The following is a 43,475-nucleotide window of genomic DNA, read 5'->3' as shown; positions in this document are numbered from 1 at the left end:
GTGGCTGATCATCCTCTCAGACCAGCTAGGGATCGTCGCCTAGGTGAGCCTTTACCTCACCTACTAGCTAATCCCACCTGGGCTTATCCATCAGCGCAAGGCCCGAAGGTCCCCTGCTTTCCCCCGTAGGGCGTATGCGGTATTAGCAGTCGTTTCCAACTGTTATCCCCCACAAATGGGCAAATTCCCAGGCATTACTCACCCGTCCGCCGCTCGTCATCTTCAAAAGCAAGCTTTTGAAATGTTACCGCTCGACTTGCATGTGTTAGGCCTGCCGCCAGCGTTCAATCTGAGCCATGATCAAACTCTTCAATTAAAGTTTTGGTTGAACCCGAAGGTTCTGCTCAATGAATTCTGTTCGTATAAACACTCTTCATCGAGTTAAATCGTTTTGTCGATTTCTCAATGCCTGTGAGTGTCCACACAGATTGCTTGATAGATTGTTAAAGAGCAGGACCGCGATGATTCTCATCGGGTCAGGGCTGCGTATTCTACACATCCCTTTTTCAGCGTCAAGCCCTTTTTTATCTGGTTTCGAGCGAGTGATGTTTTTAACTTCACCCCCTTGAAACTAAGGCTTGTTACCGCGTTACCGACTTTGAATTTGAACAGATATTTGTTCTCGTTCGCCGTGTCAGTGGGTGCGCATTATAGGGAGCCAAAACTTTTGCGCAAGGGCTTTTTTCAGTATTTTGCGATCTTTTTTGAGGCCATAGGGTTAGTCACACGTTAAGCACTTTTTACCCCCAGAGTTATCCACATTTGTGAGTTTGTGGAGCAAAAAACGCGTTTTAAAAGCAACAAAAAAGGCAATCCGGAGATTGCCTTTAATGACTTACAATGTGTTAGCTCAGTTTGCCATGACACTGTTTGTATTTTTTACCTGAGCCGCAAGGACAAGGATCGTTGCGTCCAACTTTCTCACCATCACGCACAACTGGAGTATGTGCAGCGACTTCAGCATCATGTTCGGCTTCATTCAAAGCTTCAGACGTGGCGTGCTGATATTGATGTTGGATCCGCGCTTCTTCTTCACGGCGACGGGCTTCCATTTCATCTACATCTGATTGTGCCTGTACCTGAACCTTGGACAGAATACTGATCACATCATGCTTGAGTGACTCCAGCATTTGCTGGAACAGCTCAAAGGACTCACGCTTATATTCCTGTTTGGGGTTCTTCTGAGCATAACCTCGCAGGTGGATCCCCTGACGCAGGTGGTCCATGGCAGCCAGGTGCTCTTTCCACAAACCATCCAGGGTCTGCAGCATCACGGCCTTTTCGAACTGGCGCAGCACCTCAGGTCCTACCATCTGCTCTTTGGCCTCATAGGCCTTGAGCCAGGATTCGATGATCCGCTCACGCAGGGTCTCTTCGTGCAGGTCTTCTTCTTTATCCAGCCACTCCTGCAGCGGCAAGTCCAGTACAAATTCCTGCTTGAGTCGCTGCTCGAGGCCGGGAACGTCCCAGAGCTCTTCAACTGACTGTGGTGGAATGTATTGATCGATAACGCCTGTGATCACGTCTTCCTGAATAGTCTTGATGGTATCTTCAATGCTTTCGGCATCCATCAGTTCGTTACGCTGAGCGTAAACCACCTGACGCTGGTCGTTGGCGACATCATCAAATTCCAGCAACTGCTTACGAATATCGAAGTTACGGGCTTCCACTTTGCGCTGGGCATTCTCAATCGCACGAGATACCCAAGGATGTTCGATGGCTTCGCCTTCTTCCATGCCCAACTTCTTCATCATGTTGGCAACGCGATCTGAGGCGAAGATCCGCATCAGGCTGTCTTCCATCGACAGATAGAAACGTGACGAACCCGCATCGCCCTGACGGCCGGAACGACCACGTAGCTGGTTGTCGATACGACGGGACTCGTGACGTTCTGTGCCCAGAATGTGCAAACCACCGGCAGCAACCACGGCATCGTGACGCTCTTGCCAGTCAACACGGATCTTGGCGATCTGCTCCTCGGTTGGGTTTTCCAGTTCCTCAACTTCCGCTTTCCAGCTGCCACCCAAGACGATATCGGTACCACGACCGGCCATGTTGGTGGCTACGGTTACCGCTCCACTACGTCCGGCCTGAGCAACAATTTCAGCTTCTTTTTCGTGGAATTTGGCATTCAGTACCTTGTGAGGGATCTTTTCCCGGTCCAACAGGTTGGACAACAGTTCAGACTGTTCGATGGAAACTGTACCGACCAATACCGGCTGACCACGTTCACGGCACCCTTTGATGTCCTGGATAATGGCGGCGTACTTTTCTTTGGCAGTGAGGTACACCAAGTCAGCCATATCGTTACGGATCATCGGCCGGTTGGTGGGGATTACTACGGTATCCAAACCATAGATATGCTGGAATTCGAAGGCTTCGGTATCGGCAGTACCTGTCATACCGGCCAGTTTTTCATACTGACGGAAGTAATTTTGGAAGGTGATAGAAGCCAGGGTCTGGTTTTCATTCTGGATCTTCACGCCTTCTTTGGCTTCCACCGCCTGATGCAAACCTTCAGACCAACGGCGCCCCTGCATGGTACGGCCAGTGTGCTCATCGACGATGATCACTTCGCCGTCCTGCACAACGTAGTCAACATCACGTTCAAACAGGGTGTGAGCGCGCAGTGCAGCGTTAACATGGTGCAACAGTGAGATATTAGCGGCCGAGTAAAGCGAATCCCCTTCGGCCAGCAGTCCGGCCTGGATCAACAGGAATTCAATTTTTTCCTGGCCACGTTCAGTCATGTGAACTTGCTTGGCCTTTTCATCAACACTGAAGTCACCCTCACCGACATAGTCGTCCGAGTCTTCTTTATCCTGGCGGATCAGATTAGGGATCAGTGTGTTGACTTTGATGTAGAGCTCAGAGCTGTCTTCCGCGGCGCCGGAGATGATCAGCGGTGTACGGGCTTCATCAATAAGGATGGAGTCGACTTCGTCTATCAGAGCATAATGCAATGGACGCTGTACCCGCTCCTGTGGTGAAAACGCCATGTTGTCGCGCAGATAGTCGAAACCAAATTCGTTGTTGGTACCGTAAGTGATATCTGAGTTATAGGCAGCTTTCTTTTCTAGCTGACCAAGACCGGCGACGTTAACCCCAACCGTCATTCCAAGGAATTCAAACAGTGGGCGGTTAGTGTCGGCGTCACGGCGAGCCAGATAGTCGTTCACTGTAATAACGTGAACGCCCTTACCGGTCAGTGCATTGAGATAAGCCGGCAGCGTGGCGGTCAGAGTCTTACCTTCACCGGTGCGCATCTCGGCAATGCGGTTGCTGTCCAGCACCATACCACCTATCAACTGCACGTCGAAGTGGCGCATCTCAAACACCCGCTTGGAAGCCTCACGCACAGTGGCAAAGGCTTCGGCCATGATGTCGTCAAGGGTTTCCCCTTTTTCGAGTCGGTCACGGAACTCCTGGGTTTTGGCCTTGAGCTGCTCATCGCTGAGCTGCTCATATTCACCTTCGAGCGCGTTGATCTTGTTGACTATCTTGCCCAGGGCTTTAAGGGTGCGGTCGTTACGACTACCAAATACTTTTGTCAGTAATTTACCTAACATCTGAATCACTTATTCTGTTGTAGGCCAAGCCTCTTGCGAGTCTGGCGGCCAGTTCCAATTAACCTGCTTTGCGGTAGACGTACTTCTTGGGATCTATCTGCTGTCCACCCCGCAACACTTCGTAATGCACATGAGGTCCTGTCGAACGCCCAGTGCTTCCCATGGTGGCAATTTTCTCGCCCTTGGCGACCACATCACCTACAGTTACTGACAAAGCTTTATTATGGCCATAGCGGGTGCGCAATCCGTTACCGTGATCTATCTCCACCAACTCACCATAGCCAAACATATTCCCGGCCCATGTCACTACACCACCACCGGTGGCGATTACATCGGCTCCTTCTGTACCCGCAAAGTCTATGCCTTTATGCACAGTTCTGCGGCCATTGAAAGGATCATTACGTAAACCGTAGGGCGAAGATAACCAACCTTTATTGATTGGCCGCCCTGATATATAACGCTCTTCATCTATATGGAGATTGGAAGCCACTGTTTCAAGCAGTGACAACTGAGCATTATTGCTATCAATTCCTGATGCCAGCCGATCCATATCAGAGATCAGCTGCTCCAGCTCTATGCTGGTACCCAGCTCGCTCAAACCACCCAGACCTACCTCGGCGCCAAAATCGAACTGTTCTTCAAGTTGGTAATTCTGGGCAAGAGTTTGCCCGAGAGCCTCAAGCCGGGTCAGTTTGGCCTGCATCCTGGCGACATGCGCCACCAGAGTTGCCAACTGAGTCTCAGTTGCTTGCTTGAGTTCTTTGACTTGTTTCTGTTGCTGCTCACGAGCCTGACGCTCGTTGTCGACGTTAGCCTGTTGCGACTCAAATCGCTCGGCGTTGTAATGATAGAGCCCAGTGCCCGCAGCGAGGAGCAAAATAGGCAACAGCAACCAGCGTTTGCCCGGTTGCCAGCGCGTCACGCCATTCCGACCTTGAATAAAAACTGTTACACTCATAGCCTAATTCAGCCATCTTATTATCGTAATGAAGAAGCTCCCTCAGCACCTCAGCCAATTACTGCATCAGTCGGGACGTTTGCCCGATCTGGCCGAGAAAGCGGAGCTTTTGTTGTATCTGAACCAGCATGTCAAACAACTGCTGTCAGGCCCTGTCAGCGAACAGCTGAAAGTTGCCAATCTGCGCCAAAGTGTGTTGGTTATTGAAACCCCTTCCGCCGCTTGGGCCGCCAGGATTAACTTTCAAAAAACCAAACTTCTTGCCCAACTTCAGGCAGAAACGCTCCCAATGCTTACCGCTATTGAGGTTAAAGTCAACCCGGCGCTGGCAACATCGGGGGCAAAACCCCAAGTGGTTCACAGACAGCTGAGTGAAACTGCAGCTTCACATATTAATGCACTGGCCGAACACACCGAGGGCGAGCTGGGCCAGAAACTAAAACGGCTGGCTGCATTAGCCAGCCGTAAAAGGCAGTCCTAGTTTTACGATTAAGCCATCACGACATTGGATGGCATCATAAAGCTGACAGGCACATCCGCTTCTTTTTCGAAGCTGACCAACTCCCAGGCATCCTGCTGGGCAAGCAATGCCCGCACCAGCTGGTTGTTCAGGGCATGCCCCGTCTTGTAGGCACAGAATTCTCCGACTATGGCGTGACCCGCCACATACAGGTCACCAAACGCATCCAGAATCTTGTGCTTAACAAATTCATCCTCATAACGCAGGCCATCGGGGTTGAGGACACGATATTCATCAAGCACAACCGCGTTTTCCATACTGCCGCCCAATGCCAGGTTGTTGGCACGCAGATACTCGATATCACGCATAAAACCAAAGGTTCTGGCACGACTGATATCTTTCACAAAGGCAGAAGAGGAAAAATCCATCACCATATGCTGTTGACTACGGGCGATTTCAGGGTGATTGAAATCGATGGCAAAATCGACTCTGAAACCTTTGAAAGGTCGCAGTTCAGCCCACTTATCACCGTCTTCAACACGCACTGTGCGCTTGATTTTCAGATATTTCTTGGCCGCTGACTGATCTTTAATCCCCGCGCTTTGCAGCAGGAATACAAAAGGGCTGGCACTGCCATCCATGATAGGGATCTCGGGAGCATCCACTTCAATAACGGCATTGTCGATTCCCAAACCAGCGAGTGCAGCAAACAGATGCTCAATCGTTGAGATGCGAACACCTTCATCATTGACCAGAGCCGTACACATAGTCGTTTCACGCACCTGCTCTGCCTTAGCAGCAATCTCCACTGCCGGCTGCATATCGGTGCGCACGAGTACGATCCCTGTATTGACTGGTGCGGGCTTGATAGTCAAAGTCACCTTATTGCCGGAGTGCAAACCGACACCGGTGGTCTTTACCATTTTTTCAACAGTTCTTTGAAAAATCATTTAGTTACCCGTATTCATCTCAACAAAAAGCCCTGCCTTTGACGATAAAATCGACACTCGTCAGGCGCGGCTGGTCGGATATCCTAGCATAAATTGGTAATTTCACAAAAATTTACCTGCCTTTGCTTAACAGAAACAAAGGAGATCACCCAATTTACACCAGCGATAACCGCCAGTATCAGTCGGCTTGCTTACGCAAAAACGCCGGAATATCCAAATAATCAAGCTCGTTTTTGTGCGGGTTGGGCGCAGGCTGTGACGCAGGAACTGCATTGCTCTTGTGAGATACAGGCGCAACGGCTTCTTCCTGAGGCACGTAAGCTTCGACCTTAGGCTCTGGCACAGGTTCCTGACGTGGAGCAGGTTTGGATACCAACTGAATGTCAGGTTTTCTTTCCGAACCTATGCCGGTAGCAACTACAGTGACTCGCAGCTCATCGCTCATTTCCGGATCGATAACAGCACCAACTACCACTGTCGCGTTGTCAGAAGCGTAAGCCTTGACGTGGTTACCCACAGTCTCGAACTCTTCGATGCTCATATCCATGCCGGCAGTGATGTTGACCAGTACGCCGCGGGCGCCTGCCAAGTCGATATCTTCCAGCAGCGGACTGGCTACGGCCGCTTCGGCAGCTTCTTCGGCGCGGTCTTCACCACGAGCCACCCCTGTGCCCATCATGGCGTTACCCATTTCGGACATAACAGTTTTCACGTCGGCGAAGTCGACGTTAATCAGACCGGGACGGGTGATCAGCTCAGCGATACCCTGCACCGCGCCCAAGAGTACGTTGTTGGCGGCAGCGAAGGCATCCAGCAGTGATGTACCACGGCCCAATACCTTGAGCAGCTTCTCGTTGGGGATAGTGATCAGCGAGTCAACATGTTTGGCCAGCTCTCCAATACCCTGATCGGCATAGGCCATACGCTTCTTGCCTTCGAATGGGAAAGGCTTTGTGACCACGGCCACTGTCAATATCCCTTCCTCGCGGGCAATCTGCGCCACCACAGGAGCAGCACCTGTCCCCGTACCACCGCCCATGCCGGCAGCGATGAAGATCATATCCGAGCCCTTGATGGCCTCACGGATATTTTCACGATCTTCTTCGGCAGCAGCGCGACCGACTTCCGGGTTGGCACCGGCGCCCAGGCCCTTGGTGACATCACGTCCCAGTTGAATTGTGGTGCCCGCGGCAGACTTACGCAGTGCCTGGGCATCTGTATTGGTGGCAACAAACTCAACACCTTCGATGTTGTGTTTCACCATATGTTCGACGGCATTACCACCGCCACCACCGACGCCGATGACCTTTATCACCGCCTCGTCAGAATGAGTATCCATGATCTCAAACATGGTTGAATTCTCCGTATTACCTGCGTTTACGTAAGTTAAAACTCACCTTTAAACCAGCTCTGAACCCGATTCCAGAGACTGGTCACCCCTTGACGCTCGGGTCGTTCAAACTGACGTTCGATAACCCTGCGCGCGCCGTAATGTAACAGCCCAACACCTGTGGAGTAGATGGGCTGATCCACATATTCATACAAACCTTTCACCGGCAGCGGTGATGCCACCCTGACCGGCATGCCGAACGTGGCTTCGGCAACATCCACTGCCCCTTCGATAGAGGCGGTGCCCCCGGTCAACACTATGCCGGCGGCAATTTGATCTTCCAGGCCACTGTCCTTGAGCTCTTTGAATACCAACTCGAACAGTTCCTGATATCTGGGTTCAACCACTTCGGCCAGAGTATGACGCGACATGGTTCTTGATGGCCGACCACCTACGGACGGCACCTCTATGCTGTCTTCACGGCTCACCATGGAGCTGCGGGCACTGGCATGCTGCACTTTAATCTGCTCGGCATGCGACAGCGGCGTGCGGAAAATTTTGGCGATATCACTGGTTACCTGGTTGCCGGCCACCGGCACCACGGCGCAGTGACGCAGAGCGCCATTGGTATACACAGCGATATCTGTGGTGCCACCACCGACATCCACCAGACAGACACCCAGATCTTTTTCATCATTGGTCAGCACCGCATCGGCCGAAGCGATACCGGAAAACACCAGGTCGTCCACCTTGAGGCCACAGCGCTCAACACTCTTGGTGATATTCTTGGCCATATCATTGGCGCAGGTGACTATATGCACCTTGGCTTCCATCCGCATGCCGGACATGCCAATAGGGCTGCGGATCCCTTCCTGAACATCTATGGCATATTCCTGCGGCAGTACGTGCAAAATGCGGCGCTCGGTGGGGATCTTCACCGAACGGGCCGTGTGAATAACGTTGTCCACGTCTTCCTGGGTCACCTCTTCATCATTGATGGAGACCATGCCGTTTTCGTTTTGACAATCGATATGCTTGCCGGAAATGCTCAAATACACCGAAGACACCTGACAGTCTGCCATCAGCTCGGCCTGATCCAAGGCCCGCTGCACACTGCGCACGATAGAATCGAGGTCGTTGACCCCGCCTTTATCCATGCCGCGTGATGGATGATTACCCAGACCGACGACACTGATTTCGCCATCGGGCAAGACTTCACCTATGATCACAGCGACCTTGGATGTCCCTATGTCCAATCCGACGATCAGATTTCTATCTTGGTTCTTGGTCATTAATTAACGGCTCTCTTCTTGTGCGTCTTCCCAGCCTACTGCCAGACCCGTGTCATAGCGTAGATCCACTCTGGCGACACTCTTTTCCTGTTTAACCAACTCGGGATACACGTTGATAAAACGCTGTATCCGCGCCATCTTGTCCTCTCGTCCCAACTCCAGCATGATGCCGTTGCCCAAAGTCGCCTCCCAGGCATGTCTCGGACTGAGACTCAATCTATCCAGCTTGAAGCTGTTTATCCGCAGCAGTTCATCCATCTGCCGAAAGGAGATCAATACCTCCTTCGCCATAGGTTCAGGTCCCGCCAACCAAGGCAGATTTTCCAGCCCGGGTTGCGGTGGCGCCAGGAACACCTCGCCGTGTTCATTGAGCCATTCATCCTGATTCCAGTGCGCCACGGCGACCTGCTCCTGCAGATAAACCTTCAGCTTGGCTGGCCATTCGCGCCGAACCGAGGCCCTGTATACCCAAGGCAGGGCCTCCAGCGCCTGCTGCACCTCGGCCACATCAGCGCTGAAAAAGCTACGCTGCATCAAGTCCTGCAAGGCGCCACGGATTTCCGCATCCGTGGTGTACTGGCGCTCGCCTTTTATCGCCACTGCCTCAATGGGCAAAGCCTCGGCATCATTCAGCACCAGTCCCAGTTTCCAAGCCGCCATGCCGAATGCCGCCAGTACCAACAGCAGAAAGCCAATCCCGCTGCATAGATACCAATTGACTCCGGCTAGCCTTGCCCGGCCATTGTGCAACCTGTCCTTCAGCGCCATGGTCCTGCCCGTTAGCTTGGCGGAAAACCGGCCATTATATAGGGCTGGTTTTCTTGGTCAAAAGATACTGTTTTCAAGCCATTAAGCGGCGAAAATCTATTCAGCAATCGTATCTTTCTTATCATCACTAAACCCCAGTTTGCTGCTCGCCAGTTGGCGCGCCAGGGCGCCTATATTGCCGGCGCCTTGGGTCATCAGCAGATCGCCGTCCTTGAGCACATCCGGCAGTATCTCCTGCAACTGCTCCGGCGTAGCGACATAGATAGGGTCGACCTGACCACGCAATCTGATGCTGCGGCACAACGCGCGGCTGTCTGCTCCCGCGATAGGTGCTTCACCGGCGGGATAGACCTCCAGCAGCAATAGACCATCGACCTGAGACAATACTTCGACAAAGTCCTCGTACAGATCCCGGGTGCGGCTATATCTGTGTGGCTGATAAGCCATCACCAGGCGCTTATTAGGCCAACCGGCACGAGCCGCCTTGATAGTGGCTGCGACTTCGCTGGGATGATGGCCGTAATCATCAACCAGCATCACCTCGCCCTTGGGAGTATCGAAGGACCCCAGGTGCTGGAAGCGGCGGCCAATTCCCTGGAACTCCGCCAGCGCCTGCACTATGGCGGCATCATCTATATCATCTTCACTGGCCACGGCAATCGCCGCCAAGGCGTTCAGCACATTGTGCCGTCCCGGCAGATTCAGCAGCAGCTCCAAGTCGTCACGCCCCTTGCGACGCACGGTGAAACGGCATTGATGCCCTTCCTGGCTAAAGTTGAGTGCCTGCACATCGGCCTCATCACTGAAGCCATAGGTCACCATGTGGCGACCAATACGCGGCATGATCTCTTTCACCACAGGATCATCGATACAAAGCACGGCCACACCGTAGAACGGCAGGTTATGCAGGAAGTCCACAAAGGTGGTTTTCAACTTCTCAAAATCGCCGCCATAAGTATCCATATGGTCGGCTTCAATATTGGTTACCACACTCACCATGGGCTGCAGATGCAGGAAGCTGGCATCACTCTCATCGGCCTCGGCGATAAGGTAACGGCTGTGCCCCAAGCGAGCATTGGTGCCGGCACTATTGAGCAGGCCGCCTATTACAAAGGTCGGATCCCGCTCGGCCTGACCATAAACACTGGCGATAAGGCTGGTTGTAGTGGTTTTGCCATGGGTGCCGGCAATCGCCACCCCATGACGGTAACGCATCAACTCGGCCAACATCTCGGCACGGCGCACTATCGGAGTGCGGCTGGCTCTGGCGGCCGCGACTTCCGGGTTATCCGCTTTAATCGCGGTGGAAACCACCACCACATCAACGTTCACCACGGCATCAGCACTGTGGCCGATAATGATGCGAGCACCCAGAGCCGCCAAACGTTCAGTCACGGCATTTTCGGCAATATCCGAACCACTGACCTGATAACCTTCGTTGACCAGAACCTCGGCAATGCCCCCCATGCCGGCACCACCTATGCCAACAAAGTGAATACGACGCACCCGGCGCATTTCCGGGATCATGGCGCGAAGCTGGGCGTATTTCTCTGCTCTGTTATTCATCTATTTCCTTTCTCTGCCAGTTCGATACAGACTTGGGCGACTTTATCGGTCGCATCCAGCACGGCGGCCGCTCTGGCTCTTTGCCCCATCAGGGCCAATTCATTTCTATCACTGCCAAGCAGGGCCAGCTTATTCGCCAGCCTGGGCACATCGACAATCGGCTGCGGCAACAGGAAGGCCGCGCCCGCATCCACCAACACCTGGGCGTTGCGAGTCTGGTGATCATCCACCGCATGGGGATAAGGCACCAACAGGCTGGGTAGGCCAACGGCCGCCAGCTCGGAAACGGTTAGGGCTCCGGCGCGGCAGATGACCACGTCGGCCCAGCGATAGGCGGCTTCCATATCATCGATAAACTCAGCGACTTTGACTCTGCCGTCCTGTCCCAACTGCTGATATTCGGCTTCCACCAGCACCTGATTGCCCTTGCCCACCTGATGCCAAACCGTCACCGACTGTGACTTGCTGACCTCGGCAACCACGGCCGGCATAAGGTCGTTGAATACCTTGGCCCCCAGGCTGCCACCGACGACCAGAATTTTCAGCGCATCCTGATGCTGGGCTCTGGGCTGCCCACCAAGAGTGATAAGCTCCTGGCGAATAGGGTTGCCCACCACTTCGGCCTTACCCGGCTCGAAGGTATTGGCAAAGGCGCACAGCACCTTGGTGGCGATACGGGAAAGCAGCTTATTGGTCATCCCCGGAATGGCATTTTGCTCATGCAACACCAACGGAATACCACTGAGCTTGGCGGCAACGCCGCCCGGACCGCTGGCAAAGCCACCCATGCCCAACACCACATCCGGCCGAAATTCGCGGATGACCCTGCGCGCCTGAATAATCGAGCGCAGTACCTTGAAAGGCGCTGCCAGCTTGCGCACTATGCCGTTGCCGCGCACGCCCTTGATGTCAATAAAATCTATGTCAAAGCCGTGTTGAGGCACCAAGCGCGCCTCCATCCGGTCTGCCGTGCCCAGCCAACGCACCTGCCAGCCCTGCTGTGCCAGGCGTCGGGCCACTGCCAACGCCGGGAAAACGTGACCGCCGGTACCACCGGCCATCACCAAAATACGTTTGTTATTCACATTATTACCTTTCATGACTTCAGCCTCCCTTGTACCGCCTGGATCAGGCTGAGACGCCGCTCATGATCTATCCGGATCAGCATCATGACAGCAGCCGTCATCACCCAGAGGCTACTGCCGCCATAGCTGATAAAGGGCAGTGTCAGCCCTTTGGTCGGCAAAATGCCGATACTGGCGCCCACGTTCACCACAGTCTGGAAACAGATCCAGATCCCTATGGCGTAGGCCAGATAACCTTCAAATGCCCGGTCCATGGCCAGACATTGACTGCCGAGACGAATTGCCCGCAGCGCCACAAACAGCAGTACCGCCAGCACAGCGATAATGCCGATAAATCCAAGCTCTTCCCCTATAACGGCAAAGATAAAGTCAGTGTGCGCCTCCGGCAGGTATTCCAGTTTCTGGATACTGTTGCCAAGCCCCTGACCAAACCAGTCACCACGGCCATAGGCCATCAGCGACTGAGTCAACTGGTAACCACTGCCGAACGGATCCTGCCAGGGGTCGAGGAAGGAGGTTACCCGCCGCATCCGGTAGGGCTCCAGCAACACCAAAGCCACAAAGGCCATGACCCCGGTCAGGATCAGCGCAAAGAAGTCCAGCAAACGGGCGCCGGCCAAAAACAGCAGTCCCACAGTACCGACAAATAGCACCACCACGGTTCCCAGATCCGGTTGCATCAGGATCAAGAAGGCATAGACGGCAAAAACCGCAATCGGTTTGTAAAAGCCCTTGGCGTTTTCACGCACTTCCTGATGCCGCCGAACCAGATAACCGGCCATGTAGACCGCAAAAGCAAACTTGGCTATCTCTGCTACCTGAATTCTCACCGGCCCCAGAGACAGCCAGCGGGTCGCCCCGTTTACCGTGGTGCCCACTGCCAGCACAGCCACCAACATGACTCCAACCAGCAACAGCATCAGCGGACTCAGTTGCTGCCAGCGCTGCATCTCTACCTGCAACACCACTGCGGCTATCACCACGCAACCCACCAGATAAAACAGATGACGGGTCACAAAGTGAAACGGATTACCTGTCAGGCTCTGGGCTTCCGGCATAGAAGCCGACATCACCATCACAAAGCCAAAGGCGATCAACGACAAAACGGCAAGCAGCAAACGCCGGTCATACAGTTGCATGCCCTGCGATTGCTTCTCACCGAACCAGTCGGGCCAGCGCCACTTTAGGCTGGTCCCGAACAGGCTGAGTTGTCGTTCATCACTGCTCATCCAGCGCCTCCACCAGTTGGCGGAAATCATCGCCTCTGGCCATAAAGTTGCTGTACATATCCAGGCTGGCACAGGCCGGTGACAACAAGACTATGTCTCCGGAACTCGCCAGCTCGGCGGCTTTGCTCACGGCTTCTGCCATGGAGCCAACCTTGATGGCGCCCTCTTTCAATGCCGCAATCTTGCCACCGTCTCGCCCCAGGGTAATAAGGTGAGTCACAGAGCCGAGCGCATTGGCAAGCGGCCGGAAATCGGCTCCTTTACCATCACCACCGGCAATCAGGATCACATCACCGAGGTAGTCGCTGAGCCCTTCGAGCGCAGCCACGGTAGCGCCCACATTGGTGGCCTTGGAATCGTTGATCCAGGTGGCGCCATTCTTGACCGCCACCAGTTCACATCTGTGCGGCAAGCCTTTGTACTCGCGGGCCACTCTGGCCATGGCTTCCTTATCCACACCGGCCGCATCGGCCAACGCCATGGCGGCCAGCAGGTTGGCGTGGTTATGGCTGCCGAGCAGCGCCACATCCATCAGATTCATGATTTCACTGCTGCCGTGGAAAATCTTGCCGTCGGTGATCCCCCACTCATCCCCTTCGGGGTTACCCAGACCAAAGCTGTTGTTGTTCATGGGTGACATGGGCTGCGTTTGCGGATCATCCCGGTTGAAAATCGCCAGTCGGCTCAGTTCATAGAGCCGCAGTTTGGCCTGACGATAGGCTTCCAGGTCGCTGTATCTGTCCATGTGGTCTTCAGAAATGTTCAGGCAAGTTGCCGCCAAACATTTAAGACTATGAGTGGTTTCCAACTGGAAACTGGATAGCTCCAGCACATAGTGGCTGACGTTTTCGCCCAAAAGCTCCAACGCCGGTACCCCTATGTTGCCGCCGATGGCGGCTTGCTTGCCACCGGCTTTGAGCATTTCACCGACCAGAGTCGTCACAGTCGACTTGCCATTGGAGCCGGTAATCGCCAGCACACATGGGCCCTTGTCGGCGATGGCGCGGGCAAACAGTTCCACATCGCCGATCACTTCTATGCCCATATCCAACGCTGCCCTTACTTCGGGGGTATCCATGGGGATCCCTGGACTGATGATGATCTGCTCGGCCTGCACCAGACCACGGCAATCGAAACCACCGAAGCAAAACTCCAGATCCGGAAACTCATTTTTCAGCGCCTCAGCACCGGGTGGATTGCGGCGGCTGTCCATCACCATAGGGGCATGCCCCTGAGCCACCAGATAGCGCACCACAGACAAGCCTGTGGCCCCCAATCCCAACACTATGTGCGAACAGCGACTCATCATGACTGTTTACCTCAACTTCAGGGTGGCCAATCCCAGCAGAACCAGGAACAAAGAGATAATCCAGAAACGCACTATCACTCTGGGCTCGGGCCAACCTTTCAATTCATAGTGGTGGTGTATGGGTGCCATACGGAAAATCCGTTGGCCACGCAGCTTATAGGATCCAACCTGAAGGATGACTGACACAGTCTCCATTACGAATACACCGCCCATGATCACCAGCAAGATTTCCTGGCGTACCAGCACTGCCATGGTGCCGAGCGCCGCGCCCAGTGACAACGAGCCCACGTCGCCCATAAACACTTGTGCCGGATAGGTGTTGAACCAAAGGAAACCAAGACCGGCACCGACTATCGCGGTGCAGACAATCACCAGTTCACCGGCGCCAGGCAGATGCGGAATATGCAGATAGCCGGCAAATTGCGCATGGCCGGAGAGGTAAGCAATAAGCGCGAACGCCGCCGCAACCATAACGGTCGGCATAATCGCCAAGCCATCGAGGCCGTCGGTCAGGTTAACCGCATTGCTCGAACCCACTATGGTGAAATAGACCAGTACCACAAAAAATAGCCCCAGCTGCGGCATCACATCCTTGAAGAAAGGCACCACCAATTGGGTTTCACCCGGCAGAGATGCAGTAGCGTAGAGATAAAAGGCCACAGCAATCGCTGCAAGCGACTGTAAAATGTACTTCCAACGGGCTACCAGGCCCTTGGGATCCTTGCGCACCACCTTGCGGTAATCATCGAGGAAGCCGATGAGGCCAAAGCTGCCCAGAACGAATAACATCACCCAGACATAACGGTTACCGAGATCGCCCCACAGCAGGACACTGATAAAGATCCCCGCCAGCACCAGCAATCCACCCATTGTTGGGGTGCCACGCTTACTGAAATGTGACTCAGGGCCGTCATTACGCACTACCTGGCCTATCTGCAAAAGCTGCAAACGTTCAATCAACTTGGGCCCCCACCAGAGCGCGAAGCTGAGGGCGGTTAACAACCCCAGAATGGCTCTGAAGGTCAAATAGGAAAACACGTTAAACCCGGTATAAAACTGGGTTAGATACTCCGCCAGATACACCAGCATCTACACTAACTCCCCACGCCCGAAGGCTGATTTAAGGGCCTCGACCACACGCTCCATACGCATGCTGCGTGAACCCTTGACCAATACAGTGACACTCCCTGACAACTGATTGATATATTTGATTAAACTTTCCACCAAACGCCCTTGGGTATCCAGATGTTCCGTACCAAACCCCTGGCTGGTGTTCTGGGTTAATTGACCGCAGCAAAACAGGGCATCTATCCCGGCCTCCCGGGCATACTCACCCAGCTCGCGATGCAAAAGGGGGGCATTGTCGCCTAATTCCCCCAAATCGCCCAGTACCAGAATGCGATTTCCGTGAATTTCGTGAAGCCAGTTGATCGCAGCCTTGACCGAGGCCGGATTGGCGTTATAGCTATCGTCGATCAGCTGCACCCGCCCAAGCTCAGTGGGCAGCATGCGTCCCTTGACCGGCTGCATCTGTTGCAAGCCAGAGATAATGCTTGCCATATCCAGGCCCAGCGCCAGGCAAACCGAAGTTGCCGCCAGAGCATTGGCCACCTGATGTCGGCCGGCCAACGGCAGCGCCAGCAGATACTCCTGTTGCTGCCAGCAAAGAGTGCAGCGATAACGCCCCGAGGCATCGGCCTGTAAATCTTTGGCTGTCAACTCGGCTGCTGCGTCAATGCCATAGCTTAACTGACGGTAGCCTAACGCAGCCTGACGCATTACCTCGGCGTATCTGTCATTGGCATTGATAATGGCGCAGCCGTCCGGGGCCAAGTGATTGAAAATCTCGGATTTGGCCGCCGCCACACCGGCCTCTGAGCCAAACCCTTCGAGGTGGGCGCTGGCAACATTGTTCACCAGGGCAACATCCGGGCGCACTATGGCCGAGGTGTAATCAATTTCACCCTTGTGGTTGGCACCAAGCTCAAATACCGCGTATTCGTGTTCAGGCTCCAGTCGCAAGGCTGTCAGCGGCACGCCTATGTCGTTGTTGAAGTTACCGGCGGTGTAGAGCACCTTGGCATGTTGCGACAATATGGTCGCCAACATCTCCTTGACGCTGGTCTTGCCGTTGGAGCCGGTCAAGGCAACACACTTGGGTGATACCAGGCTGCGTACTATGGCCGCCAGTTGCCCCAGAGCCTGGTGAGGATCGGCCACCAGCAGCTGCGGCACATCGAGTGCCAACTCGCGGCTGACCAGGAGCGCTGCGGCGCCATTTTTGACCGCCGTTGGCGCAAACTCATGGGCGTCGAAGCGCTCGCCCTTGAGGGCGATAAACAAACCTTTGGTGCCTATATCGCGGCTATCTGTGCTGACACTCTCAATCAACTGCTCTGCGGCAGTCGCTGGAATCAACTTGGCATTTAGCGCCGTGGCTATCTGTTGCAGAGTTAAAGGGATCATGCCTTGCCTCCGCTAAGTTCCAGCGCCAAGGCCCGCTCATCGTAGTGATGACGGCTTCCTGCAACTTCCTGATAGGTTTCATGCCCCTTACCAGCCAATAAAATCACATCTCCCGCCTCGGCCTGGGCGCAAACCTGTTTAATGGCTGTCACCCTATCGACACAGGAGAATGCCGCCTCGGGGCGAGTCAGCCCGGCCATGACTTCATCAATGATGGTTTGCGGCTCTTCGCTGCGAGTATTGTCACTGGTTACCATCAAGCGGTCGGCAAAAGCCTCGGCAGCACGGGCCATCAGCGGCCGCTTGCCCTTGTCACGATCGCCGCCGCAGCCAAAGACACACCAGAGGCGGTTGTCGGTATGCAGCCGCAGCGCCTTGAGCGCCTGCTCCAGCGCATCCGGGGTGTGGGCATAATCCACCACCAGCGAAAAACCTTTATTCGACGGGAAACACTCCATCCGTCCGGGCACGGGCTTAAGGGCCGGTGACAACGTCAGCAGCTTTTGCAGCGGATAACCCATGGCATAGAGCGCCGTCAACGCCGCCAACAGATTGGAGAGATTGAATTCGCCCAGCAGCGGGGTCTCCAGCACACCTTTACCTTCCGGCCAGTGGATCTCGGCGCGCCCCCCCTTGGCGTGATATTGAGGATTGACAGCAACAACTGCCGCTCTGGGATCTTGTTTAATGCTATAGCCGAGCAACTTGGCCTTGGGCAGTTCCTCGAACCAGGCCTGCCCTGTGGCGTCATCCAGGTTAATCACCGCGTGTTTGAGACAGGCAAACCGCATCAGCCTCAATTTGGCGGCGGCATAAGCCTCCATGGTCAGGTGGTAATCCAGATGATCCCGGCTCAGGTTGGTAAACACCGCCACTTCAAAGGGCGCGGCTTCTACCCGCCCCTGCACCAAACCGTGGCTGGACACTTCCATGGCGCAGACGCTGACATCCATCTGCTCAAAAGCCTTGAGCTGGGCCATCACGGCCAAGGCATCACTGGTAGTATTGGTCGCTTCCTGGAGCTCCCCCAGCAAACCGTTCCCCAAAGTGCCCATAACACCGGCCTTTTCGCCGAGCAAAGACACCCACTGGGCGATAAGCTGGCTGACGGAAGTCTTGCCATTGGTGCCGGTAATCCCCACCAGGCGAGGCTTGACCGCGTGAATGCCATAGAACTGGGCCGCCAGCGCCGATAGCTGCCGACTCAGTTGAAAAAAGTAGATGGTTAAGCCTTGCTCCCGCTCCACCTTGCCGTGGGCATCCGGATCGTCCGTATGCAGCAAGGCAGCCGCGGCTCCCCTGTTGAAGGCGGCGGCAACATACTCCCGACCATCGGCCTGATGTCCGGGAACGGCCACGAAAAGGCCACCTTCAACCACTTTCCGGCTGTCGAGACAGGGCTCGGCCACCGCCTCCGCGCCGGAATAATGAAACCAGGGAGCCAGCAGATCCCGCAATAACATCATTCTGCTCTCCTAGGTACCTGAGCCAATTGCACGCGAGTATCATCACTCACAGGCTCCACATTCAACATCTGCAACGCGCCGGACATCACCTTGCCAAACACAGGTGCCGCCACCACGCCGCCGTAATATCTGTCCCCTTTGGGCTCGTTGATCACCACGACCATGGCGAGCCTGGGGTTATTGGCCGGCGCGACACCGGCAAACAGGGCAACATAATCATCGCCATAGCCACCGGCTATCGCCTTACGACTGGTGCCCGACTTACCGGCAACCGGATAGCCTTCAATGTGCGCCCGAGTACCTGTGCCGCCCTTCTCGGTCACGCCCACCAGCATGTTGATCACATCGCGGGCCACGTCCGGGGCTATTACCCGGGCGCCTTCCGGCGGTTGCTTCAGTTTAAGAATCGATACCGGGTAAAGCATGCCGCCGCTGCCCAGAGTGGCGTACATACGCGCCAATTGCAGCGGGGTAGCGGTCAGGCCATAGCCGAAGGACAGAGTCGCCCGTTCAAAGTCGGACCATCTGTGTCTGTCCTGCACCAAACCGGCACTCTCGCCGGTCAGGTTGATCCCTGAATAGTTGCCGAGCCCCATGGACTGATAGGTGCCCAGAAGCTGCTGCACCGGCATTTCCAGTGCCAACTTACTGATCCCCACGTTACTGGACTTGATCAAAATCTTCGCCAGCGACATATCGCCATAGTTGCGGGCATCCCGCACCTGTCGACCACCTATACGCATCCAACCGGGTGATGTCGGGATCAGCTCATCGCTCTTGACGATTCCGGCTTCCAGCGCAGCCACCACCACAAAGGGTTTCACTGTCGAACCCGGCTCGAAGGTGTCTGTCAGGGCGCGATTACGCATCCTGTGGCTCTGCAGGTTTTCCCGCGAGTTGGGGTTATAGGAGGGGGTGTTGACCATCGCCAGCACTTCACCCGTGTGCACATCCAGCACCACCACAGAACCGGATGTTGCCTGGTTCATTTCGGTGGCACGCTTGAGTTCACGGTAAGCCAACTGTTGAATACGCTGATCTATGCTGAGCACCAGATCATTGGGGCTCTCGCCCTCCTGGATGATATCCAGCCGCTCAACCACCCGGCCGTCACGGGACTTGCGCACCTTCTGTTTGGAGGGAGTGCCGGTCAGCCAGCTATTGTAAGTGTTTTCAATGCCTTCGATGCCGACATCATCGATATTGGTGATCCCGACCAACTGAGCGCTGATCTCACCGGCCGGATAGTAACGGCGTGATTCAGACTTGAGGTAGATGCCGGGTAGCTTCAGTTGTTCAATATAGTGCGCTACCGCCGGGGTAACCTGGCGCTTGAGGTAGGTAAAGCGTTTCTTGGGGTTGGACTGCACCCTTGCCAGCAACTCATCCAGCGGCTCGTGCAATACATCGGCCAGCGCCCGCCAACGGCGCATATCATTGAAGCCATCCTTGTCGTGAACCACCTTGGGGTCGGCGTAGACGGCACGCACAGGCACGCTGACGGCCAGCATCTCGCCGTTGCGGTCCGTGATAAGCCCCCTTTGCACCTCGTTGGAGGTAGTGCGCAGAGTGCGCATATCACTCTCATGACGCAGTTTTTCCGGTTCTATCACCTGGATGTAGGCGGCACGTCCAACAAGCGAGACAAACAACAGGCAAACAAAAGCCACCACCACTTGCAGTCGCCAGTGGATCAGTTGGGGCTTTTGAATCCTTTTAGCCTGTTTTCTCATGGGAGTCTCACTACCACCTCTTCATTGGGTAAGGGCCTTATCATGTCCAATTCCTTGGTTGCAATCCGGGTTATCCGGCTGTGCTCTGCCTGCGACTGTTCTTCCAGCAACAGGTTGCGCCACTCAATGTCCAGGCGATCCCTTTCCTGTAACAGCTTGTCCAACTCACTGGTTTGGGTACGGCTGATGTGGCTGGTATATACCACGGCAACCGCATTACCCAGTACCAGCATGCCCAGCAAGAGGATCCATTTGTGCTGCCAAAGATCCTGCAGCACTATGCGCGCCAGATTGAGTTGCGACTTACTCACCGTCAACCTCAGTAAGGCAAACGCTCGGCAATTCTGAGTACAGAACTGCGGGCCCGGGCATTAACGGCAATCTCTTCATCCGACGGTTTCATCGCCTTGCCTATGGGCAACAGCTGCCGCGAGCGGTTGAGCTCGGCCTCGGTCACCGGCAAGCCGTAGGGCACTTCCTCGCCTTTGCTGTGACGGCGGATAAAACGCTTCACCATGCGATCTTCCAGGGAGTGGAAGCTGATGATCGACAGCCGCCCCTTGGGCGCCAGTACTTGCAGTGCCCCTTCCAGCGCTTGATCTATCTGATCCAGCTCGCTGTTGATATAGATGCGAATCGCCTGAAACACTCGAGTTGCCGGATGCTTGTTGCGCTCTTTATGTTTGGTGATCCTTTCGATCAATCCGGCCAAATCTTTGGTGCGCAAAAACGGCTTCTCATCACGGTCGGCGGCGATACAACGGGCGATATGACGGGCATTTTTCTCTTCACCATAGGTCTTGAACACCCAGGCCATATCTTCGACCTCGGCCCTGGCGAGCCATTGAGCCGCCGTTTCACCCTGACTGTTATCCATTCGCATATCCAGTGGGCCATCACGCAGAAAACTAAAGCCTCGCTCGGCATCGTCCAGTTGCGGTGATGACACACCGAGATCCAGTAAGACACCGTCTATCTTGCCCACCAGCCCAAGTTGCTCAACATAGTCGGCCAACTGGCCAAAACCGCCATGGACTATGGTGAAACGCGGATCATCGGCAAACTGTTTGGCAGCTTCAATGGCCGCCGGGTCTCTATCGATGGCAATCAACCGCCCCTGTTCACCCAGGCGGGAAAGGATCTGACGTGAGTGTCCGCCTCGACCGAAAGTGCCGTCGATATAGATGCCATCTGGGCGGATATTGAGCCCGTCTACCGTTTCTTGAAGCAGGACAGACAGGTGGGCAAAGTTTTGGCTCATCACTCTCTTCTTTAATCTGGTCTCACTCATCAGAGTGAGAAATCTGCCAGCCGCTCACTGGCGGTCAATCCCTGGCTCTTAATCATCTCCAGGCTGTCGGCCAGCTGCTGCTGCCAGACCTGCTCATCCCAGAGTTCGAATTTGTTCAACTGCCCGACCAACATGGTCTTCTTTTCCAAAGAGGCGTATTGCCTGAGCGGCGGAGTCAGCAAAACCCGGCCGTTGGCATCCAATTCACATTCCTGGGCATAGCCCAACATCAGGCGCTTCATCGCCCGCTCCTGTGGTTGAAAATCAGACAGACCGAGCAGCTTGTCGGCGACTTTGTTCCATTCGTTTATCGGATAGATCAACAGGCAGGGAGATTGGATATCCACAGTGATTACCAGCTTGCCTTGATGATCGGCATGCAGAGGCTCGCGGTATCGCGTTGGCATAGCGATCCGCCCCTTGGCATCCAGATTCAAAGCACTTGCGCCGGAAAACACTTGGTTTCATCCTTGCTCAGTTAATAGATCCACAAATATCCACAAATTCCCACAGATGCTAAGTTTAGGGATAGTCAACAAGGATTGTCAAGCAATGCAAACTCGAATAAAGCCAGTCACCAAGCGGGTTAGCAGCGTGTCACAACATTTTTTGAACAGCCGAATTCCAAGTGGCAAAAAGTGGTGCTATCGCCCCTGGCAGTGGAAAATTTCAACACTGACAGGGGAGATTTTCACAGTGAAAAGAAACGATTGTGGAGAAGTTTCCCGGATCCTGGCATTCAGGAGTGCGATCCAGTGCAAACGTCTGTGGCGGCAAAACTCGGCCAGGATAAACCACTATGCCAAGCTTACAGCTGTATCTGAGGGTTAAATGTTAAATCATGGTTAACTAAAATTTCTTGCCCATATCAGAGCGACAGGCTTTTCCTACATAGTGTTCAGAGCCTGAGTCAAAGATTTCAGCGCTGTTTTGATACAGCCGGAACCCCAAAGGATAAATTCAGTCTAATTTTTAGGCTAAACAGGCCGATAAAGGATACAGAATAGGCTAACAGTTAAAGCATCTAACCGGCGCAAAAGCCGCCGGCACGGGGAACTCTAATGGGATTGGACAGCATTTACGCCATGTTGGCGCGCCCGGTCAAGGCGGTATTTCAGCCCAAACGCGAAGTGGAGCAGGTCAAGACCAGCTCCGCCATAGCGCCCGACAGCCACGAAGCCCCGCAATCGCAACTGCCTCCCGAAATAGACAAGCGTGAAAAAGTCGCTGATCGCCGCAAAGAGCAGAAAAGCTTTGCCCGCGAGCGGCGTAAACATAACCGCCGCCAGGAAGATGAAGAAAGGGATGAGTCCAGGGCGCAGGAAGAAGGCAAGGGTCAGATCATAGATATCGATGTCTGACCCTGCCGGTGAATGTCATTGAGTTAAGGCGTCACAGCTGCGTCGCCACCCGCTGACGTATCTCGGCCAGATTGGTTTCGCTAAGCAGTTTGCCATCCTCATAAACGGTTTGCAGCAGCCCCTGGGCTTCTTCAGTCACCGAAACATCGTCTCTCAGCACCAGCTCCCCGTCTTGCATAACCACTTGCAGTAGCCCCTTGGCGGAACGCTTTTGGCTATCTGTCTTGGGTGCCTTGAAAATCGCCAGCGGCTTGCCGTCTTTTATCACGTGGGTCGCCTTGACTGCCGAGCCATGGGTATCTCGGGTGATATATTGATAGCTGTATGAGCCAATCCCCAGCACGACTTTGGAAGCAAAACCTTTATCCATCAAACGCTGCAGTATTTGTCGTTGGCGCTCGAGCGTGATGGCATCACCATAAATGGCACCCACATGGTTATCCAATAACTTGTAACCCTTGTCGGTCAAGGTGCCACCAAAAATGTCCCACAGGCACTCGATAAGCCCCTTCACCTCGCAGGCCATCAGGGTTTGGCGCTGCAGACCGATAAACTCACCATGCCAACTTATCGCCTCATAACCGTTATCGGCCGCCTTTTGCAAGGCTTCATCCAGGCCACATTCGCGGATAAGTGATTCAGGTGCCAGCTTATAACCGCTGAGAATGGTCACAGGATCGCCGGAGTCGGGACGGATCACCAGGGTGCCGTCACGCTCAAGGATCTCCTGCTTGAGTTCAGGTAAGTATTGCGTCACCAGAGTCCAGAAATCCCAGGTATCGGACACCACACTGAGGATCCCCTTGGGAGACTGGGTCTGCATCAGATAACGGAAGAAGGCGACCTCCCCTTCGAGGATCCAGGAACAGGTCACCGAGTGCTCGGTGGCATCCACTGAAGCGCCGACCAACTCCTTATCGACATCGGCACCATAGTACTTCTCGGCAAACAGCACTGCCGGAATGGTGTCGGTTCCAACAAAGCCGCTGGCCAAATGGCCAAAACCACTCATGGCAGCGGCCTGCTTACCGAACATGCCGCGAAAACTGAAGTCATGCCCCTGAAACGCTACCATCTCGGCGGGCAGGCCTGTCTTATCGGCGAACTCTTTAAAGGTGCGCAGGTAAGCTACGGCCGTGGTGGCACTGGTTTGTATCGGCCAGTTTTCACAACTGAGCACGGTTTCTATCATGTTGGTCAACCAGGGGAAATCCGGATGGGTGTTGACTATGGTCAACGGCGGCACCAGATAAGGCACCAGAGTACCCTCTTCCAGCGCCTTGATCCTCAGCGGTAAATACCCAAGGTCGTGGAGTTTTTCCAGGTAAGAGACATCGACACTGTACCCCAGCATGGCACTGAGTATGCGCTTATGGGCGGCCACGGCCTGCGCCTTGGGCTGACTAAAGAAGCTGTCCCACTCCTCCATCAAATAGCTCTTGATAAAATACTGCAGTCCAATAAAGGCGACTTTGTCATTGTCCATTATGTTGGCATTGCGACCGCTGCGGGAAGTGAAGTTGGCATACACCTCGGTCACCTGAGGATGATAGGCGCGACCATGAAACTCTTTGTAGACATCCTTCTGCATTGAGGGGGCGATGATACTCATAATAAACTCCTTTTATTCAAACAGTTTCAAGGTGTGCAGCTCGACAATTTGCGACTCAAACGGATGCAATGGGCGCAGCGAATCTGTGGTAAACACGGCATCAATCAAACCTTCCAGCGGTTCGATTCCGCGGGAAAACAGGCCATGGGTCACATAGAGTCCCACTCGGGCGGCGCCTTTTTGTTTCAAAAGCCGCGCCAGCTCGATAAAGGTTCTGCCACCGTCACAAATATCATCCAGGATCAGCAGACTGCGGCCAGCGACATCGGCGTCCAACTCGGATGCCAATATGGCGCCCGTCGCCGGATCCCGGCGTTTACTGGCCTGAAACACTTCGGCCTCAATCCCGGCGGCACTCAGCGCATCGGCAACCTTGGCTATCTTGTGGCTGGCGCCCTTGTCCGGCGCAAGCAGTGCCGCCTGGTGGGTTTGCAGCCACTGCTTCAGCTGCGCAAACTGACAAACCAGCTGCGCCTGATGTACCTGCTCGGCCTCCAGCAGTTGCTCACTGACCACCGAGTGCAGATCCCAGCAGCGGATCTGGCTGAAGCCGGCATTTCGCAGCAACCCCGCCATCACGGCGGCGGAAAAGGCCTCACCGGCGACGCAAACCCTGTCTTGGCGGGCATAGGGGAAATAGGGAAGTTGCAGTGAAACCTGAATGCCGGGGGCGGCGCGGTCCAAAGCATCTTTGATCAGCAGCAGCTGCATGATGGCATCACTGCTCTGCAACCTGGCGTAGATAATCGCGCTCTGTACCTGTTGTCCATCAAAACCCGCCAGACGCACATGCTGCTCACCACCGGCAAACTGCCATTGCTCAACAGTCAAAGCCTGTCGGGTTGCATCTTTGTTTACTAGCTCAATACTGATATCCATATCGCTCACCATTAAGTGTCTTAGTGACACTTAATCTAAAGCAACGAGCTGGAGTGGTCAAGCTTATTTTGAGTCAAAAGGACACTTATCTAAAAAGAAGATTTAAAACAATGAATAAGATAGTCGTAAACCAAAGAAGCTCTAATGGAGTTTCAAGCTTCCAGGTTGCGTACAAAGCGATAATCGGCAGCTTCAGGCAATACCCGGTAGAGCTGGGGTGGGCGACCGACTTCGACCCGGCCCTCTCCACAGGGGGCGAGCACGCCGGCCTGCTCGATTCGCCGCCGGAAAGATTTCTTCTGCAGTGGCTTACCCAGAATGGCTTCATGCACTCGCTGCAACTCGGCCAGGGTAAACAATTCCGGCAGGGCAAAAGCCGCCACCAGGCTGTATAGCGCCTTTTGGCGTAAGCGCTCCTGTGCCAAGGCTATGATATCGGCGTGATCAAAGGCCAAGTGTTCGGGCAGCGACTGCAAGCTGAACCAGCGGCTCTCTTCAGACCCTTCCATGACGGGCTCAAGATGAGGCATCAGCGCATAATAGCTGATGGTGACCGACCAGCCTCTGGGATCCCGGCGGCCATTACCTATACTCTGTAACTGCTCCAGGTAGGGTGGCACTATGCCGGTCTTTTGCTTAAGTTTGCGCTTGGCCGAAGCATCGATATCCTCATCCTGCTGCAGATCGATAAAGCCTCCCGGCAATGCCCACATCCCTTTGCAGGGAAACCCGGAACGCTTGACCAAGAGCACACACAATTCCCCTTCTCGCACACAGAGCAGCACGCTGTCGACACTGGTCAACGGCAGCGGATAATCATGGATATTGTATTGCGCCAGATATTCGGCTTCGGTCGTCACTGTCATGGCGGGCTCACTTTGGTGTCTTTGGGGCACTATTTTGAGTCACTATTCAATGGGAGACAATAACAGCCGACAAGAAACCACCCGGCACATCACAGTTCGTCGGTTTCATGCCAGTGGCGACAACGGTCCACTGCCTTCTGCCAACCGCGGTAATAAAGCTCCCGCCGTCCTTCATCCATGGCCGGCTCGAAGCAACGTTCAACATCGCTCCGGTGAGAAAGATCTTCCACCGAGTCCCAGAAACCACAGGCAAGACCGGCCAAAAATGCCGCTCCCATGGCGGTAGTTTCGGTCAAGGCAGGCCGCAGTACCTGAGTATCTGTGATATCGGCCTGGAACTGCATCAGGAAGTCATTACTCACGGCGCCGCCATCCACCCTCAGCTGCTTGAGTGCAACCGCGCTGTCTTTACTCATGGCATCCAGCAGATCCCGGCTCTGATAGGCGATGGATTCCAGCGCCGCACGTATGATGTGGTTGCGGTTTACGCCGCGGGTCAATCCTTGCAAAGAGCCGCGGGCGTTGGCATCCCAATAAGGGGCTCCTAGCCCGACAAATGCCGGCACCAGATAAACCCCATTGGTATCTTCTACCTTGGAGGCAAAGTACTCTGTGTCCTGGGCATCACGAATAAGCCCCAATTCGTCCCTCAGCCACTGTATGGTCGCGCCGCCCATAAATACCGAGCCTTCCAGCGCGTATTGCACCTCGCCCTTGGGGCCTACAGCCACGGTTGTCAGCAACCCATGCTCTGAGCGCACCGCCTTGTCACCAGTGTTCATCAGCAAAAAGCAGCCTGTGCCATAGGTATTCTTGGCCATGCCGGGTTCAACGCACAGCTGGCCGAACAGCGCCGCCTGCTGATCCCCGGCCATGCCGGCGATGAGAATTTCACTGCCCTCACCGGCAATCCGGGTTGTGCCATAGACAGCCATCGACGGCTTGACCTCGGGCAACAACGAAGCTGGGATGTCCAGCGCCTGTAACAGGGTCTGATCCCAGCATTGTTTGTGGATGTTGTAGAGCATGGTGCGCGACGCATTGGTGGGGTCGGTCACATGCACCTTGCCCTCGGTCAGCTTCCATACCAGCCAGCTGTCGATAGTACCAAAGAGCAACTCGCCTCTTTCGGCCCGCTCGCGGGCACCCTCGACATTATCCAGCAGCCACTTAATCTTGGTGGCTGAAAAATAGGGATCCAGTAACAAACCTGTATTGTCGCGGACATAGTCCTCCAGCCCCTCGGCCTTGAGCTGCTCACAGATCTCCTTGCTGCGCCGGCACTGCCAAACAATGGCATTGGCAACTGGCTTACCTGTGAGCTTATCCCAGATGACAGTGGTTTCCCGCTGATTGGTAATGCCGATGGCCGCTACTTCGTCACTGTGGATCCCGGCGCGGGCGATGACCTCTATCAGTGTCGAACTCTGGGATGCCCAGATTTCCATGGGATCATGCTCGACCCAGCCGGGTTGCGGGTAGTGCTGACTGAACTCTCGCTGGGAGACGGCCACGATATTGGCCTGTTGATCGAAAATAATCGCCCGTGAGCTGGTAGTGCCCTGATCCAGGGCAATAATATATTTCTTTTGCACGTGAAAGCTTTCTTGGGTTGGCTGAATTAATTTTGCTGCCAAGGCTGATCGCCTCGGGGTAAGCCGATTTCCGCTTCGGGAATATCACACTCCTGCGCCGGGTAATACCAGACGGCGGCAATCTTATCGCCCCTCAAGGTATAAACGCCCATATTACATTGGCTATTTTGCTCGCCATCCTGCTGCCAGCTGACCTTTTCCAGGGTGCTGACATAGTTACCCGAGCTCAGCGAGCCAAGAATACTGGCCTTGGCCCCTGGCAAAGTTTGAAAATAGTCGGTCATAGCCGCACCCAATTCCGAATGCCCGGAAGCCTGCAGATCGACCTTGGCGATGCTGACATTAAACCAAGTCACGTCTTCCGTGGTTTGCGCCAACATCAGCTCAATCTTTTGCTCATTGAAACCTTGAATAAACATACTGACAGGATCTGACTCGGCCAAACTCGGCATTGAAATCAGAGAGATAGCACTGGCAAACAGGAATGGATATTTCATGGGCTTATTATTTTTTGTTGGCAATAGCATGAATATAAGCCCTGAGCTCGGCCACGCCAAGTATAAAACAGCCCTGAGCTCGCTCCCACCAGCGATTAAACAGCCTTGAGTGCAGCCGCGCCAAGTTTAACACCGCCTTGAGCCAGACTAGGCCTGATATGAAAAAGCCCCGCTTGGCGGGGCTCTTGTCTCATTCCTTGGCCGGAATGGTATTACATCTTGTAGGTCACTTGCAGACCCGCCAACCAGACGTGGCCGCTGGCATCGCCCTGGAAGGCAACCTGAGCCAGGCCCATCAGATCCTGAGTCTCGTTGATAGGGGCGTCACCGTGGGCACGGATATAGGTCAGACCCAGATCCACTGTCAGGTTCTTGCTGGGTGCATAACCGGCACCAACACTGAACCAGAGACGGTCGGTATCTGGAATAGTGATAGTACGGTATTCATCGTCAACCGCTGTCTTATCCAAGGCCACACCGGCACGCAACAACCACTCGTTGTTCAGCTGGTAGCTGGTACCCAGAGCAAAGCGCCAGTTGTCTTTGAAGTTTTCTTCCTTCACCAGATCGGATTCCAGGCCGCCGATAGGCTTCTGCTCACCAGGGAAATAAGCCACCAGCTTGTTGAACACACTCCAGTCCGTCCAGTTGATGCTGGCGTGCATCGCCCAGTTCTCAGTCAACTGATGGTAAGAAGCCAGCTCGGCAAATGCCGGCAGCTCCAATGGCAGGTAGCCTTCAACCTCGGCTGTACCGCCGGTATAAAGGGCGCCACGGGCTTGGCCGTCCAGATCCAGCTCAACCCGGCTGTGATAGGCGATACCCAGGCGGTGATTAGCATTGATCTGCCAGCTGGCACCTAGCTGCCAACCATAACCAAAGTCATCACCTTCCAGATGCTTGAGCTCGGTGCCGGCGGCAGGCAGACGAGAAGTCACCTCTGCCGGCAAGCCAGGGATAGCACGAACACCTTCTATCCAGCCAGGAACCGAAGCACCGATCTCACCGTCACCATACACACCGCGCAGACCGGCACCCACAGTGAAGTGCTCATCAATGCGGTAAGCAATATTGGTGTTCAGCTCTACAGTAGTCACCGCTGTCTTGTTACCAAAAATGGAGGCGGCATGGGCGGCCGGCAGTTCGGTAGACAAACCATAGTTGGAGTTCAGTGCCAAACCCCAGGTCCAGCTGTCGTTGAGCTGGTTGGAGTAATAGAAGTTAGGCACTAAAGCGTTGTCAGCCACATCCAATGCATCGGCATTCATGGTCATGGCCTGAGGCAATAAAGGCGACGCCAACGAAACCTGACCCAAGGCGTCAACTTCCGGCATCACATAGATAGCACCGGCAGAGATCTGCCGACCTTCAAGATAGCTGAGCATGGCAGGGTTACGCCCCTGAGCCGCAGGGTTATCGGCCATGGCCGCTTCACCGGCGAAGGCACGTCCAAGTCCGGTCGCTGAAGATTCTGCCAGTTGGAAACCAGCTGCTTGAACCTGAGTCGTTGCTCCCACAAAGCTGGCCGCAATGGCGACAGCAATAAGTTGTTTCTTCATTGTTATTCTCTGTCTGTTTATTTAGCAATTTCTGAATAGAGTAATAACTCCATTTTGTTGCGGCGCAGTTTACTGACACAGAATATCTTTGCAAGCAGCAAGCAAAAAACAGGATAAACAACCACAAAAATCGAGAAATAAAGACAAAAAAGTGACACAAGTCACTCTATAGGTGCTTAAAACAGAGAGGGAACGGCATTAATGTTTGCTGAAAAGTATTGAAATCCAAAAGAAAACAAAACTATCAATTTGAAAAATAACTATAAATTATCAACTAACCATAAAAACACTTGTTCACTTAATTTAAGCCAGACAAACAGCATAAATCACTAAGCATTCAAAGTTGCAGTCTACTTCCCTATGAACAAAACCTATAACCAAATGTTTTTAAAACATAAATTATAGGTAATTACAGTCAACATGCTTGTTTGGAACACAAGAGAGCAGACCTGTTACCAAGCCACTGGTCTGCTCTTGTACATATGTACGCTGAAATAACAGGCAGGATTAAGCACGCCAGCCCGGCAGCCCGGCTTCATAATCGGCGATGGCCTGCTCATGGGACAGAGTCAGGCCGATGGCATCCAATCCATTGAGCAGCTTATGACGGGCAGATTCAGCCTGTTGAAATGCAAAGTGTTTCCCGGAGGGTGAAACAACCTGGCACTGCTGCAGGTCGACTTTGATTTCACTGCCTTCGGTCGCCGTTACCTCCTCAAACAACTGCTGCACCTCAGCGGCCTCAAGGATCACCGGCAATAACCCATTATTGATGGCGTTGCCGTAAAAGATATCGGCAAAGCTGGGCGCAATAATCACCCGCAAACCATAATCGGCCAGGGCCCAAGGCGCGTGTTCACGGCTGGAGCCACAACCAAAGTTTTCCCGCGCCAGTAAAATAGAGGCTCCCTGATATCTGGGCTGGTTCATCACAAAGGCAGGATCCGGCTGCTCACCGGCATCATCCAGATAACGCCAGTCGTGAAAGAGATGGACACCGAAGCCATCCTTGGTGACCTTGGATAGAAACTGTTTGGGGATGATCTGATCCGTATCCACATTGGCGCTATCCAATGGCACCGCAATTCCCTGATGAATAGTAAAAGCCTGCATTTTATTTCTCCTGGCCAGAGTGGCGGATATCGACAAAGTGACCGGCAATGGCGGCAGCGGCTGCCATGGCAGGACTCACCAGATGGGTACGACTGCCGCGCCCCTGCCGCCCCTCAAAGTTGCGGTTACTGGTTGAGGCGCAGCGATCGCCGCTTTCCAGGCGATCATCATTCATCGCCAGGCACATGGAGCAGCCCGGCAAGCGCCATTCAAACCCGGCCTCGACAAACAGTTTATCCAAGCCTTCGGCTTCGGCCTGAGCCTTTACTTGTCCCGAGCCCGGCACCACTATGGCGGTCACGCCGTCAGCCACCCGCCGACCGCGGATCTGCGCCGCGGCGCTGCGCAGATCTTCGATACGTGAATTGGTGCATGAACCGATAAAGACCTTGTTGATGGCCACATCCGTCATCAGGGTACCCGGCGTCAAACCTATGTAATTCAGCGCCTTTTCCATACTGCCGCGCACTGTGGCATCAGCCTCCTCGGCGGGGTTGGGCACAGGTTTATCTATGGCCACCACCTGGCCAGGATTAGTGCCCCAGGTCAGTTGCGGCGCGATTTCACTGCCTTCCAACTCCACATAGGCATCGAAGATGGCATCTTCATCGGACTTGAGCGTCTTCCAGGCTGCCAGGGCGGCATCCCAATCGGCGCCCTTGGGCGCAAACTGACGTCCTTCAAGATAGGCGAACGTGGTCTCATCCGGCGCGACCATGCCGGCCTTGGCCCCCATCTCAATCGCCATGTTGCACAGCGTCATGCGCCCTTCCATCGACAGGGCGCGAATCGCGTCACCGCAAAACTCCACCACATAGCCGGTGCCGCCATCCATGCCTATCTTGCCGATAATCGCCAGTACCACATCCTTGGCGGTAATGCCCTCACCCAGTTGCCCCTTGACCTCGACTCTCATGGTCTTGGCCTTGAGCTGCCGCAGCGTTTGGGTGGCCAGCACATGCTCCACCTCCGAGGTGCCGATACCGAAGGCCAGCGCGCCAAAGGCGCCGTGGGTAGCGGTATGGGAATCGCCACAGACAATAACCGTACCCGGCAGGGTAATGCCCAGCTCAGGCCCCATCACATGCACTATGCCCTGATTGGGGTGGTGAATGTCATACAAACGCACACCGAATTCGCGACAGTTCTGTGCCAGGGTTTCAACTTGAGTGCGCGCCATGGGGCTCAAGGCGTCCAGACTGGCGCTCTTGGTCGAGGTGTTGTGATCCATGGTGGCAAAGGTCTTATCCGGTGCCCGAAGTGTGCGCCCGGCCATCTTCAGGCCACTGAAGGCCTGGGGTGAGGTCACCTCGTGCACCAGATGACGGTCGACGTAAATAATCGGTGCTTCCCCCGCCGGCGTCGCCACCAGGTGGGCATCCCACACCTTTTCATACAATGTCTTGCCCATTACACCCCCTCCCGAATCGCATTGGCGATATAGTCGCCCATCTCTGCCGTGGTCTTGGCATTATCCCGCTGCTCCGGCGCCAACAACTCACAGGTAAAGAAGCCATCTGCCAGCGCCTTGCCTACGGCGCGCTCTATCGCTGCCGCCGCCTCTTCCTGCTGCAAGCTGTGGCGCAACATCAAGGCCGCCGACAAGATCTGCGCTACCGGGTTGGCAATCCCCATGCCGGCAATATCCGGGGCACTGCCACCGGCCGGTTCATAGAGACCAAAACCACTGCTGTTGATGGAAGCCGATGACAACAGCCCCATGGAGCCGGTCAACATGGCGATTTCATCGGAAAGTATGTCGCCGAACAGGTTGGAGCACAGCATCACATCAAAATCCCAGGGGCGACGCAGCAGTTGCATGGTGGCATTGTCAATATAGATGTGTTCCAGTTCCACATCCGGATACTCGCTCGCGACCTGCTCGACCACTTCACGCCAAAGTACCGAGCAGGCCAGCACGTTGGCCTTGTCGACCGAAGTCACCTTGCCGCGGCGGCCGCGGGCGGCCTCGAAGGCGATATGGGCGATACGGCGGATTTCGGCGCGGCTGTATCTCATTGTGTCAAACGCCTCTTCGCTCTCGCCCTCCCCCTGACGCCCCTTGGGTTTGCCAAAGTAGATACCGCCTGTCAGTTCACGCACGCACAGCACATCAAACCCTTTGGCCGAGATATCGGCGCGCAGCGGCGACAGATGTTCCAGCCCCTGATGTAACTTGGCCGGTCTGAGGTTACTGAATAAGCCGAAATGGCCCCGCAGCGGCAACAGCGCGCCGCGCTCGGGCTGTTCATTGGGAGGCAGTTTTTCCCATTTGGGGCCGCCTACCGAGCCGAACAGAATTGCATCCGCCGCTTCACAGCCGGCCAGGGTCGATGCCGGCAACGGGCAGCCATGGTTATCTATCGCTATGCCGCCGACATCATATTCGGCGTACTCCATTGCCAGACCAAAGCGTTGCTCTACCGCCGTCAGCACCTTACGGGCCTGGGCCATGACTTCCGGGCCTATGCCGTCGCCGGCCAATATCGCTATCTGATAACTCATACGCCACCCAACTCCTTTCTCTGTTGTATTTTCTGTTTATGATCCGCCACCTGGTCGGCGCGCTGAATAAGGTTCATCACATGCACCAGGGCCGCTGCCGAAGCCTCGACCACATCGGTAGCCAAGCCGACACCGTGGAAATTGCGCCCCTGGTACTGAGCCGTGATATCCACCTGCCCCAGCGCATTCTGGCCTTCGCCTTTGGCGCTCAACTTATAGCTGCAGATATCCACGCTCTGGCCGCTGGCACGGGCTATCGCCTTATAGGCAGCATCCACAGGGCCATTGCCGGTAGCGGCTTCGGTCACTACCTCACCGGCGGCTTCAATACGTACAGTGGCGGTGGCCATACCCTCGGTAGAGTCGGATTGCACCACCAGCTGCTGCAACTGGAAGTGGTCGTCGGCCGCCGCCCGGCCCTCCATATACACCAAGGCTTCCAGGTCATAGTCGAACACCTGACCCTTCTTGTCGGCCAGTTTCAGGAAGGCGTCGTACAGTTGATCCAATGAATAATCCTGCTCTGAATAACCCATCTGCTCCATTCGATGCTTGATCACATGGCGGCCGGAGCGTGAGGTCATATTCAGGTGATTGCGATTCAGGCCTATGCTCTCAGGTGTCATGATTTCATAGGTGTTTTGCGCCTTTAACATGCCGTCTTGATGGATACCGGATGAATGGGTAAAGGCATTGGCGCCCACTATCGCCTTGTTGGCCTGGATCGGCATATTGCATAGCTGGCTCACCATGGAGGAGGTGCGGTGAATTTCCTGAGCCTTGATGCCAGTCTCCAGCCCCAGGATGTCTTTGCGGGTCGCCAGGATCATGGCAATCTCTTCCAGTGAGCAGTTCCCGGCTCTTTCACCTATGCCGTTGATTGTACACTCAATCTGCCGGGCCCCCTGTTGCACCGCCATGATGGAGTTGGCGACCGACAACCCCAAATCGTCATGGCAGTGCACAGAGATCACCGCCTGATCGATATTGGGCACCCGGTTGAACAGAGTTTGAATAATGCCGCCGAACTCGCTGGGAATGGTATAGCCCACTGTGTCCGGAATATTGATGGTGCGGGCACCGGCTTCGATGGCCGCCTCAACCATGCGACACAGATTATCTATCGGAGTCCGGCCGGCGTCTTCGCAGGAAAACTCCACATCATCGGTAAAGCGCCTGGCATACTTCACCGCCCCTACCGCCATCTCCAGCACCTGGTCGAAGGAGCGTTTCAGTTTGCTCTGCACATGGATATTTGAAGTTGAGATAAAGGTATGAATGCGGAACTGATCCGCGACCGACAAGGCCTGGGCCGCAGCGTCGATATCTTTCTCCAGTGCCCGCGACAGGGCGCAGACCCGACTGTTTTTGATGGTACGTGCTATGGTCTGTACCGACTCAAAGTCGCCGGGAGAGGAAACCGGGAACCCCACCTCCATGATGTCGACCCCCAGGCGCTCGAGAGCCATGGCTATCTGCAGTTTTTCTTTCACTGTCAGGCTGGCAGCCAGCGCCTGCTCGCCGTCCCGTAAGGTGGTATCGAAAATAAACACTCTGTCAGACATCTGGATTCTCCATTCAGGGGTTTCGATTGATTTTTCCCGTGCCAGAAACAAAAAACCCCGCGGTTTCTGGCGCGGGGTTTTGAGTTCTGGCTTGCTAATCGACGTGCAAGTCTAGCTCCTCCGCGCAGGGACTGCGAGAGTAAGGAGGAGGAGAGACAGTTGCATTTGTGGGTTCATTTAGCCGTTCTATACCAGATAAAAATTCGTTAAAAGTGGGTTTATATTCTTCCCACCGGGTTCAAGAAGTTCAATAATTAACTGCCTCCTTGCTCGCTGTCAAGCCTATATTTCTCAGCATCAGTTGAAAATTTCGGCTTAAAGTGCTGATTTGCACCATTCAAGCCTTGGTGATCTAAAGCTAAATAGATGAATAAAATCTTGCCGATAGCATCATTTTTTGTGCCAAAAATGATAAAAAATAGTTATTATCTCAACACGGTTTCGCTCGGAAAAACTCACCTTCACTCAGCGGAGAAAAAATGGATTTTCGCCTCTTGGCACTGAGCTTGCTCCTGTGGTCATTTTCTTGTGTGCTTTGGGCCGCGGAGCGGTTGGACACACTGGCCAACACCCTCTATCAATATCCTACGCTGGCGCTGACCCAAATCAACGAGCTTGAGCGTCAGGCCTCAGAGTTGAGCCAGGCTCAAGTGCTGAGATTACAGTTATTTAAATGTGAAGCACTACTGCAATTAGGAGACAACGGCGCCGCCATCAATCTGGCCGAACTGGGAGAAGCCAGAGCCAAGCAGCTAAGGCTGGAACAGGCAGACAGTTATTTTCAAATTTGCCGCGCCGATGCCTATGCCAATTTCGACGATCTGAAACAATCACTGCTGTTACTCGACGGCGCCATTGAGCAGGCCAAACGCCACAACCAACCCCAGGCTCTGGTCAACGCCCTGAGACTCAAGGGCCAGCTGGAAAACGACCTTGGCAACTATGGCACCGCCATCGAAGATCTGCGTCTGGCGCTGGACATCTACCCGGATATCAGCAGTCAAAATCCGTCCTGGCTATGGCCACCTCTGGCCTATGTTTACGGCGACATGGCCAGCCTGATGTATTCCACCGGCGACCTGCGCCAAGCGGCCTACTATCTCAAGTTGGCACTGGACACAGATGAAGCCAAAGGCAAGGTTCGCCATGTGCTGTTATTGATGGCCGCCAGAGTCGCGCTGGCGCAGGAGGATATGGCCCAAGCCGACAGCCTGCTGAAACAGTCCAAAATACTGCTGCCTGAGATAGGCTCACCGCTGGAGCTTGCCAACAGTTACAGCCAAATAGCCGTGATAGAACTCGCCAGGGGCAGAACCGAGATTGCCGACGAGTTAGTGGGTATTGCCCTGCAGACCTATGAAAAACAAGGCAAAGTAAACAACTATATGCGTGCTACCCGGCTATTGGCCAGGGTACGTCTCGCCCAGCGCAACGACGATGAAGGCATAAGGCTGTTGATGCAGGCGGCGCAACAGGCCGAGCAGCTGCAACTGGCCGATGAAGTGGCCTATACCCAACAGCTTATCAGTGACTATTACGCCGAAAGAGCAGAGTTCAAACCGGCATACGAGGCGATGAAACTGGCGGCCCAGGCCGCAGCCGAGGCCCAAAAGCAGCTCAACAATACCCGCTTTATGCAATACAAGGCCAGGCTCAGCCAGCAGGAGCAGTTGCAGGTAGAAACCCAGCAGAACATTCGTCTTGCCAGTGCCGATCAGCGCTCCAAACTGAGCCAGGCCTACGGCACCATCTCTGTGCTGGCACTCGCCATCATAGGTGCGCTGATCTGGTTGGTCAGTCGCCGTAACCGCTGGCAACAACCGAGTACCGAGGCACTGGAAAAACTGCCTGCGGCCCAGCAGCTGGATGCCATGCTCAGCAGCGCCAAGAAGGGCAACTACCCCTTGAGCCTGTTGTTGCTGAGTACCAGCCATATACGTCAGGTGGATCTTTCCGCCCTGCAGCGGGCGCTGGAACAGAAACTCAGAGAGCAAGATAGACTGCTGCGCTACAGTATGGATGAGATGGTGGTCCTACTGCCCTACACCTCGGTCCAGGGCGCCTTGCAGGTCAGCGAGCAACTCAAGCCGATAGTGCAGAGCTGGCAAGTGGCTCATGCCGTGCGCATTGGAGTGGCCTCGCTGCAACAGCCCGATACCCTGGATAGCCTGGTGAAGCGTGCCGGCGTCAACCAACTCAGTCAGCAGAAAGCCGCCGAGCAACATCAGTCACCGGCGAGATAAGCCTCTATTTCGTCGAGGAACTGATCGCCAAAGCGGGCCAACTTGCGCTCACCAACACCATTGACCGCCAACATCTCACCCTGGCTGGTAGGCAAAATCGCCGCCATTTCCGCCAGGGTTGCATCGTTGAATACCAGATAGGGCGGTACGTCCTGCTCTTCGGCTATGCTGCGCCTTAACTGCTTGAGGCGGGCAAACAGCTTGCGATCGTAGTTGAGTGGCGCCTTGCTGCTGACGTTGCGCCTGCGGGTAACATGCAAGTCAATTCTGGGTTCGGCCAACATCAGTGCAACTTCGCCCCTGAGCACAGGCCTGGCGGCCGGATTCAGGCGAATACTCGATCCACGGGTAATATCCTGGCTCGCCAGTCCCAAATGGATAAGCTGTCTGGTCACACTGAGCCAGTGTTCATGGCTCTTGTCTTTGCCGACACCCCAGGTGGATAACTTGTCGTGCCCCCGGTCGACCACGGTGGCCGATTTGGAGCCTCTGAGCACCTCAATCAGCTGGTTCATGCCAAACTTCTGCCCCAAGCGATATATGCAGGACAACACCTTCTGTGCATCCTCGGTGCCGTTGTAGCGTTTCGGCGGGTCCAGGCAGATGTCACAGTTGCCGCAGGGCTCCAGCGCGGGCTCATCGAAGTAGTGCAGCAACACCTGGCGGCGGCAGGTCTGAGCCTCGGCAAAGGCCGCCATGGTATTGAGTTTATGCAGTTCCACCTGTTGCTGCGGCCCGGGTTCACCCTGCTCAATCAGGTGGCGCACCCGGCCGATATCGGCGGGCTCGAACAACATAAAGGCTTCGGCCTCGAGACCATCTCGCCCAGCGCGGCCGGTTTCCTGATAGTAGGCCTCTATGCTCTTGGGCAGATCGTAATGCACCACAAAGCGCACGTTGGACTTGTTGATCCCCATGCCAAAGGCGACCGTGGCCACCACTATATCCAACTGTTCCTTGAGAAATCTGTCCTGAACACTGGCGCGCTCGTCGCCGCTCATACCGGCATGATAGCCTTCAGCGGCATAGCCCTGTAACCGCAGCCTTTCGGCTACTTCATCGACCCGGCGACGGCTGGAGCAATAAACAATCCCGGCGGCGCCGTTCTGCGCGGCAATAAACTGGCGCAATTGATTGGCGGCGTTAAGCTTTTCCGCCACTGTGTAGCGAATATTCGGCCTATCAAAGCTGGAAAGAAGCACATAGGGGGCGATATTGAGCCGCTGGCAGATATCATCCCGGGTCGCCTTGTCAGCGGTGGCGGTCAGCGCCATCACAGGCACGCCGGGAAACAGCTGTTTCAGGCGGCCAAGCTGGGCATATTCGGGGCGAAAATCATGGCCCCACTGGCTGATACAATGCGCCTCATCCACGGCAAACATCGATAGCGGCAGGGATTGCAGCCGTTCAATAAACTCATGCTGCAGCAAACGCTCCGGCGAGACATACAACAGGCGGATCTCCCCCTGATGCAACTGGCGCAGCACCTTGAGGCTCTGCTCCCTGGGCAGGGATGAGTTGAGATAAGCGGCATTGACCCCGGTCTGCAGCAGGCTGTCGACCTGATCTTTCATCAGGGAGATCAGCGGCGAAACCACCAGAGTCAGCCCTGGCATCAACAATGCGGGCAGTTGGTAACACAGACTCTTGCCGCCGCCGGTGGGCATGATCACCATGCAGTCTTCCCCAGCCATCACACGTTCAATCACCTGGCGCTGCCCTTCACGGAAAGTGCGGTAGCCAAATACCTGCTGCAAGGCTTGCTGCATAGGGTCTTGGGGATGATTGAGGCTCTCGGGAGCGATATTCAGCGGCTGATCCATGACTGTCTGTGTCCAAAGAAGAGGCCGCTATTCTAAATGAAGCCAACACCAGAGTGCCAGCCAAGAGGGGATTTTTCCGCCTGGACTAGGCAAACGGCCATATTAGCGTTAGATTGATTGCTCTAAAAAACAACAACAGCAGGAAGCTCTATGAGCCAGGACATTCAAGCCGAGGTACTCGCCAAGGTAGCAGAAGTATTTGATAAACATGTGCCTTTTCACAATCTTCTCGGCCTTGGGATCCGCCGATACGACGCCTCTGGTGTCGAAGTGGAGATCAAAATGAAGCCGGAGCTAATCGGCAACATACATCAAAAAATACTCCATGGCGGGGTTACCGCAACCGTGCTGGATGTGGTTGGCGGCCTAACGGCATTCTCCGGCTTAGTTATCAGTCGCGACAACTGGACAGTGGAGCAGCTGCAACAGCGACTGCAAACCCTGAGCACCATAGATCTCAGGATCGACTATCTGCGCCCCGGCTGGGGAGAAGTCTTCAGCGGCACAGGAACAGTGATCCGTGCCGGCAACAGGGTCTCTGTCTGTCGAATGGAGCTGCATAATGAAAAAGGCAGCCATATCGCTTTTGGTACAGGGACTTACATGGTCGGCTGAGTAGCTGTTTAAAACTCAAACAATGAATCTGTTGTCGATAACTTGAGCCGAGGGGCTTTGCCCCCTACAATCGCCCTTCTCTCCTTTTCGTCATTGTGTAGTACCTATGCCTGAAACCGAATACCGCAAGGGGGTCATTCTCGCCCTTTGCGCCTATATTTTTTGGGGCTTTGCGCCGCTGTACTTCAAGTTGTTGCATCATGTCTCGGCCCCCGAGATCTTGCTGCACCGCATCATCTGGTCCTTCGTCTTTATGGGGATCCTGATGCAGTTTATCGGTGGTTTCGGACAGCTCAGGCTGTTGCTCAAGCGCCCGAAACAGTTGGCGGTACTGCTGCTGACTTCGATTCTTATCGCCGGCAACTGGCTGCTGTTTATCTGGGCGGTCAACAATGATCATATGCTGGATGCCAGTCTGGGCTACTTTATCAACCCGCTGTTCAATGTGTTGCTCGGCATGCTGTTTCTGGGGGAGCGGCTCGGGAGACTGCAATGGGTGGCGGTAACGCTTGCCGCCGCCGGGGTGGTGATCCAGCTGGTTTCTTTCGGCTCGATTCCGCTGGTATCCCTGGGGCTCGCAGCCTCCTTCGGTTTCTACGCCCTGCTGCGCAAGAAGGTCAATGTCGACGCCAAGACTGGCCTTTTGGTCGAAACTGCAGTGTTAATGCCGGCAGCGCTGGGCTTTTTACTGCTGGGCACCGGTGAAGCCGGCGCCAATATGCTCAGCAACAGTTGGGATCTCAACCTGCTGCTGATGGCCGCCGGTATCATCACCACCATCCCCTTGCTGTGCTTTGCCGGTGCGGCAGTGCGGATCCCGCTGATCATGCTGGGCTTCTTCCAGTACATAGGCCCAAGCATCATGTTTATCATGGCGGTGACCCTGTTCGATGAACCCTTCGATATCGAAAAGAGCATTACCTTCGGCTTCATCTGGGCCGCCCTGGTGGTGTTTACTTTGGATATGCTGCGAAAACGCTCTCGCAGGTAACAAGTACAACCGGCCCGGATGGAGTTTCCGGGCCAGTTAAACAATATCCAACGTTTATCCTGGCAGGTTCTGCCCCAGCCCCTCAAGCAAACTCTCCGCCTCGGGCATACTCAGCAGCAGGCTGTAACCAAGGTCGGTCGGCAGTAACAAGACGCTATCTTTTTCCGTCAGAACCACAAACGCTTTGCTGCCATCGTTGAGCCGATACCACCCCAGGGTGTAACCGGGCAGACCTATGCCCTGGGTACGCATGCCAAGCCTGGGGCCGCTGGCATCGCCGAGATTAATCACTTTCGCCTCTGAGATACGCAGATGCTCTGGAGCCAGGCTCTGGCCGTAGAATGGCACCTCGACCACCAGGCTCTGAGCCGTCAATTCCACCTTGGATGCCTGCGCCCGCCAAAATACCCATACAGATCCCGCCAGTGTTACCAACAGCAAACCCGAGGCGGCGCTCTTGGCCGTTGCCGGCATCTTCCGAATGCGGATCAGCAGCAAGATGGCCGCCAACATCAGTATCAAGGCGATAAAACTGCCACTGGCGACGCCGGTCAATGGCGCCAACTCGTAACTTCCACTGTTCATCTCTTGCTCCTTAATGGATAGGCATAAGTGGGCTTAGCTTAGGAGTTAAAGACATAATATGTCAACAAATGGAATATACCTGCTTACAAAAAGCCCCGCTGAGCGGGGCCGGTTTTTACAGGTCAAGCGCCAAAATTTTGGAGCGACGCTGGTAGTTATAGAGCTGCTTCTTCTTATTCGGTAAGGCATCTACCTCCACCAGCTCAAAGCCGTGTTCCAGGAACCAGTGAATGCTGCGGGTCGTCAGCGCAAACAGCCTAGAATAACCACGCACCTTGGCCTGGCCTATGATGTTCTGCAACAGCAGGCTACCGCGATCGGCATCGCGATAGTCAGGATGCACCACCAGACAGGCAAACTCGCCGGCGTTGTCCTCTTCAAAGGGATAGAGCGCCGCGCAGCCTATCACCAGGCCATCACGCTCAATCAGCATAAACTGCTCTATTTCTATCTCCAGTTGCTCGCGGGAGCGACGCACCAGGATCCCCTGCTCTTCCAGCGGGCGGATCAGGTTGAGTATGCCGCCAATATCGGCAATGGATGCGCGCCGCAAGCGCTCGGCACTCTCTGTGACTATCTGGGTACCTATGCCCTCACGGGAGAAGAGTTCCTGCAACAGGGCACCATCTTCCAGATAGCTGACCAGATGGCAACGGGGCACACCGCTGCGACAGGCATCAATACTGGCCTTGAGAAATGCCATGGTGCCGACACAGCCTTCACCCTGGCCGGCCAGTTTATCGAGAATTTTCTGGGCATCGTTGGGCATCAGCTCGGCAATCACATCACCGTTGCGATCCAAAATACCATTCTGGGAGCTGAAGCCGATCATCTTGTCGGCCTTGAGTTTGATAGCCACCTGAGTCGCCACTTCTTCGGCGGTGAGGTTAAAGCTCTCGCCGGTGACTGAAGCCGCTATCGGCCCCATCAGGATGATGCAGTTGTTTTCCATCTGCCGTTTGAGTCCCTGAACATCGATACGGCGCACCTTGCCGGAGAGGCAATAGTCAATACCATTGTCGACCCCCAAAGGCTGGGCGATGACAAAGTTACCACTGACCACGTTGATCTGTGCGCCCTGCATCGGCGTGTTCGACAGGCTCATGGACAGCCTGGCAGTAATATCAAACTGCAAAGAACCGGCTACCTGCTTAATGACCTTGAGAGTGGCTTCATCGGTGATCCGCACGCCTTGATGGTAGGCAGGCTCAATCTGATTGTTAGCCAAGGCTTCGTCTATCTGTGGCCGGGCGCCATAGACCAATACCACCTTGATCCCCAGGCTATGCAGCAGAGCAACATCATTGATGATGGAGCGAAACTTAGGCTGAGCCAACGCCTCGCCCCCCAACATCACAACAAATGTCTTGCCCCTGTGAGCATTGACATAGGGAGCAGAATGACGAAAACCATCAACCAATTCTGTGGTACGCACCTTGGGATTTACCTCACACTCGTTAAAGCCGACATAAAATGAATGCCACCCCCGTGGCACGGACAACATAGTAATGCATTTAAATTCACTTAAAAAGAATTTATTTGCACAGATACTTATTTTAAATCTCTAACTATTCACATGAAGGGTAAGCCATATCCAGCGTCTTCCACCCTGAGACTCAAACCGAGTAAATATTCGCCGCTGCGGTTCAAGTGATTGCATAGAAAGGTATAGCAGGGATCTGTTTAGAAAGTATGAATCCACCTGAACCGCAGAAGGCCAGCAGCCGGATCCTTACGCGGAATAACTCAGGACTAAAGTGGATTGAAGGTGATAGAGGCTACTTGGTGACAAAGGAGATAAGCTTAAGGGCAACGAGAGCCAAACCGGCTCGACTACAGCCGCGGCGGCCAAATTCAAATCAAAAAAAAGGTTCATCGCAGATTAGCGTGGACTGGAAATGAAAACGGTTGGAGAGTTATTGTTTAGTCGCCAAACAAAAACAATGACCAACCCCAACCGTTCTCAATGTCGAATATTACCTTCCCCATTGCGCTCTGGGAAGGCTTTGAAGCCGTCCATACCGAGCAAAATCAACAAACCCTCATCATCCACCTAAAGCCGATTGATAACGGCCACTGTGCTTGCGGCAAACCGGCTAAGGCTGTTCACGACGCTTCACTTCGCAGCGTATCGGAACGAACCATACTGGCGTTTCAGGTTCAGTTACGGCTACCCGTCCGCCGTATTCTTTGC

36 protein-coding genes and 1 rRNA gene are annotated in these 43,475 nt (G+C 54.6%); 6 read left to right on the top strand and 31 right to left on the bottom strand.

The annotated features are described in order from the left end of the window. The 3 genes from N512_RS0117375 to N512_RS0117365 all read right to left on the bottom strand — a co-directional run. Positions 1 to 316 (bottom strand): 16S ribosomal RNA (locus N512_RS0117375); the annotation flags it as partial. Between the two features lie 529 nt (positions 317 to 845). Next, the gene (gene secA, locus N512_RS0117370) at positions 846 to 3,569 is read right to left on the bottom strand and encodes a preprotein translocase subunit SecA (RefSeq protein WP_028781131.1); all 2,724 of its coding nucleotides are present in this window, start codon (positions 3,567 to 3,569) and stop codon (positions 846 to 848) included. Positions 3,570 to 3,627: 58 nt separating this feature from the next. Continuing rightward, on the bottom strand, positions 3,628 to 4,527 hold the full coding sequence (locus N512_RS0117365; RefSeq protein ID WP_028781130.1) for a M23 family metallopeptidase: 900 nt from the start codon (positions 4,525 to 4,527) through the stop codon (positions 3,628 to 3,630). 28 nt (positions 4,528 to 4,555) lie between these two features. Between N512_RS0117365 and N512_RS0117360 the strand changes: the two genes are divergently transcribed. Further along, positions 4,556 to 5,008, top strand: coding sequence for a DUF721 domain-containing protein (locus N512_RS0117360; RefSeq protein WP_025010897.1), 453 nt, complete (start codon positions 4,556 to 4,558; stop codon positions 5,006 to 5,008). Between the two features lie 8 nt (positions 5,009 to 5,016). Here N512_RS0117360 and lpxC read toward each other — a convergent pair whose 3' ends face one another. From lpxC to mraZ, 15 genes are all read right to left on the bottom strand, one after another. Next, a complete protein-coding gene (lpxC, locus tag N512_RS0117355) occupies positions 5,017 to 5,937 on the bottom strand; it encodes a UDP-3-O-acyl-N-acetylglucosamine deacetylase (protein WP_025010896.1) in 921 nt (306 codons plus the stop codon). A gap of 178 nt (positions 5,938 to 6,115) precedes the next feature. Then, positions 6,116 to 7,288, bottom strand: coding sequence for a cell division protein FtsZ (gene ftsZ / locus N512_RS0117350; RefSeq protein ID WP_025010895.1), 1,173 nt, complete (start codon positions 7,286 to 7,288; stop codon positions 6,116 to 6,118). Positions 7,289 to 7,323: 35 nt separating this feature from the next. Then, a complete protein-coding gene (gene ftsA, locus N512_RS0117345; protein WP_025010894.1) occupies positions 7,324 to 8,559 on the bottom strand; it encodes a cell division protein FtsA in 1,236 nt (411 codons plus the stop codon). A gap of 3 nt (positions 8,560 to 8,562) precedes the next feature. Beyond that, positions 8,563 to 9,327, bottom strand: a complete 765-nt coding sequence (locus N512_RS23275) for a cell division protein FtsQ/DivIB (protein WP_144191296.1) — start codon at positions 9,325 to 9,327, stop codon at positions 8,563 to 8,565. A gap of 96 nt (positions 9,328 to 9,423) precedes the next feature. Beyond that, the gene (gene murC / locus N512_RS0117335) at positions 9,424 to 10,893 is read right to left on the bottom strand and encodes a UDP-N-acetylmuramate--L-alanine ligase (RefSeq protein ID WP_028781129.1); all 1,470 of its coding nucleotides are present in this window, start codon (positions 10,891 to 10,893) and stop codon (positions 9,424 to 9,426) included. Next, positions 10,890 to 11,993: an undecaprenyldiphospho-muramoylpentapeptide beta-N-acetylglucosaminyltransferase gene (murG, locus tag N512_RS0117330; protein ID WP_028781128.1), complete on the bottom strand. Its 1,104-nt coding sequence runs from the start codon at positions 11,991 to 11,993 to the stop codon at positions 10,890 to 10,892. The genes murC and murG overlap by 4 nt, the downstream gene beginning before the upstream one ends. Next, positions 11,990 to 13,207: a cell division protein FtsW gene (gene ftsW / locus N512_RS0117325; RefSeq protein ID WP_028781127.1), complete on the bottom strand. Its 1,218-nt coding sequence runs from the start codon at positions 13,205 to 13,207 to the stop codon at positions 11,990 to 11,992. Before ftsW ends, murG begins: the two co-directional genes overlap by 4 nt. Further along, entirely contained in the window at positions 13,197 to 14,516 is a 1,320-nt protein-coding gene (gene murD / locus N512_RS0117320; protein ID WP_028781126.1) for a UDP-N-acetylmuramoyl-L-alanine--D-glutamate ligase, read from the bottom strand. Before murD ends, ftsW begins: the two co-directional genes overlap by 11 nt. A 6-nt stretch (positions 14,517 to 14,522) precedes the next feature. Further along, on the bottom strand, positions 14,523 to 15,605 hold the full coding sequence (mraY, locus tag N512_RS0117315) for a phospho-N-acetylmuramoyl-pentapeptide-transferase (protein ID WP_028781125.1): 1,083 nt from the start codon (positions 15,603 to 15,605) through the stop codon (positions 14,523 to 14,525). After that, a complete protein-coding gene (locus tag N512_RS0117310) occupies positions 15,606 to 16,982 on the bottom strand; it encodes a UDP-N-acetylmuramoyl-tripeptide--D-alanyl-D-alanine ligase (protein WP_025010890.1) in 1,377 nt (458 codons plus the stop codon). Then, entirely contained in the window at positions 16,979 to 18,448 is a 1,470-nt protein-coding gene (gene murE / locus N512_RS0117305; RefSeq protein ID WP_028781124.1) for a UDP-N-acetylmuramoyl-L-alanyl-D-glutamate--2,6-diaminopimelate ligase, read from the bottom strand. Before murE ends, N512_RS0117310 begins: the two co-directional genes overlap by 4 nt. Beyond that, positions 18,445 to 20,181, bottom strand: coding sequence for a penicillin-binding transpeptidase domain-containing protein (locus N512_RS0117300; protein WP_028781123.1), 1,737 nt, complete (start codon positions 20,179 to 20,181; stop codon positions 18,445 to 18,447). Before N512_RS0117300 ends, murE begins: the two co-directional genes overlap by 4 nt. Continuing rightward, the gene (gene ftsL, locus N512_RS0117295; protein WP_025010887.1) at positions 20,178 to 20,492 is read right to left on the bottom strand and encodes a cell division protein FtsL; all 315 of its coding nucleotides are present in this window, start codon (positions 20,490 to 20,492) and stop codon (positions 20,178 to 20,180) included. Before ftsL ends, N512_RS0117300 begins: the two co-directional genes overlap by 4 nt. Before the next feature lie 8 nt (positions 20,493 to 20,500). Beyond that, positions 20,501 to 21,442, bottom strand: coding sequence for a 16S rRNA (cytosine(1402)-N(4))-methyltransferase RsmH (gene rsmH, locus N512_RS0117290; protein WP_025010886.1), 942 nt, complete (start codon positions 21,440 to 21,442; stop codon positions 20,501 to 20,503). Between the two features lie 29 nt (positions 21,443 to 21,471). Next, positions 21,472 to 21,930 carry a division/cell wall cluster transcriptional repressor MraZ gene (gene mraZ / locus N512_RS0117285; protein ID WP_025010885.1) on the bottom strand — a complete coding sequence of 153 codons (459 nt, stop codon included), beginning with the start codon at positions 21,928 to 21,930 and terminating at the stop codon, positions 21,472 to 21,474. A 603-nt stretch (positions 21,931 to 22,533) separates the two neighbouring features. Here mraZ and N512_RS0117280 point away from each other — a divergent pair. Next, positions 22,534 to 22,833: a hypothetical protein gene (locus N512_RS0117280; RefSeq protein ID WP_028781122.1), complete on the top strand. Its 300-nt coding sequence runs from the start codon at positions 22,534 to 22,536 to the stop codon at positions 22,831 to 22,833. A gap of 31 nt (positions 22,834 to 22,864) precedes the next feature. On the opposite strand, the gene N512_RS0117275 is transcribed toward N512_RS0117280, so the two are convergent. The 10 genes from N512_RS0117275 to leuA all read right to left on the bottom strand — a co-directional run bounded on the left by N512_RS0117275 (position 22,865) and on the right by leuA (position 35,024). Then, positions 22,865 to 24,445 (bottom strand): nicotinate phosphoribosyltransferase, encoded by a 1,581-nt coding sequence (locus tag N512_RS0117275; protein WP_028781121.1) that lies wholly within the window; start codon positions 24,443 to 24,445, stop codon positions 22,865 to 22,867. Between the two features lie 12 nt (positions 24,446 to 24,457). After that, positions 24,458 to 25,324, bottom strand: coding sequence for a ribose-phosphate diphosphokinase (gene prs / locus N512_RS0117270; protein WP_197021469.1), 867 nt, complete (start codon positions 25,322 to 25,324; stop codon positions 24,458 to 24,460). 152 nt (positions 25,325 to 25,476) lie between these two features. Next, complete coding sequence (locus tag N512_RS0117265; RefSeq protein ID WP_037475415.1) at positions 25,477 to 26,190, bottom strand: NUDIX hydrolase; 714 nt, start codon at positions 26,188 to 26,190, stop codon at positions 25,477 to 25,479. A gap of 89 nt (positions 26,191 to 26,279) precedes the next feature. Further along, the gene (glpK, locus tag N512_RS0117260; protein WP_025010880.1) at positions 26,280 to 27,785 is read right to left on the bottom strand and encodes a glycerol kinase GlpK; all 1,506 of its coding nucleotides are present in this window, start codon (positions 27,783 to 27,785) and stop codon (positions 26,280 to 26,282) included. A gap of 26 nt (positions 27,786 to 27,811) precedes the next feature. Next, complete coding sequence (locus N512_RS0117255) at positions 27,812 to 28,282, bottom strand: nuclear transport factor 2 family protein (RefSeq protein WP_025010879.1); 471 nt, start codon at positions 28,280 to 28,282, stop codon at positions 27,812 to 27,814. Positions 28,283 to 28,494: 212 nt separating this feature from the next. Continuing rightward, entirely contained in the window at positions 28,495 to 29,841 is a 1,347-nt protein-coding gene (locus tag N512_RS0117245) for an outer membrane protein transport protein (RefSeq protein ID WP_028781118.1), read from the bottom strand. Between the two features lie 507 nt (positions 29,842 to 30,348). Continuing rightward, positions 30,349 to 30,954 (bottom strand): 3-isopropylmalate dehydratase small subunit, encoded by a 606-nt coding sequence (gene leuD, locus N512_RS0117240; RefSeq protein WP_028781117.1) that lies wholly within the window; start codon positions 30,952 to 30,954, stop codon positions 30,349 to 30,351. Position 30,955: 1 nt separating this feature from the next. Further along, positions 30,956 to 32,365: a 3-isopropylmalate dehydratase large subunit gene (gene leuC / locus N512_RS0117235; RefSeq protein ID WP_028781116.1), complete on the bottom strand. Its 1,410-nt coding sequence runs from the start codon at positions 32,363 to 32,365 to the stop codon at positions 30,956 to 30,958. Then, positions 32,365 to 33,459, bottom strand: coding sequence for a 3-isopropylmalate dehydrogenase (gene leuB / locus N512_RS0117230; RefSeq protein WP_028781115.1), 1,095 nt, complete (start codon positions 33,457 to 33,459; stop codon positions 32,365 to 32,367). The genes leuC and leuB overlap by 1 nt, the downstream gene beginning before the upstream one ends. After that, positions 33,456 to 35,024 (bottom strand): 2-isopropylmalate synthase, encoded by a 1,569-nt coding sequence (gene leuA / locus N512_RS0117225; protein WP_025888145.1) that lies wholly within the window; start codon positions 35,022 to 35,024, stop codon positions 33,456 to 33,458. Before leuA ends, leuB begins: the two co-directional genes overlap by 4 nt. A 479-nt stretch (positions 35,025 to 35,503) precedes the next feature. Between leuA and N512_RS0117220 the strand changes: the two genes are divergently transcribed. Beyond that, positions 35,504 to 37,267 (top strand): diguanylate cyclase domain-containing protein, encoded by a 1,764-nt coding sequence (locus N512_RS0117220; RefSeq protein WP_028781114.1) that lies wholly within the window; start codon positions 35,504 to 35,506, stop codon positions 37,265 to 37,267. Here N512_RS0117220 and recQ read toward each other — a convergent pair. After that, positions 37,249 to 39,036, bottom strand: coding sequence for a DNA helicase RecQ (gene recQ / locus N512_RS0117215; protein ID WP_371873763.1), 1,788 nt, complete (start codon positions 39,034 to 39,036; stop codon positions 37,249 to 37,251). The two genes, N512_RS0117220 and recQ, sit on opposite strands and share 19 nt — an antisense overlap. 204 nt (positions 39,037 to 39,240) lie before the next feature. On the opposite strand from recQ, the gene N512_RS0117210 reads away from it, so the two are divergent. Both N512_RS0117210 and rarD read left to right on the top strand, forming a co-directional pair. Next, positions 39,241 to 39,705 carry a thioesterase family protein gene (locus N512_RS0117210; protein ID WP_025888143.1) on the top strand — a complete coding sequence of 155 codons (465 nt, stop codon included), beginning with the start codon at positions 39,241 to 39,243 and terminating at the stop codon, positions 39,703 to 39,705. Positions 39,706 to 39,811: 106 nt separating this feature from the next. After that, on the top strand, positions 39,812 to 40,696 hold the full coding sequence (rarD, locus tag N512_RS0117205; protein WP_025888142.1) for an EamA family transporter RarD: 885 nt from the start codon (positions 39,812 to 39,814) through the stop codon (positions 40,694 to 40,696). Positions 40,697 to 40,750: 54 nt separating this feature from the next. Here the strand turns inward: rarD and N512_RS0117200 are convergent, their stop codons facing one another. Beyond that, complete coding sequence (locus tag N512_RS0117200) at positions 40,751 to 41,281, bottom strand: PH domain-containing protein (RefSeq protein ID WP_028781112.1); 531 nt, start codon at positions 41,279 to 41,281, stop codon at positions 40,751 to 40,753. A 115-nt stretch (positions 41,282 to 41,396) separates the two neighbouring features. After that, entirely contained in the window at positions 41,397 to 42,716 is a 1,320-nt protein-coding gene (argA, locus tag N512_RS0117195) for an amino-acid N-acetyltransferase (RefSeq protein WP_028781111.1), read from the bottom strand. Positions 42,717 to 43,247: 531 nt separating this feature from the next. Between argA and N512_RS24725 the strand changes: the two genes are divergently transcribed. After that, positions 43,248 to 43,475, top strand: a 228-nt coding sequence (locus N512_RS24725) for a hypothetical protein (RefSeq protein ID WP_037475412.1), incomplete at its 3' end; no start/stop codon positions are given.

The organism is Shewanella sp. 38A_GOM-205m, assembly GCF_000518445.1.
Taxonomy (GTDB): domain Bacteria; phylum Pseudomonadota; class Gammaproteobacteria; order Enterobacterales; family Shewanellaceae; genus Shewanella; species Shewanella algae.
This window is presented reverse-complemented; position numbering and strand designations above follow the sequence as displayed.

Coding starts and splice junctions, on each gene's coding strand:
- N512_RS0117265 (WP_037475415.1), bottom strand. CDS start 26,190: ATGACAGTGACGACCGAAGCCGAATATCTGGCGCAATACAATATCCAT.
- mraY (WP_028781125.1), bottom strand. CDS start 15,605: ATGCTGGTGTATCTGGCGGAGTATCTAACCCAGTTTTATACCGGGTTT.
- murD (WP_028781126.1), bottom strand. CDS start 14,516: ATGATGAGTCGCTGTTCGCACATAGTGTTGGGATTGGGGGCCACAGGC.
- N512_RS0117365 (WP_028781130.1), bottom strand. CDS start 4,527: ATGAGTGTAACAGTTTTTATTCAAGGTCGGAATGGCGTGACGCGCTGG.
- leuB (WP_028781115.1), bottom strand. CDS start 33,459: ATGAGTTATCAGATAGCGATATTGGCCGGCGACGGCATAGGCCCGGAA.
- N512_RS0117220 (WP_028781114.1), top strand. CDS start 35,504: ATGGATTTTCGCCTCTTGGCACTGAGCTTGCTCCTGTGGTCATTTTCT.
- murC (WP_028781129.1), bottom strand. CDS start 10,893: ATGAATAACAGAGCAGAGAAATACGCCCAGCTTCGCGCCATGATCCCG.
- N512_RS0117280 (WP_028781122.1), top strand. CDS start 22,534: ATGGGATTGGACAGCATTTACGCCATGTTGGCGCGCCCGGTCAAGGCG.
- ftsA (WP_025010894.1), bottom strand. CDS start 8,559: ATGACCAAGAACCAAGATAGAAATCTGATCGTCGGATTGGACATAGGG.
- leuD (WP_028781117.1), bottom strand. CDS start 30,954: ATGCAGGCTTTTACTATTCATCAGGGAATTGCGGTGCCATTGGATAGC.
- secA (WP_028781131.1), bottom strand. CDS start 3,569: ATGTTAGGTAAATTACTGACAAAAGTATTTGGTAGTCGTAACGACCGC.
- N512_RS0117275 (WP_028781121.1), bottom strand. CDS start 24,445: ATGAGTATCATCGCCCCCTCAATGCAGAAGGATGTCTACAAAGAGTTT.
- leuC (WP_028781116.1), bottom strand. CDS start 32,365: ATGGGCAAGACATTGTATGAAAAGGTGTGGGATGCCCACCTGGTGGCG.
- N512_RS0117210 (WP_025888143.1), top strand. CDS start 39,241: ATGAGCCAGGACATTCAAGCCGAGGTACTCGCCAAGGTAGCAGAAGTA.
- N512_RS0117300 (WP_028781123.1), bottom strand. CDS start 20,181: ATGAGAAAACAGGCTAAAAGGATTCAAAAGCCCCAACTGATCCACTGG.
- recQ (WP_371873763.1), bottom strand. CDS start 39,036: ATGCAGCAAGCCTTGCAGCAGGTATTTGGCTACCGCACTTTCCGTGAA.
- N512_RS0117310 (WP_025010890.1), bottom strand. CDS start 16,982: ATGATCCCTTTAACTCTGCAACAGATAGCCACGGCGCTAAATGCCAAG.
- prs (WP_197021469.1), bottom strand. CDS start 25,324: ATGGATATCAGTATTGAGCTAGTAAACAAAGATGCAACCCGACAGGCT.
- N512_RS23275 (WP_144191296.1), bottom strand. CDS start 9,327: ATGGCGCTGAAGGACAGGTTGCACAATGGCCGGGCAAGGCTAGCCGGA.
- ftsZ (WP_025010895.1), bottom strand. CDS start 7,288: ATGTTTGAGATCATGGATACTCATTCTGACGAGGCGGTGATAAAGGTC.
- N512_RS0117360 (WP_025010897.1), top strand. CDS start 4,556: ATGAAGAAGCTCCCTCAGCACCTCAGCCAATTACTGCATCAGTCGGGA.
- rsmH (WP_025010886.1), bottom strand. CDS start 21,442: ATGAGCCAAAACTTTGCCCACCTGTCTGTCCTGCTTCAAGAAACGGTA.
- lpxC (WP_025010896.1), bottom strand. CDS start 5,937: ATGATTTTTCAAAGAACTGTTGAAAAAATGGTAAAGACCACCGGTGTC.
- N512_RS0117200 (WP_028781112.1), bottom strand. CDS start 41,281: ATGAACAGTGGAAGTTACGAGTTGGCGCCATTGACCGGCGTCGCCAGT.
- N512_RS0117245 (WP_028781118.1), bottom strand. CDS start 29,841: ATGAAGAAACAACTTATTGCTGTCGCCATTGCGGCCAGCTTTGTGGGA.
- ftsW (WP_028781127.1), bottom strand. CDS start 13,207: ATGAGCAGTGATGAACGACAACTCAGCCTGTTCGGGACCAGCCTAAAG.
- rarD (WP_025888142.1), top strand. CDS start 39,812: ATGCCTGAAACCGAATACCGCAAGGGGGTCATTCTCGCCCTTTGCGCC.
- leuA (WP_025888145.1), bottom strand. CDS start 35,024: ATGTCTGACAGAGTGTTTATTTTCGATACCACCTTACGGGACGGCGAG.
- murG (WP_028781128.1), bottom strand. CDS start 11,993: ATGAAAGGTAATAATGTGAATAACAAACGTATTTTGGTGATGGCCGGT.
- murE (WP_028781124.1), bottom strand. CDS start 18,448: ATGATGTTATTGCGGGATCTGCTGGCTCCCTGGTTTCATTATTCCGGC.
- N512_RS0117255 (WP_025010879.1), bottom strand. CDS start 28,282: ATGAAATATCCATTCCTGTTTGCCAGTGCTATCTCTCTGATTTCAATG.